53 protein-coding genes, 1 tRNA gene and 1 pseudogene (1 of these 55 cut by a window edge) are annotated in these 55,756 nt (G+C 66.0%); 23 read left to right on the top strand and 32 right to left on the bottom strand.

The features are described 5' to 3' along the window. The 3 genes from BLT64_RS19135 to BLT64_RS19125 all read left to right on the top strand — a co-directional run. A protein-coding gene (locus BLT64_RS19135; RefSeq protein ID WP_011748294.1) for an acyl-CoA synthetase crosses the window boundary here: on the top strand, positions 1-1,741 show its 3' portion. The gene continues 149 nt to the left of window position 1, outside the view; 1,741 of the gene's 1,890 nt are visible here — the last part of the coding sequence; its start codon lies off the left edge, out of view; its stop codon occupies positions 1,739-1,741. A gap of 99 nt (positions 1,742-1,840) precedes the next feature. Next, entirely contained in the window at positions 1,841-2,962 is a 1,122-nt protein-coding gene (locus BLT64_RS19130) for a glycosyltransferase family 61 protein (protein ID WP_128492941.1), read from the top strand. Between the two features lie 56 nt (positions 2,963-3,018). After that, complete coding sequence (locus BLT64_RS19125; RefSeq protein ID WP_011748296.1) at positions 3,019-4,026, top strand: putative rhamnosyl transferase; 1,008 nt, start codon at positions 3,019-3,021, stop codon at positions 4,024-4,026. Between the two features lie 58 nt (positions 4,027-4,084). On the opposite strand, the gene ettA is transcribed toward BLT64_RS19125, so the two are convergent. From ettA to rimO, 3 genes are all read right to left on the bottom strand, one after another. After that, positions 4,085-5,740: an energy-dependent translational throttle protein EttA gene (gene ettA, locus BLT64_RS19120; RefSeq protein WP_011748297.1), complete on the bottom strand. Its 1,656-nt coding sequence runs from the start codon at positions 5,738-5,740 to the stop codon at positions 4,085-4,087. A 72-nt stretch (positions 5,741-5,812) separates the two neighbouring features. Continuing rightward, the gene (locus tag BLT64_RS19115) at positions 5,813-6,670 is read right to left on the bottom strand and encodes a sulfotransferase family protein (protein WP_011748298.1); all 858 of its coding nucleotides are present in this window, start codon (positions 6,668-6,670) and stop codon (positions 5,813-5,815) included. Positions 6,671-6,746: 76 nt separating this feature from the next. After that, positions 6,747-8,129, bottom strand: a complete 1,383-nt coding sequence (gene rimO / locus BLT64_RS19110) for a 30S ribosomal protein S12 methylthiotransferase RimO (RefSeq protein ID WP_041530228.1) — start codon at positions 8,127-8,129, stop codon at positions 6,747-6,749. 106 nt (positions 8,130-8,235) lie between these two features. Here rimO and BLT64_RS19105 point away from each other — a divergent pair, with 106 nt between their 5' ends. Together BLT64_RS19105 and BLT64_RS19100 are read left to right on the top strand one after the other, a co-directional pair. Next, complete coding sequence (locus BLT64_RS19105; RefSeq protein WP_011748300.1) at positions 8,236-8,706, top strand: hypothetical protein; 471 nt, start codon at positions 8,236-8,238, stop codon at positions 8,704-8,706. 62 nt (positions 8,707-8,768) lie between these two features. Then, positions 8,769-9,080, top strand: a complete 312-nt coding sequence (locus BLT64_RS19100; RefSeq protein ID WP_128492942.1) for a hypothetical protein — start codon at positions 8,769-8,771, stop codon at positions 9,078-9,080. 4 nt (positions 9,081-9,084) lie between these two features. Here the strand turns inward: BLT64_RS19100 and BLT64_RS19095 are convergent, their stop codons facing one another. From BLT64_RS19095 to BLT64_RS19075, 5 genes are all read right to left on the bottom strand, one after another. Next, positions 9,085-9,846: an ABC transporter permease gene (locus BLT64_RS19095; RefSeq protein WP_011748302.1), complete on the bottom strand. Its 762-nt coding sequence runs from the start codon at positions 9,844-9,846 to the stop codon at positions 9,085-9,087. Continuing rightward, positions 9,843-10,772 carry an ABC transporter ATP-binding protein gene (locus BLT64_RS19090; protein WP_011748303.1) on the bottom strand — a complete coding sequence of 310 codons (930 nt, stop codon included), beginning with the start codon at positions 10,770-10,772 and terminating at the stop codon, positions 9,843-9,845. The genes BLT64_RS19095 and BLT64_RS19090 overlap by 4 nt, the downstream gene beginning before the upstream one ends. Positions 10,773-10,889: 117 nt before the next feature. Beyond that, a complete protein-coding gene (locus BLT64_RS19085) occupies positions 10,890-11,672 on the bottom strand; it encodes a lysophospholipid acyltransferase family protein (RefSeq protein WP_011748304.1) in 783 nt (260 codons plus the stop codon). Beyond that, entirely contained in the window at positions 11,672-12,601 is a 930-nt protein-coding gene (locus tag BLT64_RS19080) for a cell division protein FtsX (protein ID WP_011748305.1), read from the bottom strand. The genes BLT64_RS19085 and BLT64_RS19080 overlap by 1 nt, the downstream gene beginning before the upstream one ends. Beyond that, positions 12,598-13,272: a cell division ATP-binding protein FtsE gene (locus BLT64_RS19075; RefSeq protein WP_011748306.1), complete on the bottom strand. Its 675-nt coding sequence runs from the start codon at positions 13,270-13,272 to the stop codon at positions 12,598-12,600. Before BLT64_RS19075 ends, BLT64_RS19080 begins: the two co-directional genes overlap by 4 nt. Before the next feature lie 124 nt (positions 13,273-13,396). On the opposite strand from BLT64_RS19075, the gene BLT64_RS19070 reads away from it, so the two are divergent. Further along, positions 13,397-14,356 carry a zinc-ribbon domain-containing protein gene (locus BLT64_RS19070; RefSeq protein WP_011748307.1) on the top strand — a complete coding sequence of 320 codons (960 nt, stop codon included), beginning with the start codon at positions 13,397-13,399 and terminating at the stop codon, positions 14,354-14,356. A 79-nt stretch (positions 14,357-14,435) separates the two neighbouring features. Here BLT64_RS19070 and BLT64_RS19065 read toward each other — a convergent pair whose 3' ends face one another. The 5 genes from BLT64_RS19065 to argH form a co-directional block, all read right to left on the bottom strand. After that, the gene (locus tag BLT64_RS19065) at positions 14,436-16,940 is read right to left on the bottom strand and encodes a DUF4175 domain-containing protein (protein WP_011748308.1); all 2,505 of its coding nucleotides are present in this window, start codon (positions 16,938-16,940) and stop codon (positions 14,436-14,438) included. A gap of 90 nt (positions 16,941-17,030) precedes the next feature. After that, the gene (gene lysA, locus BLT64_RS19060; protein WP_011748309.1) at positions 17,031-18,296 is read right to left on the bottom strand and encodes a diaminopimelate decarboxylase; all 1,266 of its coding nucleotides are present in this window, start codon (positions 18,294-18,296) and stop codon (positions 17,031-17,033) included. Further along, positions 18,296-18,571 (bottom strand): DUF2834 domain-containing protein, encoded by a 276-nt coding sequence (locus BLT64_RS19055; RefSeq protein ID WP_011748310.1) that lies wholly within the window; start codon positions 18,569-18,571, stop codon positions 18,296-18,298. The genes lysA and BLT64_RS19055 overlap by 1 nt, the downstream gene beginning before the upstream one ends. Continuing rightward, positions 18,552-18,719, bottom strand: a complete 168-nt coding sequence (locus BLT64_RS26945; protein WP_041529923.1) for a hypothetical protein — start codon at positions 18,717-18,719, stop codon at positions 18,552-18,554. The genes BLT64_RS19055 and BLT64_RS26945 overlap by 20 nt, the downstream gene beginning before the upstream one ends. After that, a complete protein-coding gene (gene argH / locus BLT64_RS19050; RefSeq protein WP_011748311.1) occupies positions 18,716-20,125 on the bottom strand; it encodes an argininosuccinate lyase in 1,410 nt (469 codons plus the stop codon). The genes BLT64_RS26945 and argH overlap by 4 nt, the downstream gene beginning before the upstream one ends. A 22-nt stretch (positions 20,126-20,147) precedes the next feature. Between argH and BLT64_RS19045 the strand changes: the two genes are divergently transcribed. Next, on the top strand, positions 20,148-20,702 hold the full coding sequence (locus tag BLT64_RS19045) for a TlpA disulfide reductase family protein (RefSeq protein WP_041529924.1): 555 nt from the start codon (positions 20,148-20,150) through the stop codon (positions 20,700-20,702). Here the strand turns inward: BLT64_RS19045 and BLT64_RS19040 are convergent. Beyond that, positions 20,680-21,255 carry a DNA-3-methyladenine glycosylase I gene (locus BLT64_RS19040; RefSeq protein ID WP_175474416.1) on the bottom strand — a complete coding sequence of 192 codons (576 nt, stop codon included), beginning with the start codon at positions 21,253-21,255 and terminating at the stop codon, positions 20,680-20,682. The two genes, BLT64_RS19045 and BLT64_RS19040, sit on opposite strands and share 23 nt — an antisense overlap. A 101-nt stretch (positions 21,256-21,356) precedes the next feature. Between BLT64_RS19040 and BLT64_RS19035 the strand changes: the two genes are divergently transcribed. From BLT64_RS19035 to BLT64_RS19025, 3 genes are all read left to right on the top strand, one after another. Beyond that, on the top strand, positions 21,357-22,184 hold the full coding sequence (locus BLT64_RS19035) for an EAL domain-containing protein (RefSeq protein WP_011748314.1): 828 nt from the start codon (positions 21,357-21,359) through the stop codon (positions 22,182-22,184). Positions 22,185-22,437: 253 nt separating this feature from the next. Then, on the top strand, positions 22,438-23,613 hold the full coding sequence (locus BLT64_RS19030) for an acetyl-CoA C-acetyltransferase (RefSeq protein ID WP_011748315.1): 1,176 nt from the start codon (positions 22,438-22,440) through the stop codon (positions 23,611-23,613). Positions 23,614-23,699: 86 nt separating this feature from the next. Continuing rightward, entirely contained in the window at positions 23,700-24,425 is a 726-nt protein-coding gene (locus BLT64_RS19025; RefSeq protein WP_011748316.1) for a beta-ketoacyl-ACP reductase, read from the top strand. 98 nt (positions 24,426-24,523) lie between these two features. Here the strand turns inward: BLT64_RS19025 and BLT64_RS19020 are convergent, their stop codons facing one another. The 3 genes from BLT64_RS19020 to BLT64_RS19010 are packed head-to-tail and all read right to left on the bottom strand — an operon-like array spanning position 24,524 to position 25,710. Continuing rightward, positions 24,524-24,688: a YdcH family protein gene (locus BLT64_RS19020; RefSeq protein ID WP_074810587.1), complete on the bottom strand. Its 165-nt coding sequence runs from the start codon at positions 24,686-24,688 to the stop codon at positions 24,524-24,526. A 58-nt stretch (positions 24,689-24,746) separates the two neighbouring features. Then, positions 24,747-25,505 carry a tRNA1(Val) (adenine(37)-N6)-methyltransferase gene (locus tag BLT64_RS19015; RefSeq protein ID WP_011748318.1) on the bottom strand — a complete coding sequence of 253 codons (759 nt, stop codon included), beginning with the start codon at positions 25,503-25,505 and terminating at the stop codon, positions 24,747-24,749. Further along, positions 25,498-25,710, bottom strand: a complete 213-nt coding sequence (locus tag BLT64_RS19010) for a putative signal transducing protein (RefSeq protein ID WP_010398258.1) — start codon at positions 25,708-25,710, stop codon at positions 25,498-25,500. Before BLT64_RS19010 ends, BLT64_RS19015 begins: the two co-directional genes overlap by 8 nt. A 75-nt stretch (positions 25,711-25,785) precedes the next feature. Between BLT64_RS19010 and BLT64_RS19005 the strand changes: the two genes are divergently transcribed. Continuing rightward, positions 25,786-26,787 (top strand): polyprenyl synthetase family protein, encoded by a 1,002-nt coding sequence (locus BLT64_RS19005; RefSeq protein WP_011748319.1) that lies wholly within the window; start codon positions 25,786-25,788, stop codon positions 26,785-26,787. Between the two features lie 102 nt (positions 26,788-26,889). Here the strand turns inward: BLT64_RS19005 and BLT64_RS19000 are convergent, their stop codons facing one another. Beyond that, complete coding sequence (locus BLT64_RS19000) at positions 26,890-28,338, bottom strand: ammonium transporter (protein WP_011748320.1); 1,449 nt, start codon at positions 28,336-28,338, stop codon at positions 26,890-26,892. 256 nt (positions 28,339-28,594) lie between these two features. Between BLT64_RS19000 and BLT64_RS18995 the strand changes: the two genes are divergently transcribed. Beyond that, entirely contained in the window at positions 28,595-30,925 is a 2,331-nt protein-coding gene (locus BLT64_RS18995; protein ID WP_011748321.1) for a transglycosylase domain-containing protein, read from the top strand. 52 nt (positions 30,926-30,977) lie between these two features. Here the strand turns inward: BLT64_RS18995 and BLT64_RS18990 are convergent, their stop codons facing one another. Continuing rightward, the gene (locus tag BLT64_RS18990; RefSeq protein WP_041529926.1) at positions 30,978-31,574 is read right to left on the bottom strand and encodes an MlaC/ttg2D family ABC transporter substrate-binding protein; all 597 of its coding nucleotides are present in this window, start codon (positions 31,572-31,574) and stop codon (positions 30,978-30,980) included. Next, a complete protein-coding gene (locus BLT64_RS18985) occupies positions 31,564-32,289 on the bottom strand; it encodes an MlaA family lipoprotein (protein WP_011748323.1) in 726 nt (241 codons plus the stop codon). The genes BLT64_RS18990 and BLT64_RS18985 overlap by 11 nt, the downstream gene beginning before the upstream one ends. 160 nt (positions 32,290-32,449) lie before the next feature. Here BLT64_RS18985 and BLT64_RS18980 point away from each other — a divergent pair, with 160 nt between their 5' ends. Both BLT64_RS18980 and BLT64_RS18975 read left to right on the top strand, forming a co-directional pair. After that, positions 32,450-34,192, top strand: a complete 1,743-nt coding sequence (locus BLT64_RS18980) for a type I secretion system permease/ATPase (protein ID WP_011748324.1) — start codon at positions 32,450-32,452, stop codon at positions 34,190-34,192. Further along, a complete protein-coding gene (locus BLT64_RS18975; protein WP_011748325.1) occupies positions 34,189-35,622 on the top strand; it encodes an HlyD family type I secretion periplasmic adaptor subunit in 1,434 nt (477 codons plus the stop codon). The genes BLT64_RS18980 and BLT64_RS18975 overlap by 4 nt, the downstream gene beginning before the upstream one ends. A 398-nt stretch (positions 35,623-36,020) precedes the next feature. Here BLT64_RS18975 and argF read toward each other — a convergent pair whose 3' ends face one another. The 4 genes from argF to BLT64_RS18955 form a co-directional block, all read right to left on the bottom strand. Next, entirely contained in the window at positions 36,021-36,947 is a 927-nt protein-coding gene (argF, locus tag BLT64_RS18970) for an ornithine carbamoyltransferase (protein WP_011748327.1), read from the bottom strand. Positions 36,948-37,044: 97 nt separating this feature from the next. Further along, positions 37,045-37,521: a GNAT family N-acetyltransferase gene (locus tag BLT64_RS18965; RefSeq protein ID WP_011748328.1), complete on the bottom strand. Its 477-nt coding sequence runs from the start codon at positions 37,519-37,521 to the stop codon at positions 37,045-37,047. Then, positions 37,514-38,686, bottom strand: coding sequence for an aspartate aminotransferase family protein (locus tag BLT64_RS18960; RefSeq protein WP_011748329.1), 1,173 nt, complete (start codon positions 38,684-38,686; stop codon positions 37,514-37,516). Before BLT64_RS18960 ends, BLT64_RS18965 begins: the two co-directional genes overlap by 8 nt. A gap of 173 nt (positions 38,687-38,859) precedes the next feature. Then, the gene (locus BLT64_RS18955) at positions 38,860-39,681 is read right to left on the bottom strand and encodes an ABC transporter permease (RefSeq protein ID WP_011748330.1); all 822 of its coding nucleotides are present in this window, start codon (positions 39,679-39,681) and stop codon (positions 38,860-38,862) included. A 131-nt stretch (positions 39,682-39,812) separates the two neighbouring features. Between BLT64_RS18955 and BLT64_RS18950 the strand changes: the two genes are divergently transcribed. The 6 genes from BLT64_RS18950 to BLT64_RS18925 all read left to right on the top strand — a co-directional run bounded on the left by BLT64_RS18950 (position 39,813) and on the right by BLT64_RS18925 (position 46,207). Continuing rightward, on the top strand, positions 39,813-40,418 hold the full coding sequence (locus tag BLT64_RS18950; protein ID WP_011748331.1) for a GcrA family cell cycle regulator: 606 nt from the start codon (positions 39,813-39,815) through the stop codon (positions 40,416-40,418). Continuing rightward, positions 40,419-40,862 (top strand): NUDIX hydrolase, encoded by a 444-nt coding sequence (locus tag BLT64_RS18945; RefSeq protein ID WP_011748332.1) that lies wholly within the window; start codon positions 40,419-40,421, stop codon positions 40,860-40,862. A gap of 108 nt (positions 40,863-40,970) precedes the next feature. Beyond that, positions 40,971-42,689: a methionine--tRNA ligase gene (metG, locus tag BLT64_RS18940; protein ID WP_011748333.1), complete on the top strand. Its 1,719-nt coding sequence runs from the start codon at positions 40,971-40,973 to the stop codon at positions 42,687-42,689. Between the two features lie 193 nt (positions 42,690-42,882). Beyond that, the gene (locus BLT64_RS18935) at positions 42,883-45,024 is read left to right on the top strand and encodes a TonB-dependent receptor domain-containing protein (RefSeq protein WP_011748334.1); all 2,142 of its coding nucleotides are present in this window, start codon (positions 42,883-42,885) and stop codon (positions 45,022-45,024) included. A 92-nt stretch (positions 45,025-45,116) separates the two neighbouring features. Beyond that, positions 45,117-46,037 carry an arginase gene (gene rocF, locus BLT64_RS18930; protein WP_011748335.1) on the top strand — a complete coding sequence of 307 codons (921 nt, stop codon included), beginning with the start codon at positions 45,117-45,119 and terminating at the stop codon, positions 46,035-46,037. 84 nt (positions 46,038-46,121) lie between these two features. Continuing rightward, positions 46,122-46,207 (top strand) — tRNA-Leu (locus tag BLT64_RS18925). A gap of 594 nt (positions 46,208-46,801) precedes the next feature. Here BLT64_RS18925 and BLT64_RS18920 read toward each other — a convergent pair. From BLT64_RS18920 to BLT64_RS18915, 3 genes are read right to left on the bottom strand one after another with little or no spacing between them, the layout of a single operon-like run. Next, positions 46,802-47,269, bottom strand: a complete 468-nt coding sequence (locus BLT64_RS18920) for a sigma-70 RNA polymerase sigma factor region 4 domain-containing protein (protein ID WP_011748337.1) — start codon at positions 47,267-47,269, stop codon at positions 46,802-46,804. Continuing rightward, on the bottom strand, positions 47,266-47,415 hold the full coding sequence (locus BLT64_RS26940; RefSeq protein ID WP_157137434.1) for a hypothetical protein: 150 nt from the start codon (positions 47,413-47,415) through the stop codon (positions 47,266-47,268). Before BLT64_RS26940 ends, BLT64_RS18920 begins: the two co-directional genes overlap by 4 nt. Continuing rightward, positions 47,412-47,633 (bottom strand): hypothetical protein, encoded by a 222-nt coding sequence (locus tag BLT64_RS18915; RefSeq protein ID WP_128492944.1) that lies wholly within the window; start codon positions 47,631-47,633, stop codon positions 47,412-47,414. Before BLT64_RS18915 ends, BLT64_RS26940 begins: the two co-directional genes overlap by 4 nt. A 1,919-nt stretch (positions 47,634-49,552) precedes the next feature. On the opposite strand from BLT64_RS18915, the gene BLT64_RS26495 reads away from it, so the two are divergent. From BLT64_RS26495 to BLT64_RS18895, 3 genes are all read left to right on the top strand, one after another. Further along, positions 49,553-49,852 carry a hypothetical protein gene (locus BLT64_RS26495; protein ID WP_011748340.1) on the top strand — a complete coding sequence of 100 codons (300 nt, stop codon included), beginning with the start codon at positions 49,553-49,555 and terminating at the stop codon, positions 49,850-49,852. Beyond that, on the top strand, positions 49,852-50,070 hold the full coding sequence (locus BLT64_RS18900) for a hypothetical protein (protein WP_011748341.1): 219 nt from the start codon (positions 49,852-49,854) through the stop codon (positions 50,068-50,070). Before BLT64_RS26495 ends, BLT64_RS18900 begins: the two co-directional genes overlap by 1 nt. Positions 50,071-50,365: 295 nt before the next feature. Continuing rightward, positions 50,366-51,289, top strand: coding sequence for a BstA C-terminal domain-containing protein (locus tag BLT64_RS18895; protein WP_011748342.1), 924 nt, complete (start codon positions 50,366-50,368; stop codon positions 51,287-51,289). Between the two features lie 92 nt (positions 51,290-51,381). Here BLT64_RS18895 and BLT64_RS18890 read toward each other — a convergent pair whose 3' ends face one another. From BLT64_RS18890 to BLT64_RS18865, 5 genes and pseudogenes are all read right to left on the bottom strand, one after another. Beyond that, positions 51,382-51,570, bottom strand: a complete 189-nt coding sequence (locus tag BLT64_RS18890) for a hypothetical protein (RefSeq protein WP_041529929.1) — start codon at positions 51,568-51,570, stop codon at positions 51,382-51,384. Positions 51,571-52,185: 615 nt separating this feature from the next. Beyond that, positions 52,186-52,716 carry an HGGxSTG domain-containing protein gene (locus BLT64_RS27755; protein WP_041529930.1) on the bottom strand — a complete coding sequence of 177 codons (531 nt, stop codon included), beginning with the start codon at positions 52,714-52,716 and terminating at the stop codon, positions 52,186-52,188. Between the two features lie 10 nt (positions 52,717-52,726). Next, positions 52,727-54,313 carry a hypothetical protein gene (locus tag BLT64_RS18875; RefSeq protein ID WP_041529931.1) on the bottom strand — a complete coding sequence of 529 codons (1,587 nt, stop codon included), beginning with the start codon at positions 54,311-54,313 and terminating at the stop codon, positions 52,727-52,729. A 384-nt stretch (positions 54,314-54,697) separates the two neighbouring features. Further along, positions 54,698-55,471, bottom strand: a complete 774-nt coding sequence (locus BLT64_RS18870; RefSeq protein WP_011748346.1) for a DUF3987 domain-containing protein — start codon at positions 55,469-55,471, stop codon at positions 54,698-54,700. After that, positions 55,422-55,756 (bottom strand): annotated as a pseudogene (locus tag BLT64_RS18865) (IS5-like element IS1248A family transposase); the annotation flags it as partial. The gene BLT64_RS18870 and the pseudogene BLT64_RS18865, both read right to left, overlap by 50 nt.

Here is a 55,756-nt window from a genome sequence, read left to right as displayed (position 1 = left end):
CTCGGACCCCAAGGCTCCGGCCCGCACGCTGACCTGGACCGAGCTGCACGAGCGGGTGACCGAGACGGCGAACCTGTTCCGCAGCCTGGGCGTCGGGCCGGACGATGTCGTCGCCTATCTGCTGCCCAACTGCATCGAGGCGCCGGTCGTGCTGCTGGCGGGCGCGACGGCGGGGATCGTGAACCCGATCAACCCGTTGCTGGAGCCCGACCACATCGCCGCCATTCTGCGCGAGACCGGCGCCAAGGTGCTGGTGACGCTGAAAAGCTTTCCTAAATCCGAGGTCGCCCAGAAGGCGGCCGATGCGGTGGCCCAGGCGCCGAACGTGCAGACCGTGCTGGAGGTCGACCTGCGCGGCTACCTGACCGGGGTGAAACGCCTGCTGGTGCCGCTGATGCGACCCAAGGTTACCGCGCGGCATCACGCCAAGGTCATGGATTTCGACGCCGCCGCCAGCGCGCAGAAGCACAACCGCCTGACCTTCGACGAACCGGCCGAGGATCGCGTCGCCGCCTTCTTCCACACCGGGGGCACCACCGGCATGCCCAAGGTCGCCCAGCACAAGCAGTCGGGCATGATCTATAACGGCTGGCTGGGCGGAACGCTGCTGTTCACCGAAACCGACGTGCTGATGTGCCCGCTGCCGATGTTTCACGTCTTCGCGGCCTATCCGGTTCTGATGTCCTGCCTGATGTCGGGCGCGCAACTGGTCATGCCGACGCCCGCGGGATATCGCGGCGAAGGCGTGTTCGACAACTTCTGGAAGCTGATCGAGCGCTGGCAGGCGACCTTCCTGATCACCGTGCCCACCGCCATCGCCGCGCTGATGCAGCGCCCCGTGAATGCCGATGTCTCTTCGCTCAAGACCGCAATCTCGGGTTCTGCGCCCTTGCCGATCGAGCTTTACAACCGCTTCAAGGCGGCGACCGGGGTCGAGATCGCCGAGGGCTACGGGCTGACCGAGGCGACCTGCCTCGTGTCCTGCAACCCGATCAACGGGCTCAAGAAGGTCGGCTCGGTCGGCATCCCCCTGCCCCATACCCATGTGCGCATCCTGCAACGCCGGAACGGCGGTTTCCACGAATGCGCCACCGACGAGATCGGCGAGATCTGCGTGGCCAATCCCGGCGTCTTCGAGGGCTCGACCTATACCGAGGCCGACAAGAACCACGATCTCTTCGCCGAAAGCCGCTTCCTGCGCACCGGAGACCTCGGCCGGATGGATGCCGACGGCTACCTGTGGATCACCGGGCGGGCCAAGGACCTGATCATCCGCGGCGGCCACAACATCGACCCCGCCGAGATCGAGGATGCGCTGCTGTCCCATCCCAAGGTCGCCGCGGTGGCCGCCATCGGCCAACCCGATTCCTTTGCCGGCGAGCTGCCCTGCGCCTATGTCGAGCTGATCGCGGGCGCCGAGGTCGGGCTGGACGAGTTGATGGAGCATGCCCGCACCCATATCCACGAACGCGCCGCAGTGCCGAAGCATGTCGAGATTCTGCCCGAACTGCCCAAGACCACCGTCGGCAAGATCTTCAAGCCCGACCTGCGCAAGCTGGCGATCCGCCGCGTCTATGACTCCGCCCTGGCCGAGGCCGGGCTGGCGGCCGAGGTGGGCGAGGTGGTCGATGACCGCAAGCGCGGCCTGGTCGCCCACATCCGTCCCAAGGGCCAGGTCGACCGCAGCGCCGTCGAACAGCTGCTGGGCCAATACGCCTTGCCGTGGGAGTGGGTCGGCTAGTCCAGTTCATGCACAAGCGGGGTGCGCGCACACAAAGGCTAGAAATGTCTAAATTGTTCACATAAAAGACCATGAACTATCTATTCATGGACCAAACAATTGAAGCTCCAGCAACTTGGAAAGATCGAGCCAGACCCTGACCACGGCTGGTCCCGCGAAATCGTTCAAGTCCACGACGCCGTTGTCGTCCCCCCGACGACGATGATCGGCCGCCCGATCTGCGGCGTCGTTTCGGACCTTGGGGACTGTCTCCATGCGGCGACATGGCGCGGCGGCATTCGAATGACCCGCGCCGTCACGGAAAAGACCGCCCCCGGCAAGCGCCTGAAGGGCAAGCATATGTGGGGCGGCCTTTACTATGGCCATTTCGGCCATTTCATGACCGAAACCATGTCGCGCTGCTGGGCATTCGACCATGACGAGATCGAAACGGTCATTTTCGTTCCCAAGCACCCCGACCTGCAGGATTTCCAGAAGTATCAAAGCGAATTTTGGGAACTTCTGAATCTCAAGGTCAAGGTCACCATCGCCCGGGAGCCGATCAGCGTAGAGGAGCTTTATGTGCCCGGGCAGGGCTTTGGCCTGGGTCGGATTGCCAAGGGCACTCCCGAATTTCGTGCCAGGATGCGCCAGATTGCGGAGCGCCTGCCGGCAGACAATCCACGGAAGATCTATATTTCACGCACGAAATTCAACGGCCGCGGGGGAATTGTTGCGGAATCCGTCATGGAACGCAATATGATCCGCAATGGCTATGAAATCATGCACCCCGAAAAGATGGCGCTGACCGACCAGCTTCGTTACTACAAGTCCGCAAGCCATATCCTGGGGGTGGACAGTTCCGCTTTTCATATCGCCGGAATGGTGGCGGATCCTTCCAAGAATATAGGCTTCGTCTTGCGCAGGGATAACAATGCGCATGAATCCATCGCCGCCCAAATTCAAGGAATGATAGGCCGCGATCCCGAGATCATCGATGCATTGGCTGCAAACTGGATGGATCCGCTTCAGGATAAGTCCAACCACCTGAGCTGGGGTGAAATCGACCATGGCAAGCTCGCTCTCGATCTGGTCGAAAAAGGGTTCATCGATAGTGCCGAGGGTTGGGAAAGCCCGAGTGAAGAAGAAATCGCAACCAGCGTCGAGGAAGCCAGCAAGCGCGCCAAGGTCGCCTTGACGAGGTCGCCGAGAGATGTGGCGGATCATGAGTCACCGCAATAATTTCAGTCGCGTTTCGGCAAAGAAATAGTAGCCACATAACCAGTGGGGATCAGGTTTTGGTCAAAGAGCAGGACATCAACATCGTAGGCGTATGCCGTTTCTCGATGCTGGGCCGGGGCGATTGGAAGGCTTATCGCAATCAGCCGGAAGAGGCGCTCGAAGAGATTTACGCCGAGAAGGTCAAGGAACTGTTCGAGCCTCGCCGCATCGAGGCCAGGCTTGCGACGTTCCAGCACCTGACGCTTCGCTCTCTGACGCATCAAACCGATCCGAATTTCAGCTTCCTGGTCGTCTCCTCGGATCGCATGCCGGAAAAATACAGGCGCCAGCTGGCCGATATTTGCGCAGCGGATAAGCGGGTGATCCTGAAGTTCGTTCCACCGATGCATATCTCGGATGCGATACGCATGGTCGCCGAGGAACAGGACTGGTCTTTACCCAATTCGGTTCAGTTCCGACTTGATGACGACGACTGTGTTTCAAAGGAATACATTCGCCGATTGCGCCGCCACGCCTCGGGAATGTGGCGCAATGGCAATTTCGGAATCAGCTTTTCGCAGCAATATTATTGTATTACGGATGGCCCGACAGAGGGTATCTACGACTGGTATAGCCCTTTCTTCAGCGCAGGTGCAGCAGTTCGCAGCGCCGGCCGAACCATCTTTGATTTTGGCCACTACCAGATCCCGCTCAGGATGACGGCCGTGACCGATCCGCATTTCCCGAATATCGTCACCCATCGCGGCGACAATGACACGCCCCGGCATGCGCCCGAGATTCTGCGCAAACGCGGCATGCGCAAAGCACCGCATTCAGAACTTCAGCGTATATACGAGCGCCATTTCGACTACCTGACCACCGAAGGGCTCGCGTTGTGCAGATTCGATACTGCGATAACGCCCGCGGCTGCCGAAACGACGGAAGCACCACCGGAAATGTCGCAAAAGACCACGCCCGAAATCATCGAGAAATCGGAAAGCGCAACGCAACCTGCATCCACGGTTGCCGGAAAAGCGCCCGGAAAACGCCGCGCGCGTTCATCAAAGCAGGAAAGCGCATCCTGAGCGGCAGAGGATCGAAGCTTGAAAGGGCCGCTGCGATTTCGCAGCGGCCCTTATCTTGTCAGCGCGTGAACTTCTTGTATTTCACCCGCTTCGGCTCGATGGAATCCGGGCCCAGGCGGCGGACCTTGTCGGCCTCGTAATCCTCGAAGTTGCCTTCGAACCACTCGACATGCGCATCGCCCTCGAAGGCGAGGATATGCGTGCAAAGTCGATCGAGGAAAAAGCGGTCGTGCGAGATGATGACCGCGCAGCCGGCGAAATCCTCCAGTGCCGCCTCCAGCGCCTGCAGGGTCTCGACATCCAGGTCGTTGGTCGGCTCGTCGAGCAGCAGCACGTTGCCGCCGGATTTCAACAGTTTGGCCATGTGCACGCGGTTACGCTCACCGCCTGAAAGCAGGCCGACCTTTTTCTGCTGGTCGCCACCCTTGAAGTTGAAGGCGGAAGCATAGGCGCGGCTGTTCATCGTCGCATCGCCCAGTTCGATCTGTTCGGCCCCGCCCGAGATTTCCTCCCAGACGGTCTTGTTCGGGTCCAGCGCGTCGCGGGACTGGTCGACATAGCTGAGCTTCACGGTGTCGCCATAGGTGATCTCGCCCGCGTCGGGCTGTTCCTGCCCGGTCAGCATCTTGAACAGCGTCGATTTGCCGGCGCCGTTCGGGCCGATCACGCCGACGATGCCGCCCGGCGGCAGGCTGAAGGACAGGTTCTCGATCAACAGCTTGTCGCCCATGGCTTTCTTCAGCCCGTCGACCTCGATCACCTTATTGCCCAGCCGCTCGCCATTCGGGATGATGATCTGGGCGTTCGACAGCTTTTCACGCTCGGACTGGCTGGCCAGTTCGTTATAGGCGTTGATCCGGGCCTTCTGCTTGGCCTGCCGCGCCTTGGCGCCGGCGCGGATCCATTCCAGCTCGCGTTCCAGCGTCTTTTGCTTGGCCTTGTCCTCGCGCGCTTCCTGCTCCAGCCGCTTGGCCTTCTGCTCCAGCCAGGCCGAGTAGTTGCCCTCGTAAGGGATGCCGCGGCCGCGGTCGAGTTCCAGGATCCAGCCGGTGATGTCGTCCAGGAAATAGCGGTCGTGGGTGACGATCAGGATGGTGCCGGGATATTCGATCAGGTGCTTTTGCAGCCAGGCGATGGTCTCGGCGTCCAGGTGGTTGGTCGGTTCGTCCAGAAGCAGCATGTCGGGCTGTTCCAGCAGCAGCTTGCACAGCGCCACCCGGCGGCGTTCCCCGCCCGAGAGGCTTTCCACGTCGGCATCGTCCGGCGGGCAGCGCAGCGCCTCCATCGCGATGTCGATCTGGCTGTCGAGATCCCAGAGGTTCTCGGCATCGATCTCGTCCTGAAGCTTCGCCATTTCTTCGGCGGTTTCGTCCGAATAGTTCATGGCGAGTTCGTTATAACGGTCCAGCTTGGCCTGCTTGGCCTTGACGCCCTCCATGACGTTGCCGCGCACGTTCAGCGCCGGGTCAAGCTGCGGCTCCTGCGGCAGGTAGCCGACGGTCGCGCCCTTGGCGGCCCAGGCCTCGCCGGTGAAATCCTTGTCGATGCCGGCCATGATGCGCAGAAGCGTCGATTTGCCGGCGCCGTTGACGCCGACGACGCCGATCTTGACGCCGGGCAGGAAGTTCAGGCGGATGTTCTCGAAGGTCTTCTTGCCGCCCGGATAGGTCTTGGACACCCCGTCCATGTGGTAAACGAACTGGTAGGAGGCCATGATCTTTCCCCGTCTCTGAAATCCGTATGAATCTGGCCGCTATGTAGTCGAGCAGGGGCGAAAGGGGAAGGCTCAGCGGAACTGCCGGGTGAATTCCGGGCCGAAGGCCTGTTCGAGAAAGCCGAACTGCGGCTCCAGCTTCTCGCGCAGCCGGGCGCGGGCCCTGTCGGGAACGACCAGCGTGTTGTCCGAGGCAAAGACCTTTTTCCCCAGGTCGCGATAGTCATGCTGCCGAAGGCCCAGGAAGTCCTCGACCCGGCGCAGGAAGCCCAGCGGATCGCGGGCGATCATGCCGAAAGGCAGGTAAAGCAGCCGGTCGGGACCGAAATGCGCGTTCCAGCGCGGCACATAACGCATGTAGTCGCCGCGATCCATCAGCACCGGATCCTCGATCTCGGCCAGCCAGTCCTCGACGGTCGCGGGCTTTCGCCGGGCGCGGCTCAGGTTCATCTTCAGCTGCGAGATGGCCCGGTCGACCGGGTGGCGAATGATATAGACGAACTTGGCTTGCGGCAGGAATTTCGCCATGAAATCCACGCCTTCCGGCGGCAGGGTCGAATATTCCGGGGTGACGTCGATGGTCCTTGTCCCCTGCGGCGCCGGGGCGAAGACCAGTTTGTACCAATGGTTGGTGAACATCGGCTCGCGGGTGATGCGGTCCAGATAGCGCACCATGTCGCGCGGCATCTCCTCGCCGCGGGCGGCCCAGCGTTTCTCGATGTTCTGGCGGCCACGGCGAAAATGCCAGGGCAGCCATTTGCGATGCTCCTCGATAAAGCGATGGTTGAAGAACTGCACCTCCTTGAATGGAGGCGCCCAGACGTCGGGATGCTGGCCCAGCATCTGCGACAGCCAGGTGGTGCCGGCCTTTTGTGCACCGATGCCCAGGAAATCGGGCTTGCGGGGCCTGCCTTCGGGATCCCAGTTCATCCATGCCGCCTTGTTGTGTCGCAACCCCTGATTAAGCCAGCGGCGCGACTGCCACAACCGGAACGATTGTCGCCGCCTATAGCCGGCCCCAAAGATCGTATTCGCCCGCCTCGTCCACGGTGACGCTGACGATATCGCCCGGGGCCAGATCCTCGAATCCCTCGTCGATGAACAGGTTGCCGTCGATCTCGGGCGCATCCGCCTTGGTGCGGCAGGTGGCGCCGTCACCATCCACGGCATCCACGATCACCTCGATGCGGTGGCCGACCTTGGCCGCCAGCTTCGCCTCGGAGATCGCCTGCGCCTTTTGCATGAACCGATCCCAGCGATCCTGCTTCACATCGTCGGGAACGTGATCCGGCAGGTCGTTCGCCCGCGCGCCCTTGACGTTTTCGTATTGGAAGCAGCCGACGCGATCCAACTGCGCCTCGTCCAGCCAGTCCAGCAGGGTCTGGAACTCGGCCTCGGTCTCGCCCGGATAGCCGACGATGAAGGTCGAGCGCAGCGTGATGTCGGGACAGACCGCGCGCCATGCGGCGATCTCGTCCAGCGTCCTCGCCGCCGCGGCGGGGCGGGCCATCCGCTTCAGCACGTCCGGGTGGGCGTGCTGGAAGGGGATGTCCAGATAGGGCAGCACCAGCCCCCCCGATTCCCCATGGGCGGCCATCAGCGGGATCAGGTCGCGCACATGCGGGTAGGGATAGACGTAATGCAGCCGCACCCAGGCACCAAGCTGCCCGAGGTCGCGCGCCAGGTCGGTGATATGCGCCCGGTGCCCGCGCTCGGTCGCGAACTTGCGGTCGAGCCCGTAGGCCGAGGTATCCTGCGAGATCACCAGCAATTCGCGCACCCCGGCTTCGACCAGCTTCTCGGCCTCGCGGATCACCGCATGGGCGGGACGGCTGACCAGCTTCCCGCGCATGTCCGGGATGATGCAGAACTTGCAGGCGTGGTTGCAGCCCTCGGAAATCTTCAGATAGCTGTAATGGCGCGGCGTCAGCTTGACGCCCGAGGCCGGCAGCAGGTCCACGAAAGGATCGGGACTGGGCGGCACCGCGTGGTGCACCGCATCCAGCACCTGTTCGTATTGCTGTGGTCCCGTCACGGCCAGCACCGACGGATGCGCGCCGGTGATGTATTCCGGCTCGGCGCCCAGGCAGCCGGTCACGATCACCTTGCCGTTTTCCGCCAGCGCCTCGCCGATGGCTTGCAGCGATTCCGCCTTGGCGCTGTCCAGGAAACCGCAGGTGTTCACGATCACCGCGCCGGCGCCCTTGTAGTCGGGGCTGATGGCATAGCCCTCGGCCCGCAGGCGCGTCAGGATGCGCTCGCTGTCCACCAGCGCCTTGGGACAGCCAAGGCTGACCATGCCGATGGTGGGCTGGCCCTCTCTCCGGCTGGTGTCGAAGATGGGCGCGGGGGCTAGATCGGGGCGCAACAGGGGCGGGTTCTGGCTCATGGCCGGCATATAATGCGGGGCGCGGCGCTTGTTAAGCGGCAAGCGCGGCTCGCCGGAACGTCATTTGGACTTGGGCGTTCGGCGAGGCATAGCAAGGGACATGAGCATGCGTTCTTTCCTGACCCACATTTCCATGGCACTTGCCCTGTCTCTGGGGCTGGGTGCCGGCATCGCCGCCATCCCCACCGCGGCCGAGGCGCAGCCGCGCGGCAAGCCCATCGTCATCATGAACAACCGCGGCGGCAATGTCGTCGACGCGATCCGCTACCGCAACAAGCTGGCCGCCAGCGGCCGCCCGGTCGAGGTGCGCGGCTATTGCCGCTCGGCCTGCACGATCTACATCACCCTGCCCAATGCCTGCCTGGGACCGAAGGCGACGGTCGGCTTTCACGCGCCGCGCATCCCTAGCACCAACATCATCCCGCCGATCGTGGACGAGTTGATGGCGCAATATTATCGGGGCGGCATCCTGCGCATGTGGAACACGCAATGGAAGCATTCGCTGAAAATGCACAAGATCTCGGCCCGGGACTATGTCCGGCTGGATCCGCAGACCCGGCTGTGCGGGAGGAAATAGCTGACAGGCCCACAGCATCGTGCCACACTTGCCGAAGCGGGGAGGAAATGGGGAGAGGACACATGGTTCGACAGCGGATTCTCATCTCTGCCATGGCCCTGTTCTGGGCGACTGCGGCCGGAGCGCAAGGCGCGGGGACCGATTCCGCGCCGTTGCCGAAGCAAGGCAGCGCCGCCAGCAGCGTCGTGCAAGTGGCGCCGGGGCCGCTGGATTGCGCGATCTGGGCCAACCGCGAACGGCTTGGCCCCACCTATCGGCAATTGGCGCAGGCGCAGGGACGCGAGACGGCGGAAACCTGGCTGAGCCAGCAAAGGACGGCCTTAAACCTCCATGCGGCCCGGATGGGCAAGGCAGCAACGCCCTGCCCGGCCTGAGCCGTCACTCCCGCAGCCGCCAGCCGGTCAGGAAGATCCAGCGGATCGCACCCATGCAGACCAGGATCATCAGCGCCACCGCCGCCAGCGACAGCCCGACCGGCACGTCGGCAAAGCCGAAAAAGCTCCAGCGAAAGCCCGAGATCAGGTAAAGCACCGGGTTGAGCTTGGCCACGCCCTCCCAGAAGGGCGGCAGCATCGAGGCCGAATAGAAGGCGCCGCCCAGGAACACCAGCGGCGTGATCACCATCATCGGCACGATCTGCAACTGCTCGAAATTCTTGGCCCAAAGGCCGATGATGAAGCCCAAAAGCGAAAAGGCGATGGCGGTCAGGAACAGAAAGGCCAGCATCCAGAACGGATGCGCGATATGGACCCCGGTGAACCAGAAGCTTGTCACCAGGATCACCAGCGCGATCATCACCGCCTTGGCGGCGGCGGCGCCGACAAAGCCCAGCGTGACCTCGATCCAGCCGGTGGGGGCGACGAGGATCTCATAGATCGTGCCGGCGAATTTCGGGAAATAGATGCCGAAGCTGGCATTGGCCACCGATTGCTGCAGCACGGTCAGCATCATCAGGCCCGGCACGATGAAGGCGCCGTAGGGCACGCCCTCGACCGCCTGGATGCGCCCGCCGATGGCGGCGCCGAAGACGACGAAGTAAAGCACCGTGGACAGCACCGGCGAGGCCAGCGACTGCCAGATCGTGCGGAAGAACCGCGCCATCTCGTGGCCGAAGACGGCGCGGGCGGAACGCCAGTTCATGCGGTTTCCTCCTCGACCAGCGACATGAAGATCTCTTCGAGGCTGCTCTGCTTGGTCGAGACGTCGCGCACGGCGATGCCGCGCTCGGCCAGTTCGGCCAGCAGATGGGCGATGCCGGTGCGCTCGGCCCGGGTGTCGTAGGCATAGCCCAGCTCCCGCCCGTCGGCGGACAGGACCAGCCCGCGCCCGGCCAGTTCGGCAGGCAGGGCCCGCAGCGGTTCGTAAAGCGAGACGGTCAGGTGCTTCTTGCCGAACTCGCCCAGCAGCTCGTCCTTGGACTTGACCAGCAAAAGCTCGCCCCGGTTGATGACGCCGATGCGGTCGGCCATGTCCTCGGCCTCCTCCAGGTAATGCGTGGTCAGGATGATGGTCACGCCTTCGGCGCGCAGTTCCCGGACCACCTGCCACATCTCGCGCCGCAGGGCCACATCCACCCCGGCGGTGGGCTCGTCGAGGAACAGCACCTTGGGCCGGTGCGACAGCGCCTTGGCGATCAACACCCGCCGCTTCATGCCGCCCGACAGCTCACGCGTCTTGGCCTCGCGCTTGTCCCACAGCGCAAGGCTGCTCAGCAGCCGCTCGATATAAGCGTCATCCGGCGGCTCGCCGTAAAGACCGCGGGTAAAGCGCACGCAGTCGATGACGCTCTCGAAGGGCTCCAGCGCGATCTCCTGCGGGACGAGACCGATGAGCTTGCGCGCCGCACGCCAGTCCTTGCGGATGTCGTGGCCGCCGACGCGGACCGTGCCGCCGGTCGGCACCACGAGGCCGCAGATGATCGAGATCAGCGTGGTCTTGCCCGCCCCGTTCGGGCCGAGCAATGCCAGGATCTCGCCCTCGTCGATCTGCAGCGAGACGTCGTTCAGCGCAACCGTGCCGCTGTCATAGCGCTTGGAAACATGGTCGATGTCGATGATCGGACGCATCCCGTCCCCCTGTTCTGGCCCGAAGGCCCGCGAATCCGCCGGGCAGGTTGGACCGCAACCGCGACCGGGCGCAATGCCGAAAACGCTTCGGCCCTGCCCCTGCCCTTGCGTCAGGCGTCAGGCCGCCGGCGCGGGCGTGGTTCCGGGCAGGCCGCCGGCCTCGGCCAGCAGGCGGTCGCTTGCGGCCTCGATCCGCGCCTCCAGAAGTTCCATCACCGCACCGGAACGCTGGCCGACGGTGATCGGCGGCAGGAACTCGATCACCGCCGTGCCGCCCTGGATCGGGATGCCGCGCTTGGGCCAGAACAGGCCGCAATTCACCGCCACCGGCTGGATCGGCAGGCCGGTGGCGCGCTGGATCGTGCCTGCGCCGTGCTTGTAGGGCAGTTTCTGCCCCGGCCGGGTGCGGGTGCCCTCGGGATAGATGATCAACTGGCCCAGCCCGCCGGGGCGGGTGCGGGCGGCCTCGACCCCGGCGATGATCTGCTTCATCGCCTCCTTGCCCCGGGCGCGGTCGATGGGGATGCAGCCGACCTTGCGCGCGAACCAGCCCATGATCGGCACCCGCAGCACCTCGCGCTTCATGACGAAGGCGCGGCGCGGACAGGCGTGGGCCAGCGCGAGAATGTCGAGAAAGCTTTGATGCTTCGAGGCGACGATGCAGTCGCCGGCGGGCGGCGTGCCGCGATATTCGATGCGCACGCCCAGGATGACCCGCGCCGCACCCAGCATCTGGCCCAGCCACAGGCTGGCCACGCGATGCGCGCGTTCGGGATGGACCAGCACCTGCGGCAGGCCCCAAAGCCCCAGCACCAGGGTCACCAGCGCCACGTAAAGGTAGTAAAGCACCGCACGCGGCCAGTCGAGAATCGAGGCCCGGCGCGGGTGATAGGCACTCATCAGCGCACCTCGCGCAGCATCTTCAGCGCCGCCCAGCGGGTAGCGACAAAGCCGATCGCGGCGGCCACGGGCGGGATCAGCAGCGGCCACAGCCAGCCCCAGCCCTGGAATCCCAGCCCGGTCAGGAAGCTTCCCGCCTGGTCCATCGAGGGCAGCGCCCAGATCGCCCCCATTCCCAGCGCCGTGCCCCCGGCCGCGCCCATGGCGGCACGGCGGGTAAAGCGGCGCACGAAGGCGGTGGCGATGGTGATGTCGCGGGCGCCGATCAGGCGCAGCACGCGGATCACCTGCCCGTTCGCCGCCAGCGCCGCCTTGGCCGCCAGCGTGATCATGGCACCAGAAGCCGCGCCGATCAGCAAAAGCGAGACCAGCCCCAGCACCCGCAGCCGGTTCGCGGCCGAAACCAGCGGCTGGCGCCAGCGGGTATGGTCGTCCAGCACCGCGCCCGGCGCCTCGCCCTGAAGCCGCAGGCGCAGCGCCGCGGCATCGAAACCGTCGGCGGCCTCGGTGATCTCGATCAGCCGCGGCACCGGCAGGGCCTCGACCGGGACATCCGGGCCGAACCAGGGCTCCAGCAGCCTTTCCACCTCGTCATCGGGCAGCAATCGGGCCTCGGCGATGCCGGGGGTCGTCTTCAGCGCCTCCATCACCGTGACGGTCTGCTCGTCGATCTGGTCATCGGGGGCCGAGATGCGCACGGTCACCGTCTGGGCCAGTTCGGTGGACCAGCGTTCGGCCAACCGGCCGGTGGCCAGCGCCAGGGCCAGGGCAAAGACGGCCAGAAAGGCCATGGCGGCGGCCGAGAATACCGTCAGTTGCGCGGTAAAGCCGGTCGGCGGCACCACGCGGTCCGTGCCCGCCGGGTCGGGCCGGGTCAGCCCCCGCCACAGCGCCGCCAGGTCCAGCGATTTCAGATCGGCTTTCTTCACAGGTCCGCTCCCGCCAGTTGCAGCCTCTTGCCCGCGATGCGCAGCACCCGCGCCTGCACCTGCTGCTTGGCGGCACGGATCAGGTTCAGGTCGTGGGTGGCGATCAGCACCGCCTTGCCAGAACGGTTCAGTTCGATCAGCAGCTGCAAAAGCCGCATCGACATGTCCCAATCCAGGTTGCCCGTCGGCTCATCGGCCAGGATCAGGTCGGGCGACATGATGACGGCACGGGCCAGGGCGGCACGCTGCCGCTCGCCCCCGGAAAGCTCGGGCGGCATGGCGCGGGCGTGGCCGGACAGCTGCACCCAGGCCAGAAGCTCGCCCAGGGCCGGCATGTCGATCTGCTCGCCCGAAACCAGCAACGGCAGCGCGATGTTTTCCGCCACCGGCAGGTGGTCAAGAAACTGCGTATCCTGATGCACCACCCCCACCCGGCGGCGCAACGCGGCGATGCCGTCGCGCGACAGCGTGCGCACGTCCTGGCCGAATGCCGTCATCTGCCCGGCGCTCGGCATCAGTTCGGCATAGCACAGCCGCAGGAAGGTGGTCTTGCCCGCGCCCGACGGGCCGGTCAGGAAATGAAAGGAACCCGGCTGTAGCGTCAGCGACATGTCGGCAAGCAACGGATCGTTGCCGCTGTAGCCGAAGGACAGGTTCTGCATCTCGATCACTGGTGGTCCCTTTCCGAGCGGGCTGCTTGGCGCGCGGTTCCTGGCTTGATAGAACAGTCGCGCGGCGAATGCGAGACGCCCGCATGATCGAAACCATCCCCGACCGGAGCCGAAAGACCAGCCCATGCGCCTGACCTGCCCCCGCTGCGCAGCCCAATACGAGATTGCGGAATCCGCCATTCCCGCCTCGGGGCGCGAGGTCGAATGCTCGGCCTGTGGCCATGTCTGGCGCCAGCCAAGGCCCGGAAAATCCGCCTTGCCGCCCGAAGCCGGCCCGCGCGACCCCCATGCCCCCGAGGCACGCCCGGTGCTGAACCGGCCGCTGGACGAATCGGTGCTGGCCATCCTGCGCGAAGAGGCCGCCCGGGAATTGCGCGCCCGCCAGACGGAAATGCGCCCGCCCACCGCCGATCACAATCCCGCGAAGCCGGTGGCCGAAGCGCCGCAGGACATGCCGGACGCAGCCCGGCCGGAACACGCCGCAGCGGAAAGCGGGACAGAGGCCGAGCCGCTGGTCGACTGGCCCGCCGTGACCGTGACCGAGGCCGGCCACGCCTCCTTGCCCGACAAGACTTCCGTTGAAAGACCCGTTGAGGCTCCTACTGAGACCCAGGCCGCTCCCCTGCCCGAAAGTCCGGGCGCAGCCGATCCGGCCCTTGACCCTGCACCGCAGGATCGGCCCCAGCCGGTAGCGGCCCCCGTCCTGCCCGATGCCGAGGAACTGGCCGCCACCCTGACCCGCTCGGTCACGCCGCAGCCCGATGCGGCAACCCAGGCCGAAGAACCGCCCTCGCCCGCCGCATCGCTGATCCGGCCCGCCGCGCCGGAAGCCGGATCCGGCCAACCCGCCGAAACCGGCAGCCTGCGCGAAGCACCCGTCCCCGCCATCGTGCCGGTGCGACGCGAAAGGACGGGCTATGCCACGGGTTTCGGCCTTGCCGCCATGCTGGCGCTGGGGGTGGTGGCACTCTATGCGCTGGCGCCGCAGATCCCGGCCGATGAAGGCGGCAACTGGCTTGCCGGATTGCGCCAGCACATCGATCATGGCCGGCTCTGGCTGCACGACCGCATCCTGGGCGAATAGCACGTTTCGGCCCTGCTGACGTGACGCGGCACCCCATGCAGGCCGGTTCGACGCCGGCCGCGGGCCTTCCTGCGACGGTTCAGAAATTCTCCAGCAGCCGGCCCAGATAGTCGCGCTCGTCGCGCGGCCGCTCGCGCTCGCCGGTGCGGCGGCGGATCTCGTCCTGCAATTCCCGGGCCTTGCGCGAGGGATCGCCCCCCTCGGCCAGCGGATCGCCCGAGGTGATCGAGCCGCCGTCGCCCGACAGCGCCCGGCCCAACGGATCGGTCTGCGGCCGGCGGTCGTAGGGTTGCGCCAGCCCGCGCTGGCCGCGCGGATCGCCCGAGGGGCCCTCGGGACCGTCCTGCTGCCCGCCCTGCTGCGGCTCGCCGTCCTGCCCCTGCTGCCGGTCCTGCGCCATCATGTCGCCAAGCGCGCGCATCCCCTCGCGCATGGATTGGATGGCCTGGGCCTGGCGCTCCATCGCGCCGGCGGCGTCACCCTCACGCAGGGACTGCTCGGCATCCTCCATGGCACGGCCGGCCTCGTCCAGCTGGCGACGCGCCTCCTCGCCCTGCGGCGTGCCGCGGCCGGGCAGCAACCCGCGCTGCCGGCCCAGATCCTCGCGCAACTCGCGCTGGCGGTCGGCGAGCTGCTGGTTGTCCTGGCTGCCCTGCCCTTCCTGGCCCTGCTGCCACTGGCCGTATTGGTCCTGCATCTGGCGCATGGCCTCGTCGGCCAGCTTCTGCTGGTCGCGAAGGGTCTCGGCCAGCCGGTTCATCGGACGCTGGCGGCCGCCCTCGCCCCCTTCGGATTGCGTCACCCGCAGGTTCTGCATCATGCGGTTGAACTGCTCCAGCAGTTCCTGGGCCTCGGCCATGCGGCCCTCGTTCATCAGGCGCTGGATCTCGTCCATCATCTGCTGGATCTGGTCGCCGGTGATCTGCTGGCGGTTCTGGGCCGAGCGGTCGAAACGCTGGGCCGGATCCTCGCCCTGCTGCTGGGCCAGCATGTCCAGATAATCGTCGGTGGCCTGCTTCAGCTCGTCCATCAGCCGCTGGATCTCGTCAGGGCTGGCGCCGTTGCGGATCGCCTCGGACAGCCGCTCCTGGGCCTGCTGCATCCGCTCCAGAGCATCGGCCAGGCCGCCATCCTCCAGCGCGACGGCCGCGTCCCACAGCAATTGCGCCAGCTTGTTGCGCGCCTCCTCGCTCAGATTGCCGGCTTCCAGCGTGCCGACGGCACCCCGCAGGCCGTGATAAAGCTCCTCCTCCATGAAGCCGTCGGGCTGCCAGCTCGCCGCGCGCAGAACCTGGGCGCTACGGGCAGCGTTTTCGCGCGACCACAACAGGTCGCGCCGCACCTCGATCAGCGCCGCCGCCAATGGATCGAAGAAGCGCCGCCCCGGCAGCACCATGCGCATGGGGGCCGAGACACCCTGCTGCTCGATCCCGTCCTCGACCTGCAGCGAGATGGTCACCGGCAGGTTGGCCCAGGGGTGGCGCGCCAGGTCGCCCACCAGCCGGCCGCGGACCTGCTTGCGGCTGCCGGTCGCGGGCAGCGGCAGGTCCAGCGCCACCGTCTCGCGCGGCTCGGGGTCGGGCGCCAGGCCAAAGCGGCGGTCCACCGCATCCAGGTCCAGCGTGATGACCGCCTGTCCCCCCGCAATGCCGTTGTCGTCGCTGGCGGTGAATTCCTGCACCAGCCGGCCGTCGGCTCGCCGCTCGGGCGCCTTGCCCGGTGCGACGACCGGCGCCGCATCGGGCAGCACGGTCACGTCGAAACGCCGCCCGGCGACCTCGACCACCCCGTCGCGCTCGGCCATGAACTCCGGCGCCGAAGGCTCGCCGCCCGGCAGCGCAGCACCGATGTCCTGCACGATCCCGGCGCCTTCGCCATAAAGCCGGAAGCTCAGCTTCGAGCCCTTGGGAAGTTCCAGCCCCTGCCCCTCTGGCAGGGCGTTCAGGTAAAGCGTCGGACGCCGGGTATAGGCGGGCGGCTCGGCCCAGCCCTCCCATGAGGGGCCGGCCTCGCCCCCCGGACGCACCTCGGGCATGGGCCGGAAGGTTGCGCCCAAGGCGGCGATGCCCTGCCCCAGCTGCCCCGTGGGCGCAAAGATCAGCGCCATGACCAGCGCCACCATGCCGACCAGCCGCAGCGCGACCGGATCGCGCCAGCGCAGCCGCGCATCGGGGGCGACCGGCCGCGCGGCCGAGGCCACCGCCTGCATCCGCGCCAGATGCGCCCGCCACAGCACGGCCGCACCGCCGTCCCCGGCACCCACGGCCACCTGATCGCGCAGCGCCGAAAGCGGCCGCCCCGGCAGGGTCAGATCGACCCGCGACCGCGCCGCCTCGGCCGAAGGCCGCCGGAATCGCCGCAATCCCCAGGCCAAGGCCGACAGCACGGCCAGCACCGCCGCCGCCATGCTCCAGAACAGCACGCGCGAGGACAGCAGATCGGTCACGCCGAAGGCCAGCGCCGCCAGCACCAGTGCCAGCAGCACGCCCAGCGGCCAGAAGGCCGCGGCCAGCGCCTCCCACCACATGCCGGCGCGGGTCAGCCAGACCGCCCGGCGAATCCGGCGTGGCTCATCCCGATCCACGATCACGCCCCTTCATTTTCCGTTTGGGAAATACCCCACGGGGGCCCGGGGGTGTGAAACCCCCGGTCGCAACGGCGCGGGAATGAGCGTTCAGAGCCATTCCGGAATGGTATCGCGTCCCAGCATTTCCTCAAGCGTCGGCCGCGCCCGAATGACGGCGAATTGATCGGCGCTGACCAGAACCTCGGGCACCAACGGCCGGGAATTGTATTCCGAGGCCATCACCGCGCCATAGGCCCCGGCCGAGCGCAACGCCACCAGATCGCCGGGGCCCAATGCCGGCAGCTCGACCGCCTTCTGGAAGGTGTCGCCGGTCTCGCAGACCGGGCCGACCACGTCATGCGGCGCGACCTCGGCCCCCGGCGCCGCCTCGCGCACCGGGACGATGTCGTGATGCGCGGAATACATCGCCGGCCGGATCAGATCGTTCATCGCCGCGTCGAGGATCAGGAAATCCCGCCCCTCGCCCTGTTTCAGATAGATCACCGAGGAAAGCAGGATCCCGGCATTGCCGGCGATGTTGCGCCCCGGCTCGATCTCGATCTCGCAGCCCAGGTCGCCCACGGCATCGCGGATCACCTGGCCGTATTCGATGGGCAAGGGCGGCGCATTGTTGTCGCGCCGATAGGGAATGCCCAGGCCGCCGCCCATGTCGAGCCGGGTGATCCGGTGCCCGTCGGCGCGCAGCGCGCGGGTCAGTTCGGCCATCTTGGCATAGGCTTGGCGATAGGGCTCCAGGTCGGTCAGCTGGCTGCCGATATGCATGTCGATGCCGACCACCTTGATCCCGGGCAGGCGCGCGGCATGGGCATAGACCTCGCGCGCCCGCGCGATGGGGATGCCGAACTTGTTCTCGGACTTGCCCGTGGCGATCTTCTCATGCGTCCTGGCGTCCACGTCCGGGTTCACCCGCACGGCGATCGGCGCCTCGACCCCCATGGACGAGGCGACGCGCGACAGCAGCTCCAGCTCGGGCTCGGATTCGACGTTGAACTGGCGGATGCCGCCTTCCAGCGCCATGCGCATCTCGGGTTCGAGCTTGCCGACGCCCGAGAAAACGATCCGCTCGCCCGGCACGCCCGCCGCCCTGGCGCGCGCATATTCCCCGCCCGAGACGATATCCATGCCCGCGCCCAGGTCGCCCAGAAGCTTCAGCACCGCGATGTTCGAATTCGCCTTGACCGCAAAGCAGACCAGGTGATCGGTCCACGCCAGCGCCTGCTGGAACAGCTTGAAATGCCGGGTCAGCGTGGCGGCGGAATAGACATAGACCGGGGTGCCGACCTCGGCCGCGATGCGGGCCAGCGGCACCTCCTCGGCATGCAGCCAGCCATCGACATAGTTGAAGTGATCCATCAGGTGATCCTGCGAGAGCGGATGAACAGATATAGCGGCAGCGCAAAGCCGATCCCCAGCGCCAGCCCCGGCAGCGTCAGCAGTGCCGCCCAGTTGCGGCGCAGCATGGTCTCGATCAGGCACCATAGCGCCAGCGTGGCCTGCGCCACCAGTTCGGACCCGCCGGCGCCTTGCCAAAGCGCCTCGCCCCGCCACAGCGCCACGACAAGGCCGACCAGGGCAAGCCCGGCCCAGGCCAGCCGCAGCGACGTCAGCTCAGAGCTGCGTGATGACACCGAAATGCGCCTCTCCGCTGATATGCACGCCGGGTTCGCGCACGGTCTCGCGGGCGGGCTCGGGACGGGTCGGGGCGCCATCGACGCCACAGGCGGCCAGGGTCGCCAGGATCAGCGCGAAAGCGGCCAAAAGCAGATGCTGCGTCATGCGGATTTCTCCTCCAGTTTCTCTTTCCAGCGGGCGATCTGGGCGCGGACCTGCGCCGGAGCGGTGCCGCCATAGCTCATGCGCGAGGCGACCGAGTTATGCACGCCCAGCACGCCATAGACATCCGCGGTGATCGCCGGGTTGACCGATTGCATCTGTTCCAGCGTCAGGTCCGGCAGGTCGATGCCCGCCTGCTCGGCCATGGCGACCAGCGCGCCGGTCGCATGATGGGCGTCGCGGAAGGGCAGCCCGGCCTCGCGCACCAGCCAGTCAGCCAGGTCGGTCGCGGTCGAGAAGCCCGAGCCCGCCGCCGCCTCCAGCCGCTCGCGATTCGCGGTCAGGTCGGTGAGCATCCCCGTCATCGCGGCAAGCGCCAGCATCAGGTTGTCGCTCGCGTCGAAGACCTGCTCCTTGTCCTCCTGCATGTCCTTGGAATAGGCCAAGGGCAGGCCCTTCATCACCACGAACAGCGCCACCGCCGCGCCCAGGATGCGGCCGATCTTGGCGCGGATCAGCTCGGCGGCGTCGGGGTTCTTCTTCTGCGGCATGATCGACGAGCCGGTCGAGAATCGGTCCGACATGGTCACGAACCGGAACTGGGCCGAGGACCAGATCACCAGTTCCTCGGCCAGCCGCGACAGGTGGACGGCGCAGATCGCGGCGCTCGACAGGTATTCCAGCGCGAAATCCCGGTCGCTGACCGCGTCGAGGCTGTTCGCCATCGGCCGCTCGAAGCCCAGCGCCCGGGCCGTCGCCTCGCGGTCGATGGGAAAGCCGGTGCCGGCCAGGGCGGCGGCGCCCAGGGGCGATTCGTTCATGCGCTTGCGCGCGTCCCGGAAACGCGACAGGTCGCGGCCGAACATCTCGACATAGGCCATCATGTGATGGCCCCAGGTCACCGGCTGCGCGGTTTGCAGATGTGTAAAGCCCGGCATGACCCAATCCGCGCCCTTCTCGGCCTGCGACAAGGCGGCGCGGATCAGGGCGTCCAGCCCGGCGATGGCGGCGTCGCACTGGTCGCGCACCCAAAGCCGGAAATCGGTCGCCACCTGGTCGTTGCGCGAGCGCGCCGTATGCAGGCGCCCCGCCGGCTCGCCGATGATCTCCTTCAGCCGCGATTCCACATTCATGTGGATGTCTTCCAGCGCAGTCGAAAAGGGAAAGTCGCCCTTCTCGATCTCTGACAAGACCGTGAGCAGCCCTTCCCCGATCGCCTCGGCATCGCTAGTGCTGATGATGCCTTGTGCGGCGAGCATCGCGGCATGGGCGCGGCTGCCCCGGATGTCCTGGGCATAGAGCCGCTGGTCGAAGCCGATCGAGGCGTTGATCGCCTCCATGATCGCGTCCGGGCCTGCGGCGAAACGTCCGCCCCACATCTGGTTGGCGGTGGTGGGCTGCTCGGTCATGACTTGTCCTTCGGGGGGTGGAATGCGTTGGCTGGTTCTTTATACGGCGCTGCTGATCGGTGCAAATGCGGGTTTCGGCCCGGCAATTGCCGTGGAAATCGACTGGCAGGCCGCCCATGACGGCGGGCTGGCCAAGCTGGCGCCGACCGATCCGACCCCGGTGCCCGCGACCGCCTTCACCGACCCCGAGGGCGGCACGCACAGCCTGGCCGACTGGCAGGGCAAGGTGGTGCTGCTGAACTTCTGGGCGACCTGGTGCGCCCCCTGCCGCGAGGAAATGCCCTCGCTCGACGCGCTGCAGGCCGAGATGGGCGGCGAGGATTTCGAGGTCGTGGCCATCGCCGCCGGCCACAACCCGCCCCCGGCGGTCAGGAAGTTCCTCGACGAAGAGGGCATCACCCACCTGCCCGTGCATCTCGACCCGCGCCAGCAACTTGCGCGCGAGATGGGGGTCATGGGCATGCCGGTGACCGTGCTGATCGACCGCGAGGGCAACGAGATCGCCCGGCTGATCGGCGGCGCCGACTGGTCCTCGGAGGCGGCCAAGGAACTGGTCAGGCAGGCGACAGCGCCTTGACGCGGGCGTGGGCCGGGCAATGGGTCATGTGGTCGTTGACCAGCCCGCAGGCCTGCATGAAGGCATAGGTGATCACCGGGCCGCAGAAATTGAAGCCGCGCTTTTTCAACGCCTTGGCCATGGCTTCGGATGCCGGGGTCTTGGCCGGAACCTGGTTCATGCTGGCGAACTCGTTCTGGATCGGCCGGCCGCCGACAAAGGACCAAATGAAGGGCGAAAACCCTTCGCCCCCCTCGATCTCCAGGAACAGCCGGGCGCCCTTGACGGTGGCCTCGATCTTGCCGCGATGGCGGACGATGCCCGGGGTTTGCAGGGCACGCGCGATCTCGGCCTCGCCCCAGGCCGCGACGCGCTCGGGCTCGAACCCCTCGAAGGTCTCGCGAAAGGCATCGCGCTTGCGCAGGATGGTGATCCAGCTGAGGCCGGCCTGAAAGCCGTCCAGCACCAGCTTTTCCCAAAGCGCGCGCGCATCGTATTCCGGCACGCCCCATTCCTGGTCGTGATAGGCGACATAAAGCGGGTCGGAGCCGCACCAGGCGCAGCGTTCGGTCATATCGGGCAAGGGTCGGTTAACCTCGAGTCGAGAAAGCGGGTCCAGTTTACGCGATCTTAGAACATGATCGCCAGAGTGCCGCCAGTGACAGGAGGCTTGGCATGACCGACAATATCGATTCGCGACTGGAAATGGGCTCTCCGCTGGATTTCGCCGTCGATCGGCAGTCGCGGGTGACGATGACCGCGGTTCGGGGCGCGGTATCGCGCGGCAACGCAGTGCTGGCCTATCAGCCGGTGGTGCAGGCGGATCGCCCCGACCACGCCGCCTTCCACGAAGGACTGATCCGAATCATCGACGAAACCGGGCGCATCGTGCCGCTGCGCGACTTTCTGCCGCTGGCCGAGACCACCGAACTGGGCCGGCAGATCGACTGCCTTTCGCTGTCGCTGGGCCTGAAATCGCTGGCCGAGGAACCCTCGCTCAGGCTTTCGATCAACATGTCGGCGCGTTCGATCGGCTATCCGGCCTGGCTGCGCATCCTGCGCGAAGGCATCGCCGCGGACGACAGCATCGCCGAGCGGCTGATCCTGGAAATCACCGAAAGCTCGGCCATGGGCATGCCCGACCTGGTGGGACGATTCATGCAGGAGTTGCAGGCCCAGGGCGTCAGCTTCGCGCTGGACGACTTCGGCGCGGGCTATACCTCGTTCCGCTATCTGCGCGATTTCTGCTTCGACATGATCAAGATCGACGGCCAGTTCGTCCGCGACATCGCCACCCAGCGCGACAACCAGGTGCTGGCGCGGGCCCTGCAATCCATCGCGCATCATTTCGACATGTTCACGGTGGCGGAATCGGTCGAGACGGCGGATGACGCCGCGTTCCTGATCGACATGGGAATCGACTGCCTGCAAGGCTATTATTTCGGCGCGCCGACCATCATGCCGCCGTGGAAATCGCCCAGTTCGGCCGCCCGACGCGGCTGAGCGCGTCTCGCCCGGCGGTAGAATCGCCTCGGCCTTTCCGGCGGCCATGCCCGATACCGCCCCGCGGCAATATCGCGGTAACCTGGGAATTGCCCGACCGACCGACCGGCCTGCGCGAGCCCATGCGCAAACCCCATGGCTGCACCCGCGATCCGGGGCATCGCACCGTCAAGTCCGCTTGACCTCGGGTAACGAAACGGCAAACAGTCGTCCTGTAACCGATACTTTCGGACATCTGGGAAGGAGCCCCGCCATGACCAAAGCCGTAATCGTCTCTGCCGCCCGCACACCCGTCGGAAGCTTCCTGGGATCCTTTGCGAACCTGCCGGCGCATGAGCTGGGCGCCATCGTCCTGAAAGCCCTCGTCGAGCGGGCCGGCATCGATCCTTCCGAAGTGTCCGAAACCATCCTGGGCCAGGTGCTGACCGCCGGCCAGGGCCAGAACCCCGGCCGCCAGGCGCATATCAAGGCGGGCTATCCGCAGGAATCGGCCGCCTGGGTGATCAACCAGGTCTGCGGCTCGGGCCTGCGCTCGGTGGCGCTGGCTGCGCAGCAGGTGCTCTTGGGCGATGCCACCGTGGTCGCGGCGGGCGGCCAGGAATCCATGTCGCTGGCACCCCATGCCGCCTATATCCGCTCGGGGCAGAAGATGGGCGACATGAAGATGCTCGACACCATGATCAAGGACGGGCTCTGGGACGCCTTCCACGACTATCACATGGGCACCACGGCCGAGAACGTCGCCGGGAAATGGGGCATCACCCGGGCGGAGCAGGACGAATTCGCGGTCGCCTCGCAGAACAAGGCCGAGGCCGCGCAGAAGGCCGGGAAGTTCGCCGACGAGATCGTGCCGGTCACGATCAAGGGCCGCAAGGGCGACACCGTGGTCGATGCCGACGAATATGTCCGCCACGGCGCCACGCTGGAGGCGATGGAAAAGCTGCGCCCCGCCTTCAGCAAGGACGGCACGGTCACCGCCGCCAACGCCTCGGGCCTGAACGACGGCGCCGCCGCCGTGCTGGTGATGACCGAGGACGAGGCCGCCCGCCGCGGCCTGACCCCGCTGGCCCGCATCGCCTCCTATGCGACCGCCGGCGTCGATCCGCAGATCATGGGCTCGGGCCCGATCCCGGCCAGCCGCAGGGCGTTGGAAAAGGCCGGCTGGTCGGTGGGCGACCTGAACCTGGTCGAGGCGAACGAAGCCTTTGCCGCCCAGGCCATCGCCGTCAACCGCGACATGGGCTGGGACCCCTCGATCGTGAACGTGAACGGCGGCGCCATCGCGATCGGCCATCCGATCGGCGCCTCGGGCTGCCGCATCCTGAACACGCTGCTGTTCGAAATGCAGCGCCGCGACGCGAAAAAGGGCCTTGCCACGCTGTGCATCGGCGGCGGCATGGGCGTCGCCCTGTGCCTTGAACGCCCCTGATCGAAAAAGGTGCGCGCAACTATCTTGCGCGCACTCGCCCGGTTCGGTAACACAATTTCAAGACCATTTTTAGAGGGGGACGAGAAATGGCAAAAGTGGCCCTTGTGACCGGCGGCTCGCGCGGCATCGGCGCAGCGATCTCGAAGGCGCTGAAAGAGGCAGGCTACACCGTCGCGGCGAACTATGCCGGCAACGACGATGCAGCCCGCGCCTTTACCGAGGAAACCGGCATCAAGACCTATAAATGGTCGGTGGCGGATTACGACGCCTGCGCGGCGGGCATCAAGCAGGTCGAGGAGGAACTGGGCCCCATCGCCGTGCTGGTCAACAATGCCGGCATCACCCGCGACGCGATGTTCCACAAGATGACGCCGCAGCAGTGGAAAGAGGTGATCGACACCAACCTGACCGGGCTTTTCAACATGACCCATCCGGTCTGGTCCGGCATGCGCGACCGCAAATACGGCCGCATCGTCAACATCAGCTCGATTAATGGCCAGAAGGGCCAGGCCGGCCAGGCGAACTATTCGGCGGCCAAGGCAGGCGATCTGGGCTTTACCAAGGCGCTGGCCCAGGAAGGCGCGCGCGCCGGCATCACCGTGAACGCGATCTGCCCGGGCTATATCGGCACCGAGATGGTCCGCGCCATCGACGAGAAGGTGCTGAACGAACGCATCATCCCCCAGATCCCGGTCGGCCGCCTGGGCGAGCCCGAAGAGATCGCGCGTTGCGTCGTCTTCCTGGCCTCGGACGATGCCGGCTTCATCACCGGATCGACCATCAGCGCGAACGGCGGCCAGTTCTTCGTCTGATCCGCCACCCCTGACATGCAACGGCCCGCGAGATCTCGCGGGCCGTTTCTCATTCCATGGGTTGGCCTTCGGGCGGGACGGGCCCGCCCGCGTCGCAGTCAATGCGACAGGCGCGTGATCTCTTCCTTGAGGCGAAGTTTTTCCTTCTTCATCTGGGCGATGGTGAGGTCATCCGTGCCGGGGCTGCGATGTGCGGCCTCGATGGCGCTCGAAAGTGACTGATGTTTACGGCGAAGCTCCTGCACATGGGATTCAACCGACATTCCGTCCTCCTCTTGGATTGATCGAACCAAGGGATTGCAGCACAGATTTGTCACATTGTCACCGAAAATTCGGGGGCCCGAGCGAAAGTGCCGCACCCCCGCGCAAAACCGCCTGCGCGGCTTCTGTCAGGTCCTCCCGATCGGCCGAATGTGACGGTTTTGCATGCATGACAAAGGGGGATAGCAGGCGCAGCGGCGCCCGCGCACCCTTGCGGGCGCAGACGATGACGCGACCCGCTTCGCGCCCTTCGCGCGCCGTCACTGGCAGGATTGTGATCGCCCCGGCCGGGACCGAAAGCGCGGCCAGAATCGCCCCCAGCCGGTCGGCGCGCTGGATCAGCGTGATCCAGCCGCCCGGCCGCAACCGGCGCAGCCCGGCCTCGATCCACAGCGGCAGCGGGGTCACCTCGTGCCGGGCGCGGCCACGCCCCTCATCGGGCGCCGGCGAGCCGCCGATGAAATAGGGCGGATTGGCGATGACGTGGTCGAAGCTCTGTTCGCGCAGGGCGGCAGGCATCCGGGCCAGATCGCCCTGATGCAGTTCCGCCGCGATCGCATTGGTCGCGGCATTCTGCCGCGCCAGTTCGGCATAGGAGGGTTGCAGTTCCAGCCCCGCCAGCCGCAGGCCCGGCACCCGCGCGCCCAGGCAAAGCATCGCCACCCCTGCCCCGCAGCCCAGTTCCAGCACCGATTCACCCGTCCGTGCCGGGCAGGCGGCGGCCAGCATCACCGCATCGGCCCCGGCGCGATAGCCGCGCGCGGGCTGGAGGATGCGCAGGCGGCCGCCGAGGAATCCGTCCTCGCGCAGCTCAGTCATGATGGATGCGATTGTCCCGCAGGATGGCCCGCGCCATGAACAGGTCGCGATCCGCCACCATCAGCCGGCGCGGCAGGATGCCCAACGAGCCTTCCAGCACGCTCATGTGCTGGTCCAGCGGAAAGGACTGGATGCCCTCGGCCGCCAGCAGGTCGGCGGCGCGGGTGATGAGAAGCGGGTCAGTGGTGCGCAGAAGCTCTTTCATGGCACGGGAAAGTTACGCGGCTGTTGCGCATGTGTCCATGGCATGGCAATGGCTTGCGGCGAAAGGGGATCGCTGATGGGCATGAACGAAAACGTCTCCAAGCCGCTCGACCGGCTGTCGGCCGAACTCGCCGGGGATATGGACCGGGTCAACGCGCTGATCCGCGAACGCATGGCCAGCCGCCACGCCCCCCGCATTCCCGAGGTCACCGCGCATCTGGTCGAGGCCGGCGGCAAGCGGCTGCGGCCGATGCTGGTGCTGGCCGCCGCGCGGCTTTGCGGCTATGCGGGCGAAAGCCACATCCTGCTGGCCGCGGCGGTCGAGTTCATCCATACCGCGACGCTCTTGCATGACGACGTGGTCGATGAAAGCCAGCAGCGGCGCGGCCGGCCGACGGCCAACCTGCTATGGGACAACAAGTCCAGCGTGCTGGTCGGCGATTACCTGTTCGCGCGCAGCTTCCAGTTGATGGCGGACACGGAAAGCATGCAGGTCATGCGCATCCTGGCCAATGCCAGCGCCACCATCGCCGAGGGCGAGGTGCTGCAGCTGACCGCCGCGCAGGATGTCTCGACCACCGAGGACACCTATATCCAGATCGTGCGCGGCAAGACGGCGGCGCTGTTCTCGGCCGCGACCGAGGCGGGCGCGGTAGTGGCCGGCGCCGACCCGGCGGTGCAGCGGGCGCTGTTCGACTATGGCGACGCCTTGGGGATCGCCTTCCAGATCGTGGACGACCTGCTGGATTACGGCGGCTCGACCAGCAGCATCGGCAAGAATGTCGGCGACGATTTCCGAGAGCGCAAGCTGACGCTGCCGGTGATCAAGGCCATCGCCCGCGCCGATGAGGTCGAGCGCGCCTTCTGGGAACGGACCATCGGCCAGGGCCAGCAGGACGAAGCCGACCTGGCCACCGCGCTGGAGATCCTGCGCCGCCGCGAGGCGCTGGAGGCCGCCCGCGCCGATGCCATCGCCTGGGCCCAGCGCGCCAAGGCGGCGCTGCAAGCCGCACCCGACCAGCCCTTGCGCAGGATCCTGGCGGATCTGGCGGATTTCGTCGTCTCGCGCCTGTCCTGATCGCCAGGCCCCGCGCAACGCCAAGCCCCGCGCAACGCCAGACCCCACCTAACGAAAAAGCCCGGCGCGAAGCCGGGCTTTTCCTTTGCCTGAAGCTCTGCCTCAGTTGTTATAGGCGCTCTCGCCATGGGTGGTGACGTCCAGGCCCTGCCGCTCGTCATTGCCCGAGACGCGCAGGCCGATCACCGCCTTGACGATCATCAGCGCGATGAACGAGACCACGGCCGACCAGGTCACCGCGACGATCACGCCCAGCGTCTGGGTCATCACCTGCCCGGCAATGTCGTAGCCGGCCACGACCGATTCGGTCGCATAGTCGTAGAGGCCCGAGCCACCCAGCGACGGCGCCGCGAAGACGCCGGTCAGGATGGCGCCGACGATGCCGCCGATGCCGTGGATGCCGAACACGTCCAGGCTTTCGTCCACGCCCAGCTTGGCCTTCAGGCTGACGACGAACCACATGCACAGGAAGCCGGCGGCCAGACCGATGACGATGGCACCCATCGGACCGACGAAACCGGCGGCGGGCGTGATGCCGACAAGACCGGCGATGGCCCCCGAGACCCCGCCCAGAAGCGAGGGATGGCCGCGGAACAGCCACTCGCCAAAGGCCCAGGCCAGCGCGGCGGCGGCGGTGGCGACGGTGGTGTTCAGGATCGCCATGGCGGCGGTGCCGGTGGCCTCCATGTTCGAGCCGGCGTTGAAGCCGAACCAGCCGATCCACAGCAGGCAGCCGCCCAGGAAGGTAAAGGGCAGGTTGTGCGGCGCCATCAGTTCCTTGCCGTAGCCAAGGCGCGGGCCGACGACCAGCGCGGCGACCAGACCGGCGACGCCGGCGTTGATATGGATGACCGTGCCGCCGGCAAAGTCCAGGTCGCCGTGGCCGAACAGGAAGCCGCCGGGCGCGTCGAAGGCGCTGGGACCGCCCCACCACCAGACCATATGCGCCATCGGCAGATAGGAGAAGAAGAACCAGATCACCACGAAGGCCAGCACGGCGGCGAATTTCATCCGCTCGACCGTGGCGCCGACGATCAGCGCCGGCGCGATGCAGGCGAAGGCCATCTGGAAGATGATGAAGACATATTCCGGCACATAGACATTGGTGGTGAAGGTCTCGGCCAGCGACGAGCTGTCGACGCCCGCCAGGAACGCCTTGGAGAAGCCGCCGATGAAGGGCGTGAGCCAGGTCGCCTCCTCGGCCGAACCGGCGCCGGTGAAGGCCAGCGAATAGCCGAAGCAGACCCACAGGATCGACATGATGCAGAAGATGGTAAAGACCTGCATCAGCACCGAAAGCATGTTCCTGGCGCGCACCAGCCCGCCATAGAACAGCGCCAGCCCCGGGATGGACATGGCCATGACCAGGATGGCCGAAATCATCATCCAGGTCGTGTCGCCCTTGTCGACGATGGGCGCAACAGCCTCGACGACGGCTTCGATGGTTGCCGCCGGGGCTTCGGCATCCTGCGCCAGGACCGGCATCGCCAGCCCGATCAGCGGGAGGGCGAGCGCCGGGATCATGGGTTTGATCGCGGTAGGTCTCATCATGTTTCCTGCACCTTCTTTCTGCGTTGCAGCAGTTCCATGTCCCGGCCAGAAAACCCGCCGCCCCCGCCCGGGCACAAGGTTTGTGCAGCTTTCGGCCGAGCCCGCCCCTCGTCTGCCCGAAATAAGGGCAGCGATGCCGGGCTTTGCGCCATGTCGCGGCAGTTCACTGATAGGTCATCTGTGTTCTCAAGCCCCGGGGTTTGCTGTATGTTGCGCGCCAACGGGCCGGAGCAATCGGCCGGGCAGGAAAGCAGGCATGAAGAAACCGACCGGCACGGGCCGCATTGTCGCGGACAAGCGCAATTTCGACCAAGCCCCTCAGAAAAGGCAGAAACAATCCGGCGGAGCGCCCGGCAAGCCGCCCCGGCGACCGCGGCGCGGCAATGTCGTGACCCGGGGAATCGCGGGATTCGTCTCGCTGGTCTGGCGGGTGATCTGGGGTTCGGTCTGGCGGCTGGGGCTGACGGTGGCGCTGATTCTCTTTGCCGCCAGCTTCTATTACTACACGACGCTGCCCGAACCTTCGGCGCTTTTCGACGGCCGTGCCCGCGGTTCGGTCACCATGCTGGACGCCGAGGGCCGGGTTTTCGCCTGGCGCGGCGAAACTTTCGGCATGGTCAGCGCCGACAAGATCGCGCCGGTGCTGAAGGATGCAGTGGTCGCGACCGAGGACAAGCGCTTCTATCGCCACCTGGGCGTGGACCCGCGCGGCATCGCCAGCGCCGTCAAGATCAACATGGCAGCCGGCCGCGGTCCGCTGGAGGGCAACGGCGGCTCGACCATCACCCAGCAGGTGGCCAAGCTCCTGTGCCTGGGCGAGACCTTCGACCCGATCCGCTGGAAATCCGAGGCCGATTTCGAGGCGGAATGCCGCAAGTCCTCGATCTGGCGCAAGGTCAAGGAAGTGCCCTATGCGCTGGCGATGGAGGCGAAATACTCCAAGCAGGACATCCTGAACATCTATATGAACCGCTCCTATCTGGGTGCGGGCGCGCGCGGCTTCGAGGCGGCGGCGCAGCGCTATTTCGACAAGTCGGCGGCCGATGTGAACGCCGCCGAGGCCGCGATGCTGGCCGGCCTGCTCAAGGCGCCCAGCTATTTCGCACCGACCTCGAACCTGCAGCGCGCGCAGGACCGGGCCACGGTGATCCTGGGGCTGATGCATGAGCAGGGCTATCTGGACGACAAGCAATTCGCCGAGGCCAAGACGCAGCCGGCAGCGCTGTCCAGGGCGGCAGCGGCGCGGGCGGGCGGCTATTTCGCCGATTGGGTGATGGAATCCGGCCCCGGCTTCCTGACCAGCGAGACGACCGAGGATGTCACCATCACCACCACGTTCGACCAGCGCGTGCAGCGCGCCGCCGAACGGGCGCTGAAGCGCATCTTCGACGAGAAGGTCGCGCCCGGCTCCAAGGCGCAGGCGGCGGTGGTGGTGATGTCGCCGGACGGCGCGGTGCGGGCGATGATCGGCGGGCGCGACAATACCGCGACCGGCACCTTCAACCGCGCCACCCAGGCCAAGCGGCAGACCGGCTCCAGCTTCAAGCCCTTCGTCTATGCCGCCGCGCTGGACCAGGGCTACAGCCCGAACGACACGGTGCTGGACGCGCCGCTGACCATCAACGTGCGCGGCTCGGGGCCGTGGTCGCCGCAGAACTATACCCGCCGCTATTCGGGCGAGGTGACGCTGACCCGCGCGCTGTCGCAATCGCTGAACACCGCGACGATCCGCCTGCAAGAGATCGCCGGCCGCGACGCGGTGCGCCGCGTGGCGCAGGATTTCGGCTTTGCCAGCGACCTGGCCAGCGGCCCCTCGCTGGGGCTGGGCGTGTCGGAATCGACGCTGCTGGCCATGACCGGCGCCTATGCCGGCATCCGCAACGGCGGCACCGCCGTCAGCCCCTACGGTCTGGTCGAATTGCGCATCAAGGGCGACGATCAGGCGCTGATCGGCCAGGCGGGCGGCATGGGCCTGCGCGTGATCTCGCAAAAGGCGGCCGGAGAGTTGATCGGCATGATGCAGCAGGTGATCGAGCGCGGTACCGGCACCCGCGCGAAACTGTCGGGTCGTCCGGCGGCGGGCAAGACCGGCACCACCTCCAGCTATCGCGACGCCTGGTTCATCGGTTTCACCGGGCAATACGTCACCGGCGTCTGGATGGGCTACGACGACAACACGCCGCTCAAGGGCGTGACCGGCGGCGGGCTGCCGGCCGAGATCTGGCAGGCCGTGATGGCCGAGATCCACGACGGCCTGCCGGTCGAGACGCTGGGCAATTTCGCCTTCGACCCCGACAGCGCCGTGCCGCAGGTGGTCAGCACCGGCGGCGATGGCGCGGCCGATCCGCTGGCCGCCGCGCTTTCCGAGGCGCTCGGCCAACCCTCGCCGCAGGGCCAGGGCCAGGCACAGCCCGCGCCCTCCGAGGGGCAGTCCCTGCCCGATCCAGGCGTACAGACGCCCGGCGGCCCGCCCGCCTTCCCGGCCGAGACCGTGACCAGCGGGCCCGAGGCCGAGATGCCGCCGCCCGACGCCGACGATGCGCTGACCCAGGCGTTGCGAGGCATCGAAGGGGTCTATCAGCAATAGAACAAGGCCGGTCCCGCGGGGCCGGCCTTTCCTTTGACGCGGGGTGTGTCCTTCAGCCCGCCTGTTGCAGATCCGCCGTCAGCGCCGCCAGATCACCCTTGCGCCGCGCCAGCATCGCCCCGATCTCGGCGCGCTCCGACGCGAGCATGTTCACCCCCTCGATGATGATGTTGAAATAGCGGCTTTCCCCGGACTTGTCCGAGACATGCCACTCGACCTCCATCGGGCTGCGCCCCTTGAGATAGGCGACCGAGGTCACGGCAAAGAAGGATTTCACCGGCTTTGCGCCCGTCACCTCGATCTTCGAGCCGATGAATTCGCGGAAGCGCTTGCCGTATTTGCGGCCGATATAGCCCTGGAACGCCTGGCGATAGGCGGCGAACTCGGCCGCACCGGCCTGGCGCGCAGCCGGCCCCAGCGCCGAGCGGGCGATGATCTCCACATCCGCATAGCGCGCGAAGATCGCCTCGAAGGCGCGATACATCTGCGGCGCGGGCTGGCCGGAATTAATCACGGCATAGACCTCGGCCAGGGATTGTTCGATCAGCGACCGCGCCTCGCCGGTATCCAGCGCCCAGGCAGGCCGGGCGGCGACCGCCAGCCCCGCACCGATCAGGGCCAGGAACCCGCGGCGGGTGTCATTCGGCATAAGGGTCAATGTGTTCTCCTTCCTCGCCCAGTTCATGGCGGCGATGCTGCAGCCAGATCAGCCGCGTCTGGGCATAACTATCGGCGCTTTCGTGCAGGATGGAATCGACGGAATCGCCGAAACGGCCCCGCTCACCGGCTTTTGAGGCGACGCGCGCGCCCATGCCGATCAGATATTGGTCGCGGTTCAGCCAGCCGCGCATCGGATCGATGACCAGATCGACGACACGGCCCACCGCATCGCGCTGGGTCGAGGGGCCGATCAGCGGCAGTTCCAGATAGGGGCCCTCACCCACCCCCCAGGTGGCAAGCGTCTGGCCGAAATCCGTATCCTCCTCGGGCAGGGCGAAATCGCTGCCGGCCGGGTCCAGGAAACCCGCGAGACCCAGCGTCGTATTGACCAGAAAGCGCAGGGTGCTGCGCGCGGCCGGCCCCGGCTTGCCCTGCAGCAGGTGGTTCACCACCTTGCCCGGCTGCGCCAGGTTCGAGCCGAAATTGCCGACCGCACCGACGGCATGGCTGCCGACGCCGTTCCCGCCCGACATGCCCGAGCCCAACGGCTTGACCACGCGCGCATCAAGCCCGCGATTGAAGGCGTGGACCTTGCGATTCATCGGCTCATAGGGATCGTTGATGCCGTCGTCGCCGCGATCCGCCGAACAGGCCGCCAGCATCGCGGCCGCGACAAGAAGAATGGGAAAGTTCCACGCAGGCAAGCTTTTGATAACCTTCTGTAGCTAGGACTTGTCGAACCGGCGGCGATTCGCCCCGGCGAAGGGGCGGGATGGCGAGCGGACTGTTTCACGACCGCGCTTTGGGATATGCGCTGGGACGATTCCGGGCAAGCCCGGTCAGGTTGACGAGGAAGGAACCGGCATGGCCTTGCCGCCGATGCGACATGACGGCCAACGCGAACTGAAATCCGCGCGAGGCATGGCCTGGCAGCTTTATGCCATGGTCGGCCTGTTTTCGTTCGCGGTGAACCTGCTGATGCTGACCGGGCCGCTCTTCATGATGCAGGTCTATGACCGCGTGCTGGCCAGCCGCTCGGTCGAGACGCTGACGGCCCTGTTCCTGCTGGTCGTCTTCCTGTTCGCGCTGATGGGGGTGATCGACCTGGCGCGCAACCGCGTCATGGCCCGCATCGCCGCCCGCTTCCAGGAACGGATGGAGGGGCGCGTCTTTACCGCCGCGCTGCAGGACGGCCAGGCCGCCGGCTCGGACCTCGTGGTGCGCGGCGGCATGCGCGACCTCGAGGCGGTGCAGCGGCTGATCGCCTCGCCGGTGCTGATGGCGCTGTTCGACCTGCCCTGGGCGCCATTCTTCCTGGCAGCGGTCTTCATCTTCCACCCGATTCTGGGCGCGGTGGCGACGGCGGGCATGGCGGTCCTGGTCGTGGCGACGCTCATGAACCAATGGCTCAGCCGCGACATGCTGCAACAGGCTGCCATCGCCGGCCAGTCGGCCGAGCGCATGTCCGACCTCTATCGCGACGAAGGCGAACTGATCGGCTCGCTCGGCATGCGGGCGGCGGCCTTCCGGCGCTGGCAGGCGACGCGCGATGCCGCGACGGCGGCGACGATGCGCGCCAACGACCGCTCCACCGGCTTTACCGTATTCTCCCGCACCTTCCGGCTGTTTCTGCAAAGCGCGCTGCTGGCCGCCGGCGCCTGGCTGGTGCTGCGCCAAGAGGTGACGCCGGGCGCCATGATCGCCTCTTCGATCCTGATGGGCCGGGCACTGGCCCCGGTCGAGCAGGTGGTGGGCGGCTGGTCCATCGTCCAGCGCGCCCAGGACGGCTGGAAGCGGCTGGTCGAACTGCTCTCGCGCCGCCCGCCGCTGGCGCAGCGCACGCCCCTGCCCCGGCCCGAGGCTCAGCTTGAAGTCCGCAACCTGACCGTCGTGCCCCCCGGCCAGGGGGCGGCGGTGCTGCGCGGCGTCAGCTTCGACCTTGGCCCCGGGCAGGCGCTGGGGGTGATCGGGCCTTCGGGCGCCGGCAAGACCACGCTGGCGCGGGCGCTGATCGCGGCATGGCCCGTGGCCTCGGGCTCGATCCGGCTGGGCGGCGCGACGCTGGACCAATACGACCCGGATGCGCTGGGAGGGCTGATCGGCTATCTGCCGCAGCAGGTGACGCTGTTCGACGGCACCATCGCCGAAAATATCGCCCGCCTCGCCCCCGAGCCCGATCCGCAGCGCGTCGTCGCCGCGGCCATGGCGGCTGCCGCGCATCGCATGATCCTGGACCTGCCGCAGGGCTACGACACCCGCGTCAGCCAGACCGGCGGACAGCTTTCCGGCGGACAGATCCAGCGTATCGGCCTGGCCCGCGCGCTTTACGCCGATCCGGTGATCTTCGTCCTGGACGAACCGAATTCGAACCTGGACAACGAGGGATCGACGGCCCTGAACGTGGCGATCCGCACCATCAAGGCGCGCGGCGGCGCGGTCATCATCATGGCCCATCGTCCCGCGGCGATCACCGAATGCGAATTGCTGCTGGTGCTGGACCAGGGCCTGCGCCGCGCCTTCGGCCCGCGCGACGAGGTGCTGAAATCGCTGGTCAGGAACGCCGACCAGATTACCCGCGCCCAGGGCCATGGCGGAGGCGTGACATGACCGATCCCAACCAGCTTGGCCGCGCGCCGGTCGAAAGAATGCCCGCCCAGCCGGCCGGCAAGCCCGCCGGGCACCCGCCGCATTTCCACCCCCAGCCGCTCCAGTCCACCACGGCACAACCCGCACCTTCGCCTCAGCGCCCCGAATGGTCGGCGCGCGGTCCGGTCATCCTGGGGCTCGTGGCGATGCTGGTTCTGATCGGCGGCTTCGGGCTCTGGTCGCTGACCGCGCGCATCTCGGGCGCCGTCGTCGCCTCCGGCCAGGTCGAGGTCGAGCAGCGCCGCCAGGTCGTGCAGCATCCCGATGGCGGGGTCGTGGCCGAGATCCTGATTCATGACGGCGAAAGCGTGACGGCGGGCCAGCCGCTGATCCGGCTGGACGGCGCGCTTCTGAACACGGAACTCGCCATCGTCGAGGGGCAGTATTTCGAGATCCTCGCCCGCCGCGGCCGGCTCGAGGCCGAGCGCGCCGACGGCAAGGAAATCGCCTTCCCGCAGGAACTGATCAAGGCCGCCTCAAGCCGCCCCGAGCTTCAGGCGCTGGTGGACGGCCAGTCCAGCCTGTTCCTGGCCCGGCTCGACACGCTCGAACAATCGCTCGGCCAGTTGGCCAAGCAGGCCGAACAGGTGCAATCCCAGATCGGCGGCGTCGATGCGCAGACGCGGGCGCTGGAGCAGCAGCGCGAGTTCATCTCGCAGGAGCTGCGCGACCAGCGGTCGCTTCTGGAAAAGGGGCTGGCCCAGGCGCCGCGCGTGCTGGCGCTGGAGCGCGAGGCGGCGCGGCTCGACGGACTTCTGGGCGAGGCGACGGCATCCCGCGCCCGCGCCGTGACGCAACTGGCCGAAATCGACCTGTCGCGGCTGGAAAAGACCGCGACCCGCCGCGAAGCCGCCGAAACCGAGCTGCGCGAACTGGGCTATCGCGAGCTGGAGCTGGCCGAGCGCCGCCGTTCACTGATCGAACGCATCACCCGGCTCGAAATCCGCGCCCCGGTCTCGGGCGTGGTCCAGGAATTGCAGATCACCACGCCGCGCTCGGTGATTCGCCCGGCCGATCCGATCATGTTCATCATCCCCCAGGACCGGCCGCTGGTGGTCGCCGCCCGCATCGCCACCATCAATATCGACGAGGTTCACCCCGGGCAGGAGGTGGTGCTGCGCTTCTCGTCCTTCTCGTCGCGCACCACGCCGGAAATCGACGGAGTGCTCAGCCGCGTCTCGCCCGATACGCTGATCGACCAGGCCACGCATGCACCCTATTACCGGGCCGAAGTGACGATTCCCCCCGCCGAGGTCGAAAAGCTCAAGGGGTTGGACCTGGTGCCCGGCATGCCGGTCGAAGTCTATGTCCAGACCGGCCAGCGCAGCCCGATGGCCTATCTGGTCAAGCCGCTCTCGGATTATTTCACCCGCGCCTTCCGCGAGGATTGAGAGGGCGGGAGGGGTGCGGCCACGCCGGAATTGCAGGATGCGGCGCGGCGTTCCCCTGCCGGGAACCGACGCAACGTCGGCGGCAGGGAACGAACCGCGCATGATCCTGGCGCATGCCAAATCCGGCGGCGTGATCCGGGTGCGGCCAACCGTGCATCCCCCGGCATGGTCACGGGCAAGCAGCCGCACGAACAAGGGCGCCCTTGCCGCCTGAACCCGGGCCGATCGCGCTGCTCTAACAGGCTGCTGAAAAAGGATTTTGAGAGGACGGCGCGGCGGAAATCGTTCTAGATCCAGCGAAGATCGGCCTGAAAAATGAGGCACCTGGGGTCGATTTGAGGCGGATTTCTCGGTTCCCCGCCCGCGTTGTCCTGTCGCACGACTTTTTCAGCAGCCTGCTAAAGGCCAAGGCACCAGCGCATGATGGCCTTTTGCGCATGCAGCCGGTTCTCGGCCTCGTCGAAGATGACCGAGTTCGGACCGTCCATCACCGCGCTGGTCGCCTCGTCGTCGCGATGCGCGGGCAGGCAATGCATGAACAGCGCATCGGGCTTGGCATGGGCCATCAGCGCCTCGTTCACCTGATAAGGGCGCAGCTGGTTGTGCCGCCGCTCGCGCGCAGACTGCGGGTCGTGCATCGAGACCCAGGTATCGGTCACCACCAAGTCGGCGCCCTCGACCGCCTTCGCCGGATCGCGTTCGATCACCGCCTGCACGCCCTGGGCGCGGGCGAAATCCAGCGCCTCGCGCTCGGGGTCCAGCGTCGGCGGGCCGGTAAAGGTGAAGTCATAGCCGAATTGCCCGGCCGCATGGATCATCGAGCAGCAGACATTGTTGCCATCGCCCGACCAGACCACCTTCTTGCCGGCGATGGGGCCGCGATGCTCCTCGAAGGTCATCACGTCGGCCATGACCTGACAGGGATGGGTGCGGTTCGTCAGCCCATTGATGACCGGAACGCTGGCATATTCCGCCATTTCCAGCAGCGTCGCCTCTTCGAAGGTGCGGATCATGATCAGGTCGACATAGCGCGACAGCACCCGGGCGGTATCGGCGATGGTCTCGCCATGGCCCAGTTGCATCTCCTTGCCCGACAGCACCATGGTTTGCCCGCCCATCTGCCGCACGCCCAGATCGAAGCTGACGCGGGTCCGGGTCGAGGGCTTTTCGAAGATCAGCGCCACCATGCGGTTCTTGAGCGGCAGGTCGGCGTCGGGCGTGCCCTTGGGCTGGCCGCTGCGCGCATCCTTCATCCGGCGTGCGGAATCGATCATGCCGCGCAGATCGGACCGGTCGGTGTTGTGGATGTCGAGGAAACTGTTCATTTGTCACTGTCTTTCGGATTGATCTGGCAAGCAAGCCGCTTTGCCGAAGGGAGGTCAAGGCCAAAGGCCCCGCGTCGCCGCGGAATTCGACATCCCCTCATCGGTGCCGCGTCATGACGCGCGCCAGGGTTCCGTCCTCGGAGGGACGCAACTCCTCACCCCGAAAACCGGCCTTTTCATAGGCGCGAACGGCGCGCAGGTTGTCGGGCTCGGGGTCGATGACCAAGATCGGCGCCTCTGCCAGCAGCGTGTCGGCCAGGGCGCGCAGCCAAAGCCCGCCATGGCCGAAGCCGCCGGGCCCGGAAAAGCAGTCGATCGCCAGCGCCTCGGCCGGCAGGTCGGCAAAATGCGGTGCGCCCCAGTGATGCGCCGGATAGAATTGCGCATAGGCGATGGGCGCGCCGTCCATCAGCGCCAGCCATTGCCGCATGGCCGGCTCGTCCAGGTCCTCCTCGATCCCGGCCAGCTCCTTCTCGGCCCCGCGCCACCAGCGCGCGACCTCGGCCTGACGCAGCCAATCCGCCAGCATGGGCAGATCGGCGCGCGTGACCGGCCGGAAGCCGAACCTATCCATCGACCCTTCCGGCCGCCCGGTCCAGCCGGACGACCGCCTCGGCGATCTCCTCATCCGAGATGGTGAGCGGCGGCAGCAGGCGCAGCGTGTCGTCCGCCGCGGCCACGGTCAGGATATGCTCGTCGTAGCCGGCCTTGACCAGTTCGCCCGGCGCGACCTTGCATTTCAGGCCCAGCATCAACCCCTGTCCGCGCACGTAGTCGAAGACATCGGGATGCGCGGCCACCAGCCCCTCCAGCTTCTGCCGGAACAGCGCGGCCTTGCGGTTCACCTCGGCCAGGAACTCGGGCGCCGCGACGATCTGCATCACCTTGGCGCCGACAGCGCAGGCCAGCGGATTGCCGCCATAGGTCGAGCCATGCGTGCCGGCGGCCATGCCGGCGGCCGCCCTTTCCGTCGCCAGCACCGCGCCCAGCGGGAAGCCGCCGCCGATGCCCTTGGCGATCATCATGATGTCGGGGGTGATGCCGGCATATTCATGCGCGAACAGCTTGCCGGTGCGGCCCATGCCCGACTGCACCTCGTCCAGCACCAGCAGCGTGCCGGTCTGGTCGCAAAGCTGGCGGATCGCTGCCAGGTCGGCGTCGGACAGCGGGCGGATGCCGCCCTCGCCCTGCACGGGCTCCAGCATGACGGCGGCAGTGCGGTCCGAAATCGCGGCCTTCAGCGCCTCCATGTCGCCCCAGGGCAGCTGGCGGAAGCCCGGCATCAGCGGACCGAAGCCCTTGACCATCTTTTCCGAACCCGCCGCCGCGATGGCGCCGGTCGAGCGGCCGTGGAAGGCGCCCTCGAAGGTCAGGATCTCGTAGCGGTCGGGATCGCCCGCGTCGTGCCAGTATTTGCGCACCATCTTGATCGCCAGCTCCGCGGCCTCGGTGCCGGAATTGGTGATGAAGGCGGTATCGGCGAAAGTATGCTCGACCAGCAGGTCCGCCAGCCTCTCCTGCTCGGGGATCTGGTAGAGGTTCGAGACATGCCAGATCCGGTTCGCCTGCTCGGTCAGGGTGGCGACCAGCTCGGGGTTGGCGTGACCCAGCGCGTTCACGGCAATGCCGGCGCCCAGGTCCAGGTATCGCGTCCCGTCCGTCGCGATGGCCCAGGTGCCCTCGCCCCGCTCAAAGGCGATGGGAGCGCGGTTATAGGTCGGCAGGACGTGCGAAATCATGGAGTTACCCTCTCTGGGAACGGCCGCTTGGCGGCACCATGGCTGACGGAAAGGCGGTAAGGCAGGCGGGATCGGACGTTGAAGGCGTCAACGTCGGGGACGGGCGATATGGGCGGTCCGAACGATCATGTCCCGTCGCATAGCGCGGAAGCGTGCGCCGTGCAACGGGGTTTTCATGGCTTCATGCGATAGCCCGAGGCCAGCCAGCGCCATGCCGTGAACAGCACCAGCGCCACCGTCAGCGCGCAGACCGCCAGCCCGCGCAGCACCGGCGCATCCGAGACGCCGGCGATGCCGTAGCGCGCACCGTCGATCAGGTAGAAGATCGGGTTCCAATGCGCCAGCACCCGGAACGGCTCGGGCAGCGCCTCGACCGAATAGAAGGTGCCCGACAGGAAGGACAGCGGCGTCACGATGAAATTGGTGATGACCGCCATCTGGTCGAATTTCTGCGCCACGATCGCGGCCAGCAGCCCCAGCCCGCCCATCAGCAAGGCGCCCAGCACGATGAATGTCAGCGCCCAGAGCGGATGCGCCACCCCCTGCCCGATGACCAGCGCCATGCCGGCGGCTATGGCGGCGCCGACGATCAGCGCGCGGGTCACCGCGCCGATCAGATAGCCGGCCAGGATCTCGCCCGCCGAAAGCGGCGGCATCAGCGTATCGACGATGTTGCCCTGCATCTTGGCCGAGATGATGCTGGAGGAGGTGTTGGCGAAAGCGTTCTGGATCACCGTCATCATCAGGATGCCCGGGCCGAGAAAGGCCAGGTAGGGCAGGCCCATCACCTCGCCCCGGTTTTGCCCCAGCGCAAGCGCAAAGACGATCACGAACAGCGCCGAGGTCATCAGCGGCGCAAAGATGGTCTGCTGCCACACGCTCATGAAGCGCATGATCTCGCGACGGCTGAGCGTATAAAGGCCCAGCCAGTTCACCCGGCCAAAGCGGCGCACCCCCATCTGGCGAAATCCGGGGCGGGACTGGATCGGCTGCATCGGGGCTCCTTGAATTTGCGGGCTCGGATGGGTAAATCTGGCTATCCCCGGATTTAAGGCCGGGTCTTGCGGAATTGAAGCCACTAGCACGAAGAGCGCCGGGACGCATCCCGGTGCAGGAAAGGCAAACCATGTCCTGGACCGACGAGCGCGTCGAGACGTTGAAACGCATGTGGGCCGAAGGCCAGTCGGCCAGCCAGATCGCCAAGGAGCTGGGCGGCGTGACCCGCAACGCAGTGATCGGCAAGGTCCACCGCCTGGGCCTGTCGAATCGCACCGAGGACGGCGCGGACCCCGCGCCCGAACCCGTCGCGAAACCCGCCGTCGCCGCGGCGGCACCCGAGCCCAAGCCCGTCCCCGCCCCGGCGCCCGCCCCCGTGCCCAAGCCCGCCGCTGCGGCCGCCCCTGCGCCGGAACCGGCGCCCGAGCCGGCACCGCAGCCGGCAAGCTTCAACCGCCGTCCCATCGTGCCGGCCGGCCAGCCGCTGCCGCCGCAGCCTTCGGCCAACGAGATCAGCCCCGAGGCGCTGGCCTCGGTGCGCGAGGTCGAGAAGCGCGCCCGCAAGCTGACGCTGATGGAACTGACCGAGCGCACCTGCAAATGGCCCATCGGCGACCCGGCGACCGACAAGTTCTGGTTCTGCGGCCTGCCCTCGATGCCCGGCAAACCCTATTGCGAGGCCCATGTCGGCGTGGCCTTCCAGCCGATGAGCTCGCGCCGGGACCGCAGGCGCTAGGTGCCCCGCTTTCCCCGGCTCGCGGCGCTGGCCGTCACGCTGGACGGCGCAGGCGACATGGCCCGCGCGCTGCTGGTGCAGCGCCGCAACCCGCCCGATGCGGGGCTCTGGGGTTTCCCCGGCGGCCATGTCGAGCCGGGCGAGACCGCGCTTGACGCGGCAGCGCGCGAACTGGCCGAGGAAACCGGCGTCGTCGGCCGGCCACGCGCCTATCTGGACAATATCGACGTGATCGAGCGCGGCGCGGATGGCGCGCTGCGCTTTCATTTCCTGCTGGCGGCGGTGCTGTGCGACCATGTCGCGGGCGAGCCGGTGGCGGCGGACGATGCGCTGGACGCGCGCTGGGTTACGGTCGCGGACATCCTGGCCGGACGCCTGCCACTCAGCGCCAGCGTGCCCGATGTCATCCGCAAGGCGCTGGCCTGCCGGGAGGCGGCCTGCTGATCCTCTGGTCGGGTGGCGCGTCCGGGGCGCGGCGAAAACCGCCCGAACCGCTGGCCTTCGCCGCCCGTGCTGGATAAAGAAGCGCAAGAAACCCAACAGGATCCGAACATGGCGCGGCATCTCATCACCTCGGCGATCCCCTATATCAACGGGATCAAGCATCTCGGCAATCTTGTCGGCTCGCAGCTTCCGGCGGACCTTTACGCCCGGTATCTGCGGGGTCGCGACAATGAGGTGATGTTCATCTGCGCAACCGACGAACACGGCACCCCCGCCGAGCTTGCCGCCGCCAAGGCCGGCAAGCCGATAGCCGTCTATTGCGCCGAGATGCATGAGGTCCAGGCGGAAATCGCGCGCAATTTCGGCCTTTCCTTCGATCATTTCGGCCGCTCTTCCAGCGAGCGCAACCATGTGCTGACCCAGCATTTCGCCGGCAAGCTGGACGAGAACGGCTATATCGCCGAGGTCGAGGAGCGGCAGGTCTATTCCATCGACGACGGCCGCTTCCTGCCCGACCGCTATATCGAGGGCACCTGTCCCAATTGCGGCTATGACAAGGCGCGCGGCGACCAGTGCGAGAACTGCACCAAGCAGTTGGACCCGACCGACCTGATCGAGCCGCGCTCGGCCATTTCCGGCTCGACCAATCTGGAAGTGCGGGCGACCAAGCACCTCTACCTGCGCCAGCGCTCGCTGAAGGACCGGATCGCCGCCTGGATCGACAGCAAGACCGACTGGCCGATCCTGACCACGTCGATCGCCAGGAAATGGCTGAACGACGGCGACGGCTTGCAGGATCGCGGCATCACCCGCGACCTCGACTGGGGCATCCCGGTGAAAAAGGGCGACAAGCCCTGGCCGGGGATGGAGGGCAAGGTCTTCTACGTCTGGTTCGACGCGCCCATCGAATATATCGCCGCCACCGCCGAGGGCGCCGACAAGCGCGGCGAGCCCGACAGCGCCTGGCGCCGCTGGTGGCGCCTGGACGAGGGCGCCGAGGACGTGACCTATACCCAGTTCATGGGCAAGGACAACGTGCCCTTCCACACGCTGTCCTTCCCGGCGACGATCATCGGCTCGGGCGAGCCGTGGAAGCTGGTCGACTACATCAAGAGCTTCAATTACCTGACCTATGACGGCGGCCAGTTCTCGACCAGCCAGGGACGCGGCGTGTTCATGGATCAGGCGCTGTCGATCCTGCCCGCCGATTACTGGCGCTGGTGGCTTCTGTCCCACGCCCCCGAATCGGGCGACAGCGAGTTCACCTGGGACAATTTCCAGCAATCCGTGAACAAGGACCTGGCGGACGTGCTGGGCAACTTTGTCAGCCGGATCACCAAGTTCTGCCGCAGCAAGTTCGGCGAGACGATCCCCCAGGGCGGCAGCTACGGCCCCGAGGAAGAGGCGCTGATCCAGGCGCTGACCACCCGCATCCGCGCCTATGAAGGCTTCATGGACCATGTCGAGGTCCGCAAATCGGCGGCGGAGTTGCGCGCGATCTGGGTGCTTGGCAACGAATACCTGCAATCGGCAGCACCCTGGTCGACCTTCAAGACCGACCCGGACAAGGCGGCGATGCAGGTCCGGCTGGGGCTGAACCTGATCCGGCTTTACGCGGTTTTGTCCGCGCCCTTCATCCCCTTCGCGGCGGATGCGATGCTGGCGGCGATGCAGACCGAGAACCGCGACTGGCCCGACGATGTCCGCGCGGCGCTGGAGGCCCTGCCCGCCGGCCATGCCTTTACCGTGCCCGAGGTGCTTTTCGCCAAGATCAGCGACGAAAGCCGCGACGAATGGCAGGACCGCTTCAAGGGCATCCGCGGCTGACCCCGACCCACGCCCTGCGGCAAAATGACGCGATCCTGTGGCATTCGTGCCACAGAACCCTTCCCAAACGGGATGATCCCTTGTCCCGCGAAAGAGAGGCTGGTTAATCGCCGGCAGCTACCCAGGTCTTGGCACTCCCTCTCTCGCCCTCTCGGCCCAGGCAAAAACCTGTTCCTGTTGTCGAGAGGTGACGATGCCGTCCTTTCCATCCCATCCCCCTGCCCGCCTGCGAGCCAATCGCAACCTGCGCGCAGCCCTGCTGTCGCTGACGGCGCTTTGCGCGCCTGCGATGGCCCTGGCGCAAGAGGAAAATGCCGATGTCGTCGTCCTGGACAACATCGTCATCACCGCCGCAGGTTTCGAGCAGAACATCAAGGAAGCGCCCGCCAGCATCTCGGTCATCACTGCCGAGGAACTGCAAAAGGGCAACTTCACCAGCCTGACCGATGCGCTGAAAGAGGTTCAGGGCGTCGTCACGACCGGCACCGCCAATGAAGCGGACATCTTCATCCGCGGCCTGCCGGGGCAATACACCCTGATCCTTGTGGACGGAAAGCGCCAGAGCACCCGCGATTCGCGCACCAACGGCAATGCCGGCTATGAGCAGAGCTTCATCCCTCCGATCGCCGCCATCGACCGCATCGAGGTCGTGCGCGGGCCGATGTCCTCGCTTTACGGCTCGGATGCCATGGGCGGGGTGATCAACATCATCACCAAGCCGGTCGCCGACAGCTGGACCGGCTCGGTTTCGGTCGAGACCGTGATCCAGGACGAGGAAGGCTTCGAGAACAGCCGGCAGACTTCGTTCTACGCCTCGGGTCCGCTGATCGCCAATACGCTTGGTCTGCAGGTGTGGGGTCGCAAGTTCGACCAGGACGCCTCGTCGATTTCCGGCGGGCCCGGCGGCTCGGACGACTACGACCTGGGCGCACGGCTGACCTGGCATGTGGATGACCAGAACCAGGTGCTGCTGGAGGCCGGCCGCACCCAGATCACCGCCGAGGATTATGGCGATCTGGGCTATCGCGACCATGACCGCGACCACTGGTCGCTGACCCACAAGGGCAGCTTTGCGGATCTGGATACCGAGCTCAGCTTCTCGCAGGAAACCGGCGAACGCACCTCCTACAGCCGCACCGCAGCCGGCGCCGAATTCGTCGAGAACCTGCGCTCGCCCGAAGTGCGCAACTCGGTTCTGGACGGCAAGGCGACCCGGACCCTGTCCTGGAACGGCGAGCACAGGCTGACCGTGGGCGGCCAGTTCCTGCGCACCGAGATCTTCGACCAGAACCCCGGCGCCGTGGCACCGGGCGAAGAGCCCCGCGACGAAAAGTTCCAAGGCGATGAATGGTCGCTTTATGTCGAGGACGAATGGCGCCTGCGCGACGATTTCGCCCTGACCCTGGGCGTGCGCTATACCGATAACGAATTCTACGGCGGCCATGTCGCGCCCCGCATCTACGGGGTCTGGAACGCCACGCCGAACCTGACCGTGAAGGGCGGCATCTCGACCGGCTACAAGACGCCCGAACTACGTTCGATCATCCCGGGCTACGCCTATACCAGCGGCGGCGCGGGCTGCGCCAGCAACACGCCGCCCTCCTGCGCCGTGATCCTGGGCAATCCGGACCTGAAGCCGGAAGAAACCCTGAACTTCGAGCTGTCCACGGTCTATGAGGCCGACACCTTCACTCTCAGCGCCACGGCCTTCCACACGAAGTTCGACAACAAGCTGCAGCAAAAAAGCGTTGGCCGGGACACCGACGGCGACGGGGTGATCGACGAACACGAATACTGGACGGACGGTCCCCAATATCTGGGCTCGGACGGCGAGCTGTATTACCGCCGCATCATCCAGAACTTCAACGTCGACAAAGCCGAGATCAGCGGCCTGGAACTGGCCGGCGATTGGGACATCACCTCGACGCTGTCTGCGCGTGCGTCCTATACCTATACGAAATCCGAGCAGAAGACCGGCGAATTCGCGGGCTTCCCGCTGGCGCGCACCCCCGAGCATATGGCCAGCCTGCGTTTCGACTGGATGACCCCGGTCGAAGGGCTGGATACTTGGCTCTCGGCCAATTACCATGGTTCGGAAATCGCCTCGGGCCTGCGTATCGGCAGCAACGGTCGCGAAGTCGAGATCAACGGCCAGACCGGGCGCAAATACTCGCCCTACACGACCGTCGATATCGGCGCGAACTATCGGATCAACGAGATGGCGACCCTCAACGCCGCCGTCTACAACGTCTTCAACGAAGAGGTTCTCGAGACCGATTTCAACACGGTCCAGGAGGGTCGTCGCCTCTGGCTGGGCCTGACGGCGAGTTTCTAAGCGCCCTTTTCCTGAACATCTGCCTGCCCGGCTGTGGACTTTCCGCAGCCGGGCATGTTCTTTTCAAGGGCAGGAGACAGGAAGGAGCGCGCATGACCCATTGCATCCTGATCGGCGCCCCGGTGGACGAGGGGCAACGGCGGCCCGGCTGCCTGATGGGCCCCGCCGCCTATCGCGTGGCCGGACTGGCCTCGACCCTGATCGATCTGGGCCATACGGTCGAGGATCGCGGCGATCTTAGCCCCGCCCCGGGCCGAGGCCAGGCCTGCGCCAATCCGGCCGTGCATCACCTGCCCGAGATCATCGCCTGGACCGAGGCGCTGCGGGCCTCCGGCTGCTCGGCGATGGAAGAGGGCATGCCGATCTTTCTGGGCGGCGATCATGCGCTGGCGCTTGGCTCCCTGGCCGGTGTGGCCGCGCATGCCCGGGCGGCGGGACGGCCGCAATTCGTGCTGTGGCTGGACGCGCATAGCGATTTCCACACCGTCGAGACCACCACCTCGGGCAACCTGCACGGCACGCCGCTGGCCTATGCCTCGGGGCGGGCGGGCTTCGACCCGTTTCCCGCCTTCCCGGCCCCGATCCCGGGCAGGAACATCTGCATGTTCGGCATCCGCAGCGTGGACAGCGCCGAATCCGCCGCGCTGCGCGAAACCGAAATCATCGTGAACGACATGCGCGTGCTGGACGAACGCGGCATCGTCGCACCGCTGCGCGAATTCCTTGATCGCGTGCAGGCCGAGAACGGCATGCTGCATGTGTCGCTGGACGTGGATTTCCTCGACCCCTCGATCGCGCCCGCCGTCGGCACCACCGTCCCCGGCGGCACCACCTTCCGCGAGGCGCATCTGGTTTGCGAGCTTCTGCACGAAAGCGGCCTGATGACCTCGCTCGACCTGGTCGAACTGAACCCGTTCCTGGACGAGCGGGGCCGCACCGCCAAGCTGATGGTCGATCTGGTCGGCTCGCTGATGGGGCGCAAGGTCTTCGACCGACCGACGCACAGCTATTGACAGGCCCGGCGACGGGGGCGGCGAGCGACGGGGGCGGCGACTGAGGCTTGCCAATCTCCGTCCCGCCCGCTAGCCAATCCCGGCGCGGGCGTGGCGGAATGGTAGACGCATGGGACTTAAACTCCCTGGGGCGCAAGCCTGTGCGGGTTCGAGTCCCGCCGCCCGCACCAATATTTCCAGAAAAACATAATTTTTTCATGTAGTTAAGCGCATGATGAATTATCCAGACCACCCTTAAGCCCCCTTAATGGCGCGCGGTTGGCTGCTGCCGATTGCGGTCGTGAGTGATGCGGATGGGCCACGCCCTGGGATGGATTAGAGCCAGCCTCTGCCCCGCCCGCGCGATCTGTCGCCGGGCCGTGAGCGCACCAGGACGGTTGCCCGGTGGCGGCTGCTTTCGATCTGCCCGGCCGCCCATCGCGTCCATCTTGGACACAGGTAGGGTGACTGAAAAAAAGCGGTAGCGGCCGACATGCGTCCTCCTGCGATTTTCGCTATTCCGCGATTCTCGGCCCTCGGGTCGTCAGAAAGGGCTCTCTGGCTGGGTTTTCGCGACGGCCAGAAATCGCAACGTGCTGCTATTCGGTTGCGATTTTGCCGCGGAAGTAGCGGATGTAGCAGGGATGGAAGGCATCGGACGGCAAGGCCGCGGCGGCACCCATACGGCCGATACGGCACCCTTCGCCTCCATGCGAAAGCCCCCGCATGATGCGAGGGCTCGCGTCGGCCAATGCGCTCACCCCCTTCCGGGGCGGGCCAAGAAGTCAGCGGCCATGCACACCGCAGTCGCTCGCGATGGCTTCGCAAGCAACCCCCTTCTGGATTGCGCGCTTGAGGATGCCATGCACTTGGCTCACGGCCCGACCAGTTTCCGCGGCGATCTGCCGATGGGTCTTGCCCTCGCAGCGCAGGGACAGGACCGCGCGAGACAGCGCATCCATATCCCCACGCAGGGCAACCTCGCACTTGATCATATCGGCCAGCAGCTTCGGGTTCACCCGAGGCGGGCGGGGCTGCTTCGCCTTCTGCCGCTTTCCCTCCTGCCGCTCGGCCACCCGTAGCCGTTGGCTGCGGCGAATGGCGGCAATCTGAGCATCACGGATCGCCTTGAAGTTCCTCGACGCCATAGGATCGAAGCTGGAAATCCCACGCGGGATGATATGCACGTCGCAGAGAACCGGAACGCCATAGCGCGCCGCGACCTCGGCTTTCACTTGTTCCGCATAGGTCATGCCGCACCCCCGATCCGACGAAGGTCGCTTGCAGCGAGTTCCAGGCCGAGGATCGGCAGGGGAACGCCCTGCGCCGCCACGATGGCAATGTAACCCTCGATCCGGGCGATTGCCTGGGCGATGCGGTCTTTCTCACTCCGGGTCATGCCACGCCCTCCATGCGGTCAAGTCGGCGATGGCCGATCAGAAGCGCCTCGCGCTGGAAGGCAACGGCGTTGCGGACGGACTGATAGTCGCCCCTGCCGGTTTCGATTTCATCCAGAGCGAGGCGTAGCTTTTCAGCGATCAGCTTTCGCTCTGCGTCGGGAACTTTGGCAAGGCTGGCGGCAGGCAATACGCCTGTGTTATGGCAATGGTTAGCCATTCGCTGATCCTCCATAGATCAGGGTTTCGGTCAGGGCCGGGTGGAACGTAGGACTTCCGCCCGGCCCGCTTTCGTGTTAACACCGGATCATGAATGCGTCAACTCATGATAACACGAAACGCCGCCGCCCACCCGAAACCGGGACGCTTGTCGGGGTCCGCCTGCAACCCGCTCTCCTAGCGTGGCTTGATGCAGAACGCACAAAACTGGACCCGGCGCCCTCACGCCCGGAAATGATACGCATATACTTGGAAGAAAGACGCGGATTGCCCTAGCCTCTAGGAGTCCGGCCCGAGACAGGATTGAAAGCAGCAGCCCGAGAGCGGCTATCAACGGCGAGGCATAACCATGCAGTGGGCAGAATGCGCCAAGACCTCAGAAGCGGCCTTCGGGCAGTCCCGGTTCGCATGGCCAGAAGCCGGGTGGTCGGGATTCAACTGCGAACCAGGGCTTTCAATCTCTGACATAACCGGCGGTATCGCGTGGCTGTGGACCTACCCCGCAGACTATCTCCTTCGCCTTCCAGCGGTTGCGTCATTCCTGGAACTTGAGCCGAACCATGTCGGAGGCGGTCTATCGGGTGCTATCACGTTCGGCTTTGCAGCGCTCGTGGGTATCTTCATCAAAGCGGTTCTCGATGACATGTCGTTTCATCGACAAGCATAGGCTGTGGCGCTTGGCCTGTCCCGTTTTCGACGCTTGGTCGTCGGCGAACGATGCAGACGCAGACTTTGCATCTGCACCTCCGTGCTTTGCTACAGCGCCCGCCACACCATGCCGCGTCTCCGGGTGCAGCGCCTCGTAGGCCTCCTTCCGCCGGGCGGTGCATGTGGCTTTCTCACCGCCAGCCCCATGGTGGTGGCGCCGGCCATCTGGTCGGGGATGAGCGAAAGGATCTGCCATGAAGAACCTCGAAACCGGCACCTGGGTGCGCTGTATCAAAACGGGCGAATTGCTCCGGGTGGCTTGGCTATCGGATGACGGGCTGTCAGTTTTATGCGACCGCATGCCAGACGGGGCGGGCCGACGCGATACGGTATCGGCCGCCCCTGATCGGCTCTTGCCCGCGTAAAGCTGGCGCGCGCGCCGCTCAGCCAAACTTGGCGGCGCGCGACCTCTCCGCTCTCCGCGAGCGCGCCGCACGCTTCCTGCATGATTCACGACAGAACACGGCATCGGCCCTGCGGAACTCTGGTACGGGTTGGCCGCACCATGCACAGCACCAACCATTCTTCCGCAGGTTCGACAATATCCGCTTGGCTCGCGCCAGCCTCTGCGTGCGCCCTGAGAGCATGAAGGTATCGTATTGGACAGACCAGCCGTTCGGCCTTTCCTCTATGCTGATGGCCCAAGGGTCGGGTGCTGGCATGGTGATGGCTCCGTTTTTCCGTGGGTCACAGCCGGGTCAGTATCATGATACCACATGGCGTCGGGGAACTAACCCCCCTGCCGGGAATCAAGCCCGACGCTATGAGCCCGTGCGATTTGATTTTCGGTTGATTTCCTCGATTACGCCCGGTGCTGTTCAACAGTATGCGGCCGAGGCGGTCGGGGATGAGGCATAAGCCGCCGCCCCACCCTGTAGGCTTGACGGTCATCTGGCCATCGCTCAGATTGTTGGAGCTAGGGCAGTCAGAGCGAGAAAATGGCGAGACGAAGCAATGTTCAGCCGATATTCGTGCGGCTCGAAACTGCTGCAAAGCTCCTGGATATGACGCCAAAGGAGTTCGCCGACCTTGTTAATCATGGGTCTTTGCCCGGTCCCTGCAAGATAGGGACTCATCAGCGATGGCCCGTCGAGCAGATCAAGGCAATCGTTGACGGCACGGCTATCCGGCTTGAGGATGAGTTTGAGTTGTAGGAACGGCCAGCAACCCCATCAGAGGGCCTACCGCTCCCCCGGTCGAGAGGAACAGAACATGCGTTTCACGACAAGCTTGATCATCGCGTCGGTGCTGATGGCGCCAGCCCTTCCAGCGTCTGCTGCACTAAGCGGCTACTGGGACAGTTCGAGAATCCTGCATGCGGTGCTGGGCGACAACCGGCTGGCCGACGCTCTCAAGCAGCAGCCCATCGAGCGCATCGAAAAGACGGCCGAGGGATACGAGGTCAGCAGCCGGGATTGCGCGGTGCAGGTCAAGGTGGCCTCCATTGCGCCTGACCATCCGGGGCCGACCCGCCACACCATCAGCATTGGCAAGGGGCGGTGCCAGCAGTAATGCCCGAGTTGAGAACCGAGGACGCTGAACAGATCGAGGCGGCGGCACGCGTGGTGCTGGGACTGCTACGATTGCAGGCGCTAAAGCCGGGCACAATCCCTGCGGAGGAATTGCCGGACATGCTGCTGGTGGCGGCGGAGGAACGGCACCGCCAGGGCGATTTCGGCGCAGAGCGGATGCTGTGCGATTGGGCGGATATGTTGAGGGATTGGGAGTGAGGCGGCGGAGAGGGTGAGGGGCGCGTAGCTGCTGCCGCCATAATTCAGCCAGTTAGTTAACAGAAAAAACAAGTTGATAGCCACACAGGCGCACGCCAGTATGCAAAAGTAACAAAGGCCACCACGCTGTGCGTGATGACCCTTTGTTACGGCGCATTGCTGGGCCGCTCTTGTGCAACTCGTTTGTGAACCATGCGAGAAGTTCTGTCCAGCAATGCGTTTCCAAGAGCCATGCGGAACAGCCTCAAAACAGGCCGTTCAGCACCACTTCAACGCGTTGAAACGGAACTAAAATATGGCAAAATCACGCTCTTTGAGCACCACCCGTGAACAGAAAGAATTGCCGTTGAGAATCGCGGCAGAGCGGGAGGTTGATGGGGTCGAAATGGGCGTGCTGTCAAATGGCACGTCATACCTGACGATCAGGGGGCTGGCGAGGATGTGCGGAGTAGATCACTCCGTGATTGTTCGTGTCACTGATCAGCTTCTAAACGACCCCGAAAAGCCACGCGCCCGTCAAATCAGAGAGTTGATCAAAGGCCAAGGTGGCAATGATGGGATTGTGTTTTTCCCGGTCGAGAAGAACGGGGTGCTCCATCACACAATCCCGGACACAGTATGTATGGCGATACTGGAGTATTACGCCTTCGAAGCAAGAGGCGGAGACGGTCAGGCTCTCAAGGCATATCGGGCGCTGGCGCGGAAAGGCTTCCGAGACTTCATCTATGCGCAAGTCGGATACAACCCAAGCGGCGCAGTTGATGTCGCATGGCAGCAGTATCAGGACCGCGTGTCGTTGGTCTATGATAATGTCCCGGCTGGATATTTCTGTGTATTCAAAGAAATAGCGGAAATGTTCGTTACCCTGCTGCAAAGCGGGGCGAAGCTTGGCAACGGGTTCATCCCCGACATCAGCGTTGGGCAGGCTTGGGGAAAGCACTGGACGGCGGACAACCTAGACAATGTCTATGGGATGCGGCGGCAGTTCCACCACAACTACCCGGACTATTTCCCGCAATCGGCATCGAACCCGCAGCCAGCCAACTGCTATCCCGACGACGCCCTTCCAGAGTTCAGGCGCTGGATGCGTGAGCACTACCTTGCCAACGGGCTGCCAAAATACTTGGTATCGAAGGTAAAAGCAGGGCAATTGGAGGCACCCGCCGCTACAATCGCGGTGGAGGCATTCAAGAACCGATCACTCCCCGCCCCGAAATAACTAACCCCAGCCCCGCTCCGGCGGGGCTTCTTCATGCCGAAAACGAAAACGGCGAGGTTTCCCCCGCCGCCGACTTGCCCATGAACGCTCCGCTAGTCGGCCAAGGCTTCGTATCCCTTGTTCCAGGCATCGACCTTGGCGTCGTGAGCCGCTTGCGCCGCCTTTTCCTTGTCGCGTTTGACTTCGGTGGCGTTGCCGGGTCCGCCCTCGTTGTCCATGGCATCCACCGCAGTTTGAAGCATCTGGGCCTCGGTTTGCGGGACTTTGCTTTCTCGGACCATGACAGGTCCTCCATCACACCGCGGCGAGAATTCCGCCGGGATGCAGCATTATAACACAGGCTGGGGTTGATAGCACGGACTCATATGCCCGCCCTCACCGGCGGGGCTTCTTCATGCCCGGAACCGCCCGCCATCCCGCGCGTTCCTCCCTGCCTCGCATAATCGGAACCTTGCGCGGCAGCCCCTGCGTCTTCCTCTTGGCGCGTGGGCTTCATGGATGGCGAATACGGGGTTCCACCAACTTGCCTCCGCTACGCTCCGTGGCGGGGGCTTTTTACGGAACCCAGCGCCCCATGAGACGTTCATTGAGCGTCCGATCATTTCGCGCGGACGAGGAACGGTAACGAGTGCAGCTCGCCTATTTTTGGCGGGCTTTTATTCGTGCTCCTGGGGCTGCCGGGTTGGATGGCCGATGGGTGCTTACATGCCTGTAAGTGTCCAAAGGGACAACTTCCCCGCGGCAAAAACTCTCTGTAGTTGAGCGCGCAGTGAACGAGTGCATGTGAACCAGTTGAAACGGCCGGGCCTTCGGGTCCGGCTTTTTAATCGCCGCAGCCGGCGCGGCGCTTGTCCAGCAGCACCAGCCCTGTGCGCTTGCTCAGCGGCCCGCCGCCATCAGCAGCGGCAATCAGCATGAGCGCGGGCTGCCTCGGCCTTCCAACGCCGCCGCTGCGCCTCCCTGATGCGCTCGATCCCCTCGGGCGTTCTGGGCCCGGTAGACTTGCCGCCATGAAACTTGCAGCGCCGCTTGCCCGGCTCGGACTTGCAGCGGCATGGCGTTCCTTTCCGGGTCTTGGCGCCGCAGACGACACGGCGGGTTGCCGCGCGCTGGACTTCTCGGGCTTTCCATTCCTCGAACATGGCAGCCGCCAAAGCATCGGCTTCCGCGATTTCGCGCCTAAGACCCCTTCCCCGCGCGTGCGCGTTATGGTGCACTATGCGGGCCGGGAGAACCCAACCCAGGGCCTGCGCCATCCTTGCGACCGCCCAGGATGTGGGATCGAGCCGGCTGCGGCGCTCCCAATATTGGACAGCGGAACGACCGCAGCCGGCGCGCTGGGCAAGCTCACGCTGCTTGAGCCCAGCGGCCTTTCTCCGGGCGGCAAGCTCGGCGCCGGAATGGTAGATCTGGATGGGCTCCTGCATTGACATGCCCTCAATCCTCTTTCAGCCCCAAGAGCGCCGCCAGGACCGGCGACAGGGCATTCCGGGGCAGTATATCGGTGCCTCGGCCGACCGTCTGGTTAGCCAGCCAGTTCTGCGCCGGACGCGACATTCGTGCCATTCCCAGCAGGCCGGGCATGACTGTCCCAGCAGCAGCCCCAAGAGCGCCGCCGGTAGGACCGCCTGCAAGAGAACCGAGGCCAGCGCCCGCGGACGCCCACCCCAGACCGGGAAGCCCCATCGCCTGGATGTTTTGCGCCGTTCCCGAGTTCGGCAAAGGCCGTAGGATGCCTTCGCCCGCCCGTGCGAGATTGCCGAGTTCGCCCCTTGCGCCTTGGGCATAGGATGAACGCCCTTGCTGAACGACAGCATTCCTGAGCGCAGAAGGCGACAGAATACCAGCCGCAGCGTTTTCGCCGGCTCCGGTGGCTGCCTTCTGGATGGCCAGGAAATTGCGCCATTGCTCGCGCGCTGTCGCCAGACGCGCCACGTCATCGGTGCGCCCCATGCTGGTCAGGGTCGATGCAAGGGCATCATCAAGCGCGCCCAGCGCCTCGATAGCGGCGGAGCGGGTTGCGCCGTCGCTGCTGGTGGTCAGCTTCGACAGGCTTGACCGCCACGAATTGACCGTGCTGGCCGGGATGGCCTGGCCCGTCCTGAACGCACCCGTCATGCGCTTGACGACCTCCCCGATAATGGGCGCCTGGGATGATTTCGGGGCAAGCTGCTTGTAGGTTTCATTCGCGGCGGCGAGGGCATTGAGCGTGGCAGGCTCCGGGGTCACATCCACGCCGCGCGCCACATCATCGAAAACCGATCCGATCCGCCTCGCCGTATCCGCCAGCACCTCGGGCGTAGCGCGGCTGGCATCCGTCCCTGCGGTCCTGAGAGCCGCGCGCGTCAGCGCCTCGCGCTGGGTATCGTTCAGCGCCTGCCCGGCATTGGTCATGCCTTCCTTGCGGCGCAGGGCCTCGTTGCCGACGCGCTGGCCGGCCGAGACAGGAACGCCTGCATCATCGAGAACGCGCGCAAGAGCGAGGCGGCCCTGATCTGCGCCGCCATGAGGGCTAATCGCCCGCCTTACCCCGCGCTCTGCAAGGTTCGCCATGGGGGCAGCCAGCATGCCTGCGGCGGCGCGCGCCAATTGCTCTCCTGGCAGCCCCTCAGCAAGTTGTCCTGCTGTTTCCGACGCAAGGCCGGGAACAACGCCATATCGCAGGGCATTCGACAGCGGAGCGCCGGGCATCACCATGGCGGACGGAACGAATTCGCCCACGGTCCCAGCGTATTTCCCGGCGGTGGTATTGCCTCGGAACTCACTGGCGCCCCCTGTCGCGGCGGCGGCCGTTCCCCGGAACAAGTTGCCACTACCCGCCGGCATCATGTCGAAGGCATTGCGCATGCCCTGGGCGACACCCGGAGAAACCACGCCGGCATGTTCAAGCCCGGAGGACGCCAGCTTACCGACGCCCCCCGTCAGCATGCCGGGAAGATCCGCAAGGCCGGTCACGCCGCGCGAAACACCCGCGGCGCCAGCGGCCAGCATGTCCGCCGCACCATCGCTGCCGTGTGCGTTCATGGGGATTCCTTGAGATTGAGGGCCTGCAAGGCCCGCAGCAGATCTGCCGCGAGACAAAGGGCTGCGCTGGGCGCGAGGGTGATTGCGGCCGTCTGCTGACCATCCTGCCAGACGTGAAGGACGGGGCCGGGGCGGACGGTGACCAACGGGGCCGGCAAAATCGCGGAATCGCGACAATCGCAGGCCGGGGCGCTTCGATCTGCGCCGGGCTGTCCCTGCCGGCCCATCAGACCTTGCAAGGCATCACTGCCGACGCAATTTCGACCTCTGGGCGTTGCGATTCCTGCGATTCCCGCGATTTTGATGCCCATATCGGGGCTGGAATCGCGACAATCGCGGGAATCGCAACAGTGGCAGGCGCATTCGTGACGCTGGGGATGTGGGTCAAATAGCATGGCCAGCCCTCACGATGCGATAGGCTTCCTTCCGCGCTGCACCCCGGATCACCTCGCCCTCTTGCAAGGGCATGAGCCAGCCATTCTGAACGAGTTGCACCAGCAGCTTAGACAGCTTGGCCCGCTCACGGATCGAGTTCGGCCCCCGGTTCAGGATTTCCGAGGGCGTCACATCCTGATGCGGCCAGCTATCCAGCAGCCAGCGGCGCAGCATCTCGGCCCGGTTGGTTTCCTCGGAGATGGCCCCGGCCTCGGCCAGACGTCGGGCCTCGCCCAGATAGAAGCGGGCAAGCTCAATGCCCCAGCCCATCGCCTCGGGTGCCACCTCTCGGGCGTCCAGATCGGTCCAGAGGGTCAGCACCCCGGCGATGCGCGCGGCCTGTTCCGCCGCCTTGGAGCCATAGGAGCGGATCTGTTCCAGCGCACCGCCCTGTGCTTGCGCCAGTTCGGTTTCCTCGTAGAACCGCCAGAGCATATCCCGCGCCCGAGCCGAGAGCGGCAGCGTGACCGGCCGCAACTCGCGTTCCGTGTCGCCGGTCGGCATGGGCGTGGCGAGGATCTGGGCCAGCCGGGCCGTGAAGGCATCGAGGTTCAACCGGCTGCCGGCGTCATGGCCGCGCCGCAACCGTGTGCCGATGGCGCTGGGCGGGTCGGTGATCAGGAACCGCGCCAGGAAGCCTTGGCCCGCGGCCAGCGGATCGGCAAGGAAGGGATGCGGTGACGAACAGGTCGAGCGGTCGGCCCTGGCTGTCACAGATGGCATGCAGCTTCGTGTTCATGCCGCCCTTGGTCCGGCCGACGAGGCGTCCACGCCCCCCTTTTTCGCGGCCATGCTGGTCGCGGTGCGGTGCGCTTTCAGATAGGTCGCGTCGATCATCACGGTCTTTTCCTCGCCGTGGTCGGCGGCCAGCCCGATCATCATCCTGGCGAAAATGCCTTTCTCGCTCCAACGCTTCCACCGGCTGTAGAGCGTCTTGTGCGGCCCATACTCCCTGGGGGCATCTCGCCAGCGCAAACCATTGCGATTGATGAAGATAATCCCGCTTAG

Source organism: Paracoccus denitrificans (genome assembly GCF_900100045.1).
GTDB classification, from domain to species: Bacteria; Pseudomonadota; Alphaproteobacteria; order Rhodobacterales; family Rhodobacteraceae; genus Paracoccus; species Paracoccus denitrificans.
The sequence above is the reverse complement of the archived record's forward strand: the minus strand, read 5'-3'. Positions and strand labels throughout refer to the sequence as shown.

Excerpts from the sequence above, each read along its gene's own strand:
- BLT64_RS18950 (WP_011748331.1), top strand. The coding sequence starts at position 39,813 with ATGTCCTGGACCGACGAGCGCGTCGAGACGTTGAAACGCATGTGGGCC.
- BLT64_RS18955 (WP_011748330.1), bottom strand. The coding sequence starts at position 39,681 with ATGCAGCCGATCCAGTCCCGCCCCGGATTTCGCCAGATGGGGGTGCGC.
- BLT64_RS18960 (WP_011748329.1), bottom strand. The coding sequence starts at position 38,686 with ATGATTTCGCACGTCCTGCCGACCTATAACCGCGCTCCCATCGCCTTT.
- BLT64_RS18900 (WP_011748341.1), top strand. The coding sequence starts at position 49,852 with ATGCCCGAGTTGAGAACCGAGGACGCTGAACAGATCGAGGCGGCGGCA.
- BLT64_RS27755 (WP_041529930.1), bottom strand. The coding sequence starts at position 52,716 with ATGCAGGAGCCCATCCAGATCTACCATTCCGGCGCCGAGCTTGCCGCC.
- BLT64_RS19115 (WP_011748298.1), bottom strand. The coding sequence starts at position 6,670 with ATGAACTGGGATCCCGAAGGCAGGCCCCGCAAGCCCGATTTCCTGGGC.
- BLT64_RS19000 (WP_011748320.1), bottom strand. The coding sequence starts at position 28,338 with ATGATGAGACCTACCGCGATCAAACCCATGATCCCGGCGCTCGCCCTC.
- BLT64_RS19105 (WP_011748300.1), top strand. The coding sequence starts at position 8,236 with ATGCGTTCTTTCCTGACCCACATTTCCATGGCACTTGCCCTGTCTCTG.
- BLT64_RS19020 (WP_074810587.1), bottom strand. The coding sequence starts at position 24,688 with ATGTCGGTTGAATCCCATGTGCAGGAGCTTCGCCGTAAACATCAGTCA.
- BLT64_RS18915 (WP_128492944.1), bottom strand. The coding sequence starts at position 47,633 with ATGGCTAACCATTGCCATAACACAGGCGTATTGCCTGCCGCCAGCCTT.
- BLT64_RS19010 (WP_010398258.1), bottom strand. The coding sequence starts at position 25,710 with ATGAAAGAGCTTCTGCGCACCACTGACCCGCTTCTCATCACCCGCGCC.
- lysA (WP_011748309.1), bottom strand. The coding sequence starts at position 18,296 with ATGGATCACTTCAACTATGTCGATGGCTGGCTGCATGCCGAGGAGGTG.
- BLT64_RS19095 (WP_011748302.1), bottom strand. The coding sequence starts at position 9,846 with ATGAACTGGCGTTCCGCCCGCGCCGTCTTCGGCCACGAGATGGCGCGG.
- BLT64_RS18965 (WP_011748328.1), bottom strand. The coding sequence starts at position 37,521 with ATGGATAGGTTCGGCTTCCGGCCGGTCACGCGCGCCGATCTGCCCATG.
- BLT64_RS26495 (WP_011748340.1), top strand. The coding sequence starts at position 49,553 with ATGCGTTTCACGACAAGCTTGATCATCGCGTCGGTGCTGATGGCGCCA.
- BLT64_RS19070 (WP_011748307.1), top strand. The coding sequence starts at position 13,397 with ATGCGCCTGACCTGCCCCCGCTGCGCAGCCCAATACGAGATTGCGGAA.
- BLT64_RS18995 (WP_011748321.1), top strand. The coding sequence starts at position 28,595 with ATGAAGAAACCGACCGGCACGGGCCGCATTGTCGCGGACAAGCGCAAT.
- BLT64_RS19040 (WP_175474416.1), bottom strand. The coding sequence starts at position 21,255 with ATGACCGAACGCTGCGCCTGGTGCGGCTCCGACCCGCTTTATGTCGCC.
- BLT64_RS19100 (WP_128492942.1), top strand. The coding sequence starts at position 8,769 with ATGGTTCGACAGCGGATTCTCATCTCTGCCATGGCCCTGTTCTGGGCG.
- BLT64_RS18875 (WP_041529931.1), bottom strand. The coding sequence starts at position 54,313 with ATGAACGCACACGGCAGCGATGGTGCGGCGGACATGCTGGCCGCTGGC.
- BLT64_RS19005 (WP_011748319.1), top strand. The coding sequence starts at position 25,786 with ATGGGCATGAACGAAAACGTCTCCAAGCCGCTCGACCGGCTGTCGGCC.
- BLT64_RS18975 (WP_011748325.1), top strand. The coding sequence starts at position 34,189 with ATGACCGATCCCAACCAGCTTGGCCGCGCGCCGGTCGAAAGAATGCCC.
- BLT64_RS19030 (WP_011748315.1), top strand. The coding sequence starts at position 22,438 with ATGACCAAAGCCGTAATCGTCTCTGCCGCCCGCACACCCGTCGGAAGC.
- ettA (WP_011748297.1), bottom strand. The coding sequence starts at position 5,740 with ATGGCCTCCTACCAGTTCGTTTACCACATGGACGGGGTGTCCAAGACC.
- rocF (WP_011748335.1), top strand. The coding sequence starts at position 45,117 with ATGACCCATTGCATCCTGATCGGCGCCCCGGTGGACGAGGGGCAACGG.
- BLT64_RS19035 (WP_011748314.1), top strand. The coding sequence starts at position 21,357 with ATGACCGACAATATCGATTCGCGACTGGAAATGGGCTCTCCGCTGGAT.
- BLT64_RS18990 (WP_041529926.1), bottom strand. The coding sequence starts at position 31,574 with ATGCCGAATGACACCCGCCGCGGGTTCCTGGCCCTGATCGGTGCGGGG.
- BLT64_RS19045 (WP_041529924.1), top strand. The coding sequence starts at position 20,148 with ATGCGTTGGCTGGTTCTTTATACGGCGCTGCTGATCGGTGCAAATGCG.
- metG (WP_011748333.1), top strand. The coding sequence starts at position 40,971 with ATGGCGCGGCATCTCATCACCTCGGCGATCCCCTATATCAACGGGATC.
- BLT64_RS19085 (WP_011748304.1), bottom strand. The coding sequence starts at position 11,672 with ATGAGTGCCTATCACCCGCGCCGGGCCTCGATTCTCGACTGGCCGCGT.
- BLT64_RS18895 (WP_011748342.1), top strand. The coding sequence starts at position 50,366 with ATGGCAAAATCACGCTCTTTGAGCACCACCCGTGAACAGAAAGAATTG.
- argH (WP_011748311.1), bottom strand. The coding sequence starts at position 20,125 with ATGACCGAGCAGCCCACCACCGCCAACCAGATGTGGGGCGGACGTTTC.
- BLT64_RS26940 (WP_157137434.1), bottom strand. The coding sequence starts at position 47,415 with ATGACCCGGAGTGAGAAAGACCGCATCGCCCAGGCAATCGCCCGGATC.
- BLT64_RS18920 (WP_011748337.1), bottom strand. The coding sequence starts at position 47,269 with ATGACCTATGCGGAACAAGTGAAAGCCGAGGTCGCGGCGCGCTATGGC.
- rimO (WP_041530228.1), bottom strand. The coding sequence starts at position 8,129 with ATGAGCCAGAACCCGCCCCTGTTGCGCCCCGATCTAGCCCCCGCGCCC.
- BLT64_RS18980 (WP_011748324.1), top strand. The coding sequence starts at position 32,450 with ATGGCCTTGCCGCCGATGCGACATGACGGCCAACGCGAACTGAAATCC.
- BLT64_RS18870 (WP_011748346.1), bottom strand. The coding sequence starts at position 55,471 with ATGCCATCTGTGACAGCCAGGGCCGACCGCTCGACCTGTTCGTCACCG.
- BLT64_RS19090 (WP_011748303.1), bottom strand. The coding sequence starts at position 10,772 with ATGCGTCCGATCATCGACATCGACCATGTTTCCAAGCGCTATGACAGC.
- BLT64_RS26945 (WP_041529923.1), bottom strand. The coding sequence starts at position 18,719 with ATGACGCAGCATCTGCTTTTGGCCGCTTTCGCGCTGATCCTGGCGACC.
- BLT64_RS19025 (WP_011748316.1), top strand. The coding sequence starts at position 23,700 with ATGGCAAAAGTGGCCCTTGTGACCGGCGGCTCGCGCGGCATCGGCGCA.
- argF (WP_011748327.1), bottom strand. The coding sequence starts at position 36,947 with ATGAACAGTTTCCTCGACATCCACAACACCGACCGGTCCGATCTGCGC.
- BLT64_RS18890 (WP_041529929.1), bottom strand. The coding sequence starts at position 51,570 with ATGGTCCGAGAAAGCAAAGTCCCGCAAACCGAGGCCCAGATGCTTCAA.
- BLT64_RS18935 (WP_011748334.1), top strand. The coding sequence starts at position 42,883 with ATGCCGTCCTTTCCATCCCATCCCCCTGCCCGCCTGCGAGCCAATCGC.
- BLT64_RS19015 (WP_011748318.1), bottom strand. The coding sequence starts at position 25,505 with ATGACTGAGCTGCGCGAGGACGGATTCCTCGGCGGCCGCCTGCGCATC.